A 57671-nucleotide genomic window follows, 5' to 3' on the forward strand; every position below is an offset into this window, starting at 1 on the left:
ACCGGCTCAAGGACCGCGACCTCGGCCGCGTCCCCGCAGCCACCAACCAGGAAGAGAACTGATATGCGGGGGTCAGTTTTCACCTGCCGTCAGGGGGTCAGTTTTCGAGTGCCGTTGACACAACCAACCCGTCTACGCGTCCTGGAATCCGAAGGTGCTCCTCGGCTTCGGCGATCTGGTCTGGCAGTTCGACCTCCCAGACGGCCGCAAGGTTCGTGTCATCGGCGAGTACCAGGGCGCGGAGTTCCATTCCGCACCTGAACAACGGGCGCGCGACAAGACACGACGCCGTCGATTCACGCGCGACGGATGGACCGTCATCGAGATCTGGGCGGCCGACATGGCGGGAGCGAGCGCACGATGGGCGCTTGTTCGGCGGTTTGCCCACGAGCTGGGCGTGCCGGAGTCGGCCTTGACACTTCATGACACCGATCCACACTTCTTCTCGCGCCATGCCATCGACGCTGCCATCGCGCGGGACGACAGGCGGCGGGCGCGCTGGGCTTGAGCGCGGACGGCGGGAGTGAGCACTCGATGGCGCACGGGCGTCGGGAAGTGAGCACTCGAGGGGGGTCGTCAGGCCCGGGCGATCCTCGCGAGCGCCGACATCGCCTGTGTGAAGCACTGCTCGGGCGGGGTGACGAGCCCGGCGCCGACCTGGCCCGTGCCCGCGACGCGCCCGGCCATGCCGGTGTTGATCTGCGGGAGGATGCCGGTGCGCGCCACCGAGGTGACGTCGATGCCGGTCGGCGTGCCGCGGAACTCGAGGATCGGCACCTGGAAGGCCGTGTGCTCCCCCGTCGTGATCTCGTACATCGTCTGCGTGGCCCGCAGCGCGAACGGCACGTCGCCACCGACGAACTTCACGATGGCCGGGGCCGCCGCCATGGCGAACCCGCCGATGCCCGCCGTCTCGGTGATGGCCGAGTCGCCGATGTCGGGGTTGGCGTCGTCGGGGCCGTAGGACCCGAGGAACAGCCCCTCCGGGGTGTTGGCCGGACCGGTGAACCACTCGTCGCTCGTGCCCGACACGCGGATGCCGAAGTCGGTGCCGTTGCGCGCCATGGTCGTCACCACGGACGAACCCGGGATGCCATGAGCGGCAAGGGTGCTCAGCTTGCAGGCGGGCATGCCGAGGTTGAGGAAGAAGTGCTCGTTGGCCCCGGAGAAGCGGACCGCGTCGGCGATGTCGCTCGACGGCGCGTCGGCGGTGATCATCGTCGGCAGCAGCTCGCGCAGCAGCATGAGCGAGCCGGCACGGTTGCGGTTGTGGCCCTCGTCGCCCATCTGGAGCATCTGGGCGATGATCGCCTTGATGTCGATGGCGCCCTCGCGCCCGACTCGGGTGCGCACGGACTGCTGGAGGATCGGGCCGAGCACGGTGTTCATCCACCGCAGCCGGTCGATGACCTCGGGCCCGTAGGCGCCGTAGCGCAGCACCTTGCCGAGCCCCTCGTTGAGCGAGCACCACGAGGTGTTGTCGTGCACCTCGTCGCGCAGCTCGTAGACCCACATCGACGGACTGATGACCCCCGCCATCGGCCCGACCGCGTCGCGGTGGTGGCACGGCTCGAGCGTGATGCCGTCGGCCTTCTCCAGCTTCGCCTCGGCCTCCTCAGCCGTGTCGGCGAGGCCCTCGAAGAGCATCGCGCCGATGAGCGCACCCTTGAGCGGCCCCGAGGCGCGGGCGAACTCGATCGGCGGACCCGCATGCAGGAAGGTGCCGCGCTCGAGTCCGAGCGCCTCCGACGCCGGTCGCACGTCGACGAGGTCGGCTCCGGCCGCGACCATCCGGCGCAGGGCCTCGGCGTTGGCCTCGTCGCGCCTCGGGTCGGCAAGCACGCGGGCGAGGTCACCGGACGTGCCGGCGATCGGCGGCTGCCACGCCGCCTCGGTGACCGGCACCGCCTGTGCCCGAAGCGCGTCCGCGAAGAGGGACACGCCGACGGCGGCGACGGAGACGTCCTGGGTGAGCAGGCCGCCCAGCGGCTCGGAGGCGTCCGCCGCCGCCAGACTCCCGCTTGCATATGCCGCCTGGCCGGTCGTCGTGTCCACCGGCCACGTCTCCCGGCCGAGCAGGTGGATGGCGTGCCGGGTCGCGAGCGCGTTGGACAGCAGCACGGTCGCTCCCGCGGCGACCAGGGTCTCGGCGCACCGGTCCAGCCCCTGCGGGTCGCCCGTCGTGCCGGTGAGCGACACGACGACGGGCAGGTTCCGCGAGTCGGCGGCCGCGGTCTCACGGGCGGCGCGGATGGCCTCCGCCAGCTCCGGCGCCGGGTCGGGGTGTGCCCCGTGCCCGAGCACCAGGTCCAGCAGCAGCACACCGCAGGTGGGGTCGGCGGCCTCCGCGGCGATGCGCCCGAGGCGCAGCGACGGGTCGATCATCGGGTGCGCACGGCCCTGGGTCATCGAGTCGTCGCCGAAGTCGATGACGACGTGGCCCGTGTCGCGCAGATCGGCGCCGAGGGCGAGTTCTGGACGGAGCGGTGTGTTCGAGCGCACCTCACCGAGGTACTCCGCGGCGATGAGCATGGCCTCGTCGGCGAGGGTGCCGCCGCAGAAGAGGCCGCGCAACGAACCGGACCCTAGCTCGTCGCTCGAGGGCCCGCTCCACTCCGGCCACTCGCGTTCCGTGGTCTCGTCCGTGCTGCCAGTGCCGCCCGCGTTGCCGAGGGCCGCCTCGACCGCGGCCGTGAGGTCGGGACGCCCGGCCCCGAGCGTCGCCCAGTGGACCGGCTTGCCCAGCCCGGCGGCATACGCCTCCAGGTCGGCGAGGACCTCGGGGGCCGGCGGCTTGGACACGATGAGGATCGACTCGGTGGCGGGGTCGGCGGCGAGCGCGGCGAGCGCCTGCTTCGTCGAGCGCGCAGCCACCGCGGACGAGAGGTCACGGCCGCCGACACCGAGGCAGTGGCTGATGCCGACTCCGGCCGCGTCGAGCAGGCACATAACCTGCTGCGCCCCGGTGCCCGACGCCGCCACCACGCCGACGGAGCCCTGCCGCACGACGTTGGCGAAGCCGAGTGCGACCCCGCCGACGACAGCGGTGCCGCAGTCGGAGCCCATGACGAGCACACCCGCGCGCGCTGCGGCGTCCTTGAGTGCCACCTCGTCCTCGACCGCCACGTTGTCGGAGAAGACGAGCACGGAGATGCCCGCGCGGACTGCATCGAGGGCCTCGGTGACCGCGTGCTCACCCGGCACCGAGACGAGCGCGAGGTCCGCACCGGACAGCCTGATCGCACCACCGAGCGTGCGCGGCAGGGGCGCCTCCCCCAAGCCCGAACCGCTTGCGGCAGAGCGTTTCTGGGTCAACGCGCCCTCGAGAGCCGACAGCCCGGCAGCCACACCGTCCTCGTCGCCGCGGATCGCCACGACGAGGTCGTTCGGTGCCGAGCCCGGCACGTCGAAGCCCATGCCGCGGATCACCTCGAGGTTGAGCTCGGTCGCCATGGCGACCTGCGCCGCCTCGACCCCGGGCGCCGAGGCGACCGTGCGGGAGACCTGCATCAGGGTCACCGAGTCGAAGTAGGCACCGCTTCTCAGCTCGACGTGGTCAGCCACGGCAGGCTCCTTCCTGGGGGGTGGTCTCGAGGGAGGCGTCGAGGGCACGCAGGGTGCCGGTGACGCCGGACAGCAGGTCACGGCCGGACGAGTGCCCGATCGCGAGCACCCGGTCGACGAGCTCGGGTGCAGCGACGCCGGACACGAGGCCGGTGACGAGGCGCACGACGTCGGGGACGGCATACCCGGCGCCGGCGGCCACGAGGAGGGCGGCGGACAGGCTCGTCGTCGCGGTGAGTCGGGCGCGCACCTCGGCGAGGACGGCGGCCTGCGCCCGGCGCGCGCGGGGAGCGTCGACGGCGCCCAGGGCGAGGAGTAGTCCGCAGATCGCGTCGTCACCGCTGGGTGTCAGCCCGCGACCGGCGCCGAGGAGGCCGCGCACCCCGGCGTCGACGGAGCGCCCGGCGAGCGCCGCGGTGGCGAGCTCGTGGGCCAGGTCGCCGAGCACGCCCGGCTCGCGCAGGCCGGTCGGGGGGCCGGGGCGGCGCTGCGCAGGCCGCACGCGCGGTGGGTGCTGCAACCGCGCGGCGACGACGTCAGCCCGCGGAAGGCGTACGCGGCCCTGCCCGACGACGACGTGCGCGCCGGCCTCGAGACCCCAGTCGACCTCGGCCGCCGGCAGCGCGAGGCGCAGCCCGATCGGCAGCGCCAGAGCGTCGGACGCGAGCAGCGCGAGCACCCGCTCGTGGGCGCCGAGCTCGACGTAGAGGCAGGTCGGGAACGCGGCCACGACGCGGCGCCGGCGCGGGGCACCGGCGACCTCGGCCGCCAGGAGGGGCGACATCGAGGCCGGCAGCAACGTCACGTCGAGCCCGTCGTCCATGGGGGTGGGCACCTCCCGCCGTTCTCGCGCGTATGCCGCACGAGTGCCCACGTACGGCACGGTCCGCCCGGCGCGGTCCGCTGACGTGACGCTATCCACGCGGCGTAGGGTGCGCTCATGGTGAAAGTTGCCAACGATCGGGTCCGTGCAGATGGGGACTTGCCAGAGGCAGGTCCCGGCGACGACGTGGTCGGGGGCGACCAGGCGTTCGGCGACGGGGCGCCCGCCGCCGCGGGCCTCGACACACACGCGGTCGGCGGCGACGCGGAGGCCGAGGTGTCAGGCATCTCCCTGCGCCTGATCGCGGGGCTCGCGGCGACGGCCCACGGGTCGGTGCGCTCCGAGCCCGGCCGGCTCGACGTCACGGTCGACAGCACGGCGCCGCTGCGCAGCGCCCTGCGCGACGCCTCGGCCGGAACCCGGCTGACCCACCGGCTGGTCCTGGCCGACGCCGCGGCCCTCGCCGAGCACGGCCGCGGCCTCCACGACGTCCTCACCGAGCTCGAGGGCGCCTCGGCCGCGGGGATCGTGGTCTCGGGGCTCACCGGCCGCACGGCGGCAGCCGTCGCCAGGGCCGCCGAGGCGACCAGCCTCCCGCTCATCGACGTGCCGCTCGACCACATGGCGACGTTCACCACCGAGGTGCTCACCGCGATCCTCGAGCACCAGACCGCCGTGCTGCGCCGTCTGGAGGACGCCGACCGGGCGCTCGTGCAGATCGTGCTCGCCGGCGGCTCGCTCGACGACCTCTGCGAGCAGGTCGTCGGCTTCCTCGACGGGGCCGTCATGGTGACCACCACCGACGGCCGGGTCATCGCCCGAGCCGGCTCGGCCCGCGAGCTCGAGCACGCCACGGGCCTCGAGTGCTTCGACCGGACCGGCCGCCTGCTCACCGAGAACGAGCCGATGGGGCCGCGACCCGACGGCCCGACCGCGAACCGGGCCGCCGTGCGCATCGTCGCCGGCCACCTCGACCACGGCGTGCTCATCGCCTTCTGCAGCCACCGGCGCCTGACCGTCGACGACGTGCGCCTCCTCGAGCGCGCCGCCACCGTGGCCGCGCTCGCCATCACCAAGGACCAGGCCGTCTCGGCGGTCGAGAGCAAGTACCGCGCCGAGTTCCTGCGCGACGCGCTCGCCGGCCGCGCGGGGTCTCCCGCCGAGGCCGTCGCCCACGCCAGCTCGCTCGGCTGGGACATCAACCGGCCGATGGTCGTCGTCGTCGCCGAGACCGACGAGGACGACGACCGCTCGACCCGCGACGCCGACGAGGTGCGCTTCCTCCAGCAGCGGTTCGCCCGCGCCTGGACGCACGCCGTCACGGTGCGCGACGCCCGCTCCCCCGTCATGGGCTTCAGCCGCGAGGTCGTCGCGCTCATCGGCGTGCCCCCGCAGGCCGACACCGACCAGGTCATGCGCGTCGTCGGCGAGTACGTCCGGGTCGTCCGCGGCGACGGTGGCGGCGGCCGGCGCAGCTTCTCGGCCGGCGTCTCGCGGCCGTTCGTGTCCGTCGCATCCCTGCCCCAGGCGTACGACGAGGCGCTCTCGGCCGTCACGGTCGGGCGCCAGATGCACGGCGACGGCGCCCTCACCCACGTCGACGGCCTCGGCATCTACCGGCTGCTCGCGCTCATCCCCGACGGCGCCGACCTCCGGCGGTTCGTCGCCGAGTCGCTGCGCGAGCTGGCCACCGACGAGTCGCCGGAGTACGCCGGGCTGCGCGAGACCCTCGGCGTGCTGCTCGACACCAACCTCAATGTCGCCGAGACGGCGCGGCTGCTCTTCTTCCACTACAACACGCTCCGCTACCGCATCGGCAAGCTCGAGAAGATCCTCGGCCCCTTCACGACCGACCCCGACCTGCGCCTGACCCTCGCCCTCGCGCTCAAGATCCACCAGATGCGCGGCATCTGAGAATCGAAAGAGCGCGCCACACCCCCACATCGAAAAAGCAATCCGTCCCGGTTCACGCGGTGAGCCGCCTCCCAGCGCTGAGGGGCGGATTGCTTTTTCGATCTCAGCCGGGCGGCAGGACGCCTCCGTGGGACGTCGGACCCCGGTGAGGGGGTGCGAACCTCCACGGACCGCACGCGACCCCGACAAGTCGGGCAGACGGCATACGTCAGGTAGTGCCAGAGGCACTCCGTCGGCGTGTATCAACGTTTGACGAACGCAATCCCCTGATGTGGGAGTAGTTTTCGCCCATCCCGGAGTGGGACGTGACCCGCATCACCCGATGCGGCAACCATAGGAGTCGGAATGGCTTTGGGCTGGAAACTTCACGGGGACGGCAGGACCATGGGCCCCGACGACGTCGTCGCCCCTGACGAGCGGCTGTCGTGGGGCAAGACCGTGGGCCTCGGCGCCCAGCACGTCGTCGCGATGTTCGGTGCGACGTTCGTCTTCCCCCTCGTCATGGGGCTCAACCCGCAGCTCGCGATCATGATGAGCGGCATCGCGACGATCTGCTTCCTGCTGATCGTCAACGGCAAGGTGCCGAGCTACCTCGGCACGTCGGCGAGCTTCGTCGGCGGCGTCGCGGCCATCCGCGCGCAAGGCGGCACCTCGCAGGAGGTCACGGGCGCGATCCTCGTGGCAGGCCTCGTGCTCGCGCTCGTGGGCATCGCGATCCACTTCCTCGGGTCCTCGATCCTGCACAAGGTGCTGCCGCCGGTCGTCACCGGCGCGGTCGTCATGCTGATCGGCTTCAACCTCGCGCCCGTCGTGGCCAACATCTACTGGCCCCAGGACCAGTGGGTGGCGCTGCTCGTCATGGCGTTCACGATCATCTGCGCCGTCGCCTTCAAGGGCTTCATCTCGCGCATCGCGGTCTTCCTCGCCCTCATCTTCGGCTACGTCATCTCGTGGATCTTCGACAAGGCCTTCGGCCAGATCACGAGCTTCGACGCCGGTGCCGGCAAGATCACGACGCACTTCCGCACCAACTTCGACAACCTCGCGAGCCAGCCGTGGTTCGGCCTGCCGCCGAGCACCGGCACGCTGGGCGCCGACGGAAAGCCGCTCGTCGGCATCCACGCCCCGTCCTTCTCGGTCGCGGCGATCCTCCTCGTGCTGCCGGCGGTCATCGCGCTCATCGCCGAGAACACCGGCCACGTCAAGGCCGTCGCCGAGATGACGAAGGCCGACCTCGACCCGTACATGGGTCGCGCCATCGCCGCCGACGGCGTCGGCACGGTGATCGCGTCGTCCGTGGGCGGCTCGCCGACGACGACGTACGCGGAGAACATCGGCGTCATGGCCGCGACCCGCGTCTACTCGACCGCGGCGTACTACGTCGCCGCGATCGTGGCCATCGTCTTCGGCCTCTCGCCGAAGTTCGGCGCGCTCGTGTCGTCGGTGCCCGGTGGTGTGCTCGGCGGCATCACCGTCGTGCTCTACGGCATGATCGGCCTGCTCGGCGCGAAGATCTGGAAGGAGAACGGGGTCGACTTCGGCAACCCGATCAACCTCGTCCCGGTCGCGGCCGGCATCGTCATCGGCATCGGTGACGTGAAGCTCGTCTTCACCGACAGCTTCACGCTGAGCGGCATCGCGCTCGGCACCATCATCGCCGTCGGGGCGTTCCACGTCGCCCGCGCCGTGGCACCGGCCGACCTGCGAGAACGCGCCGACGCGGCCGGAGGGACGATGATCTCGCTCGGCCAGCGCGAGGGTGACTACGGCGACGCCGACGGCATCGACGACCTCTACCAGGACGCGCCCGGCGGCCCGGACCGGCGCCGCTGACGCCGTCCGGACGCGACGCATCGCACGTCGCCGTGGGCCCTCGACGTCGAGTCGGGGGCCCACGGCCGTTCAGGGCAAGAGTTGCCAAAAGCGCACGGTCAGCGATGCACAACCATCACTAGTACGAAGCCGGATCGGAAGGCAGGATCAGTTCGGTGAAGCCCGCCCCCTTCGAGCACCACGCTCCCCTCAGCGTCGAGGAAGCCGTCGCCGTCCTCACCGAGGTCGGCCACGACGGCAAGGTCCTCGCGGGCGGGCAGAGCCTGATCCCGATCCTCAACATGCGCCTGGCCTCACCGGCCCACCTCGTCGACATCAACCGCGTCGCGGGTCTCGACGCCGTCGAGGTCACCCCCGGGGCCGTACGCGTCGGCGCCCTCGTGCGCCACGCCGGCCTCGAGCGGTCCGAGGAGGCGTATGCCGCCCTCCCGCTCCTGCGCCAGGCGCTCGTCAACGTCGCGCACCCGGCGATCCGCAACCGCGGCACCACGGTCGGCTCCATCGCGCACGCCGACGCCGCCGGCGAGATGCCCGCGATCCTCGCCCTCACCGAAGGCGTCGTCGAGGCCGCAGGGCCCTCCGGCCCGCGTGAGATCCCTTGGCGCGACTTCTTCCTCGGCGCGCTCGAGACCTCGCTCGAGGCCGAGGAGCTCGCCGTGGCGGTGCGTTTCCGCCGGTTCGCCGCCGGCACCGGCACCGCGTTCGTCGAGGCCGCCCGCCGGCACGGCGACTACGCGATGGCCGGGGTGGGCGTGGCCGTGACGGTCGCCGACGGCGTCGTGTCCGGGGCCCGGGCCTCGTTCGTGTCGGTCACCGACGTGCCCTCGGTGCTCGACCTCGGGCCAGCGCTCGTCGGCGTCGAGCCCGGTGGCGACGCGTGGGCGGCCGCCGTGGACGCAGCCGCCGAGGCCGTGCACGAGCACGTCGACCCCGAGGGCGACATCCACGCCACGGCCGAGTACCGCCGCATGCTCGTCACCGAGCTGACCCGCCGGGTCCTCCCCCGCGCCGTGCACGAAAGTGAGCACTCGACGGGAGAGAGCCCCACCCCTTCGTCGAGTGCGCAGTTCCCGACGCACGAAAGTGAGCACCCGACGGATTCAGGAGTCCAGTCATGACCGACACCACGCAGATGGCCGGCGAGACGATCCACGACGTGACGGTCAGGGTCAACGGCATACGCCGGTCGGCCCGGGTGCCGGCGCGCCGCCTTCTGTCCGACTTCCTCCGCCACGACCTCGAGCTCACCGGCACGCACGTCGGGTGCGAGCACGGCGTCTGCGGCGCGTGCACCGTGCTCGTCGACGGCGCCCCGATGCGCTCGTGCCTGATGTTCGCGGTCACGGCCCAGGACCACGCGATCACGACGGTGGAGGGCCTCTGCTCGGCGCCCGACGCGCGCGTCGCCCCGACCGGCGAGTCGATGAACCCCGTCCAGCAGGCGTTCGCCGAGTGCCACGGCCTGCAGTGCGGCTTCTGCACGCCGGGCTTCCTCACGACCGTCACCGCCTACCTCGACGAGAACCCGTCGCCGACGAGCGAGCAGGCGCGAGAGGCGATCTCGGGCAACCTGTGCCGCTGCACCGGCTACCAGAACATCGTCAAGAGCGTGCTGCGCGCCGCCGAGATCAAGGCGGAGCGGGCCGACGAGCGGGCCGATGAGCAGGCCGGTGAGGAGAGCTCATGACGACCCAGATGTTCGGCGCGCCGATCAGGCGCAAGGAGGACCCTCGGCTCGTCACCGGCGGCGGCCGCTACCTCGACGACCTCGGCCACGACGCCCTCGCCGCCGCCTTCGTGCGCAGCCCGCACGCCCACGCCCGCATCGTCGACATCGACGCGTCCGACGCGATCGACTTCGAGGGTGTCGTCGGCATCTACGTGCACGAGGACCTCCCCGGCCGTGTCGGCGAGCCCCTCCCGCTGCTCATCCCGCACCCGACCCTGACCCACGGCCGCACCGGCTACGCCCTCGCCCGTGACGAGGTCAACCACGTCGGCGAGCCCGTGGCGATGGTCGTGGCGACCGACCGCTACGTCGCCGAGGACGCCTGCCAGCGCATCCGTGTCACCTACGAGCAGCTGCCCGTCGTCGTCGGCATCGAGTCGGCGCGCGACGGCGAGCGCCTCGTCCACGACGACGTGCCCGGCAACGTCGCCGCGCACATGCTGCAGGAGGTCGGCGACGTCGACGCGGCCCTCGCGACGGCCCCGCACACCCTCACGCTCGAGCTCGACATCGAGCGCAGCGCCTGCATGCCCATGGAGGGAAAGGGCGTCTACGCCCGCTGGGACCGCGAGCGCGGCGAGCTGCGGATGTACTCCTCCACCCAGACGTCGACGGGGGTGCGCGCCGCCGTCGCCGCGAAGCTCGACCTGCCGCTCGCCAAGGTCGAGTGCATCGCGCCCGACGTCGGCGGCGGCTTCGGCGTCAAGATCATGCACCCGTGGCCCGAGGAGGTGCTCGTCCCCTGGGCCGCACGGCTGCTCGACCAGCCGGTCAAGTGGGCCGAGGACCGCCGCGAGCACTTCATCGGCTCGGCGCACGAGCGCGGCCAGCTGCAGCAGGTCACCGTCGGCTTCGACGACGAGGGCCGCGTGCTCGGCCTCGACGTGAAGTTCTGGCACGACAACGGCGCCTACACCCCCTACGGCATCATCGTCCCGATCATCACCTCGACCCAGCTGCTGGGGCCCTACAAGCCCGGCGCCTACCGCTGCGAGTTCTGGTCGCTCTACACGAACACCGTTCTCGTGACGCCCTACCGGGGCGCCGGCCGACCGCAGGGCTGCTTCGCGATGGAGCGCACGATGGACGCCATCGCGGACGCCCTCGGCCTCGACCGGGCGGAGGTGCGCTCGCGCAACTTCATCCTGTCGAGCGAGATGCCCTACGACCACGGCCTGCTCTTCCAGGACGGCCGCCCGCTCAGGTACGACTCGGGCGACTTCCCGGCCAGCCTGGCCAAGCTCAAGCAGCTCGTCGGCTGGGACGACTTCGCCGACTACCGGCGTTCGGCCGAGGCGGAGGGACGCAAGGTCGGGCTCGGGATCGGTTGCTACGTCGAGGGAACCGGTGTCGGGCCCTACGAGGGCGGCCACATCCAGGTCGAGACGAGCGGCCGCGTCAACGTGTCCACCGGCCTGACGTCGCAGGGCCAGGGCCACGAGACCGTCTTCGCCCAGATCGTCGCCGAGGAGCTCGGCGTACGCCTCGAGGACGTCCACGTGACCACCGGCGACACCCGCAAGATGCCGTATGCCGTGGGCACGTTCGCGTCGCGCGCCGCCGTCATGAGCGGGAGCGCCATCGCGATCGCGACCCGCAAGGTGCGCGAGAAGGCCCTGCGCATCGCGGCCGACGCCCTCGAGGTGTCTCCCGACGACCTCGAGATCGTCGAGGGAACCGTACGCGTCAAGGGCGCCCCGGCGACGTCGATGAGCCTCGGCACCGTCTCGGTGCTGTCCAACCCGCTTAGGTACGCGTTCGACGAGGCCGCCCGCGCCGCAACGCAGTTCGCCGGAACCTTCGACCCCGACAAGCCGCCGATCGCCGAGGGCGAGGAGCCCGGGCTCGAGGGCAAGGGCTTCTACTCCCCCACGCAGGCCACCTTCGCCAACGGCATGCACGCCGCGATCGTCGAGACCGACCCGGTCACGGCCGAGATCAAGATCCTGCGCTACTGCGTCATCCACGACTGCGGCACGATGATCAACCCGATGATCGTCGAGGGTCAGGTGCACGGCGGCGTCGCGCAGGGGGTCGGCGGCGCGCTCTACGAGCGGATGGCCTACGACGAGTCGGGGCAGCTGCTCAACGCGAGCTTCATGGACTTCCTCATGCCCTACGCCTCCGAGGTGCCCACGGTGGAGGCCGACCACCTCGAGACACCGTCACCGCTGAACCCGTTGGGCATCAAGGGTGCCGGCGAGGCCGGGTGCATCCCCGTGTCGGCCGTCATCGCCTCCGCCATCGAGGACGCCGAGGGCTTCCCCATCGCCCGCATGCCGATCTCGCCCAACGACCTGTGGGAGCTGCGCCGCCGGCACGCCGCCGGCGAGGTCCCCTCCCTGCACCGTCAGGCCAACACTGCACGCTCGTCCAGCTCGTCCAGCTCGTCCAGCTCGTCCAGCTCGTCCAGCACGTCACCGAAGGAGCCGACGTCATGAAGATCTCCGGATCCGCGACCCTCGCGTCCGATCCCCAGCAGGTCTGGGACGCCTTCCACGACCCTGCCGTGCTCGCCCGCTGCCTCCCCGGCTGCGAGCGCCTCACCGAGCTCGGCCCCGACCACTACGCGATGACCGTCACGGCGGGCGTGGCCGCGATCAAGGGCACCTACGACGGTGAGGTCTCGCTGCGCGACCCGCAGCACCCCGACTCCTTCACGATGAAGGCCTCCGGCGCAGGCGCTCCCGGCACCGTCGACGCCGACGTCGTCGTGCGGCTCGCGCCCGGCGCGGCCGGCGGCACCGACCTCACCTACGACGCCGATGCAGCGGTCGGTGGCGTCATCGGCGGCGTCGGGCAGCGCATGCTCGCCGGCGTGACGAAGAAGATGGCCGGACAGTTCTTCTCGGCGGTCGACGCCGACATCGCCGGCGTCCGCCCGGGCGCAGCAGCCCCGAGCGGGACCGCGCCCGCGGCACCCGCGGCAGCAGGCGGCATACCTGCTGGGTCTGCCGTCACGCAGCCGAGCGGCACGGGCACCGTGTATGCCGGCCGGCCCGCCCCCGCTGAGGGGTCCAGAGTTCGCGACTACGCCCTCGGGGTCGTCACCGGGGGCGTGGTCGCGATCGTCGGCGTCGTCGTCGGCTGGGCGATCGGGAGGGGCTGACGATGCGCGCCTTCACCGCTGCCGCCGTGCAGGTGGCCCCCGTCCCCGGGAAGCTGTCGCCCGACACGATCCGCGCCAACATCGACGCGTGCATCGACATGACGCGCACGTGTGTCGAGGCCACCGGGGCCGAGCTCGTCGTGCTCCCCGAGACCGCGACGACCGGCTTCACGCCCGGCTGCTCCAAGGAGGAGCTCTGGGACCTCGTCACCGAGCTGCCCGGCGCGATGACCGAGCCGTTCCAGGCGGCGGCGCCCGAGCTCGGCGTGCACCTGTGCATCGGCACCTACGAGCGCGGCCCCGAGCGCGGCGTCGTCTACAACTCGTCGGTTCTCATCGACCCCGCCGGCGAGGTGCTAGGCGTCTACCGCAAGACGCACCCGTTCTGCTCCGAGATCGTCACCGGCGGCGGCTGGGTCACGCCCGGCGACACCGTGACCGTGTGCGACACCGACCTCGGCCGCATCGGCATGATCATCTGCTTCGACGGCGACTACCCCGAGCTCTCGCGCATCCAGGCCGTGCAGGGCGCCGAGGTCATCTGCCGGCCCTCGGCGCTGCTGCGCTCGGCCGACATCTGGGACCTCACCTCTCGGGCCCGCGCCTACGACAACCACGTCTACGTCATCGGCGCGAACGCGGTCGGGCAGGACCCCGCCGGCGTGCTCTACTTCGGCAACTCGCACATCGTCACCCCGGTGGGGCACATCGTGGCCAAGGCAGCGACGCACCCGGGCTGGGTCACCGCCCGCCTCGACCCGGCGGAGGCGCTGGCCTCGCTGACGCCGGGCTCGAACGTCGGCCAGGCGTTCGACCACCTGCGCGACCGCAACCTCGACCTCATCCGCAACCACCGAGCCGAGCTCGAGGGCGCCGCCGAGACGCCGTTCCCGCACGCCCCCATCCACCGCGGCGAGGCCGGCTGACCCCCGCTTCGTCGCGTGGGAAGGTGAGCACTCGACGGGTGAGGGCGTGCGTCAGGGAGTGGACGGTTCGCTGCTCTCGAACCGGCGGAGCAGCTCGCGGATCGCGGCCATCTCCTCGGAGAGGGCGTGCCGGCCGGCGCGGGTGATGGTGACCCACGTGCGGGGGCGCCTGCCGGCATACCCCTTCTCGACGTGCACGAGCCCGCTGCCGGCGAGCACCTCGATGTGCCGGCCGAGGTTGCCGTCGGTGAGGTCGAGCATCGACTTGAGGTAGGTGAAGTCGGCCCGCTCGGTCTCGGCTAGCACGGCGAGGATGCCGAGCCGCGCCTTCTGGTGCACGACGTCGTTGAGCCCGCTGGTCGGGTGCGGCGCCTCGTCCAGCGGGCCGTCGGTGGACGTTGCACCAGGCACGGTCTCCCGAGGAGTCACGGCTGCACCGGCCATGGGACTGGTTGCCGAGCACGTGTGGAACGCCGGCTGCGCATCGCGACGACCATCAGCACCAGCCCGAGTGCAGCCATGACCACGACGTCGGCCTGGACGATCGCGTGCACCGACACCGCATCGGACAGCCCGACCAGACCGAGCAGGTCGCCGAACCGGTTGGTGAAGAACCCGAGGTGCGCCAGCGTCACGACGACGCCGAAGACGACGACCCAGAGCGCGAGCCGGGGATCGTGTCGCCGTGCGGCGATGAGCAGCAGGGCGATGCCGATGAAGGCTGTGGGTGCCATGAACCCGACGATGCCGACCACGCTGACGAAGGCGAGAGGCGAGAACGGGAGCCCGAACGTCGCCAGGACGAAGAGGCCGAAACCTGCCGCGATCCACGCACCGGACCCGGCGCCGGCGCCGACGCGACGACGGCTCCAGGCGAAGAGGACACCGATGAGCACGAGCCCTGCTGCCCCGACGGTGCCCCAGTAGCGGTCGACGAGGTCGCCGAATGCCATCTCCTCGGGAGTCGCCGCGCGGGACTCTCCGGGGCCGAGGTCGGAGGCGATGACGTTCAGCTGGACGTACGAGAGGGCGGCGTAGCCGAGCGTCAGGACGCCGAGGACCAGGAGCGGGATCGCGAGGCCCCGAGCGTCCGCGCGGGCAGCCCGGCGCACGCCCTCGGTGCGCTCCAGGAGGCGGCGTGCCTCATCGGGGCCGAGTTCGGCGGACGAGGCTGGTGATGCGGCGTTGCCCGAGGTTTCCATGCGCGCCTCCTGAGGTGGGGCGTCCCTGTGCGCCCGGTGCGCTAACTCTGCATCGCAGAGTAGTCGCTCGTCAAGAGCACTCTCCGAAGACGACCGCGGACGGATTGCTTTCTCGATGGGGTGGGGCGGGCGTTCTCGCGCGCGATAAGGCCGTTCGTCGGCGTGGGGACCCGGGCGCTGGGAGACTGGGTGGTGCGCTCTCCGGAGCCCCGGGGAGCCGCCCGTGCACCGGGGGTTCACCATGCAAGGTCGGACACGTCGCGTTTCCCTGCTGGTCGGCGGTGTCGCCTTCGCGGCCGCCGCCCTGACCGCCTGCTCATCCACGTCGGGCCAGCCACCGCCGACGACGGCGACCACCTCCGCACCCACGGCCGTGCCCACCCTCGAGCCCGAGGGACAGGTCGTCGTCAAGGGGAAGACCTTCGCCACCCGGTGCGCAGGTCGAGGCCCCTCCGTCGTCCTCGTCAGCGGCTACGCCTCGCCCATGGAGTCGTGGGACCCGGTCCAGGCCCGCATCGCCGCAGGTGCACGGACCTGCACCTACGACCGACTCGGCATCGGCCTGAGTGACCCGCCACCGGACATCCAGGACTTCGACGACCTGGCCGCGCAGCTCGACGGCGTCATCACGGGGCTGAAACTGCCCCGCCCCGTCGTCGTGGTCGCCCACTCCATGGGCGGACCCCTCGCCTACACGTGGGCGGCCGCCCACCCCCAGGACGCTCATGCCATGGTCCTGCTCGACCCGTCCACCCCCACGTACGACGCCTGGTTCGTCACCCACCTGCCCAAGCCTGATGTCGGCAACCCGGACATCAGCAACCTGCTCCGCGCCGTCGCCTTCGACCGGGACCCGAAGACGAACCGCGAGAGCCTCGACCCGAAGGCGCTGGATCGCGTCGCACGCCTGCCCGTCATCGACGTGCCGATGCGCATCATCGAGGCCGGACGGGACGAGGGCCCTCTTCCGGGCATGGACTCCACGGCCCTGCGCGAGGCCTGGCGGGCGGGCCACCGATGGCTCGCAGGACGGTCGTCGGACGGCAGCGTCATCGTGTCGCAGCGATCAACGCACTACGTGCAGGGCGATGACCCCGACCTCGTCGTGAAGACGGTGAACGAGATGCTGCGGTGACGTCGACCGCGTCATCGGCCCGCGCAGGTCCGGGACGGTTCCTCATGGTCGCCATCGACGCCGGCGGCACCCTGCCACCCATGATGGGCGTGGCCGCAGAGCTCGTGAGGCGTGGGCACGACGTGCTGGTCCTCGCGGACCCCACGGCGGAGGACGTGGCGCGGGCGGCCGGCTGCCGCTACCTGCGCTGGCAGACCGCACCACAGATCGGCTCCGTCGCCGAGCAGACCGCGATGATCACCGAGTTCGAGACCGGCAGCCCCCTCAGGAGGCTCCGCCGCGTCCGGGAACGGGTGCTCGTCGGACCGGCGGGCTTCTTCGCCCGCGACGTCATCGACGCCGCGACCCGTCATGCGGCGGACGCGGTGCTCGTCGAGGGCACGGTGCCCGGCATGGTCATCGGCGCGGAAGCGACAGGGCGTCCGTTCGCGGCCCTCATGGCCAACATCTACGCCCGCCCGACGCGCGGCCTCCCACCCTTCGGCACCGGCTGGCCGCAGGCGCGCGGGCCCGTGGGCCGTGCCAGAGACGCCGCCGCGCTCTTCGCCGTTCAGGGCGCATCGAGCGGAATGACCAAGCAGCTCAACGCTGTTCGCGCGGCATACGGCCTCGGCCCCGTGGGCGAGCTGCTCGGCATGCTCGACCACGCGAACGCGGTGCTGGTGCTCACCAGCCCGTCCTTCGACTTCGCCACCCCGCACCTGCCCGGCAACGTCCGCTACGTCGGGCCGCAGCTCGACGACCCCGGCTGGGCCGGGCACTGGGAGGACGACCCCGACGACGCCCGGCCTCTCGTGCTCGTGGGTCTGAGCTCGGTCCACCAGGCCCAGACCGAGACGCTCGACCGCATCTGTGCGGCGCTCGGCCGGCTCCCGGTGCGCGGCCTCGTCACCACCGGTCGCGCCGTCGATCCGGAGGCCGTGTCGGCGCCGGCCAACGTCGACGTGGTCAGGTCCGCGCCGCACAGTCAGGTGCTGCGTCGGGCGGCCGCCGTCGTGACCCACGCCGGGCACGGCACGGTGATGCGCTCGCTCGCCGCCGGAGTCCCTCTCGTCTGCCTGCCGATGGGCCGTGACCAGAGGGACGACACCGTACGCGTGCTGCGCCTGGGCGCCGGCGTGCGGGAACGCTCCTCCGCCCCGCCGGACCAGATCGCGGCCGCAGTGAGTCGCGTGCTCGAGGACGAGCGGTATGCCGTCGCCGCGCGGACGTTTGCGGCCGTGCTCGCCGAGGAGGCCCGGACCCGCCCGTCCGCCGCCGACGAGGCCGAAGCCCTGCTCGGGGTCCGCACGACCCGGTGACGGAGCGTTCTCTCGATCGCGATGCCGCCCATTAAGAAGGCGATGCCAACCATCGAGAAGGCCATGCCACCCATCGAGAAGGCCATGCCACCCATCGAGACAGCGATCCGTCCGCTCAGGACCTCGTCGACCGGCGGAGGGCGGCCGCGCGGGTGGCGAGGTGGCGCCGCTCCGCCTCGTTCGTCGCCGTCGCGGCAGCCCGCTCGAGGTCAACCGCCGCGAGGACCGGCTCGCCGGCCATCTCGAGCAGCTGGCCGCGCACGGCCAGCCAGCGGTGCGTGCCGCCGAGCCGGTCCTCGACCTCGTCGACGACTTCGAGACCAGCCCGCGGCCCGTCGGCCATGGCCACCGCCACGGCCCGGTTCAGCGTCACCACGGGGTTGCCGGTGACCTGCTCGAGCAGCCCGTAGAGCGTGCGGATCTCGCCCCAGTCGGTGTCGGCGGCGGTGGGCGCCCGGTCGTGGACCGCCGCGATCGCCGCCTGCAGCTGGTACTGCCCCACCGCCTCGAGCGTCATGGCCCGGCCGAGCAGCGCTAGCCCCTCGGCCACCAGCGCGCGGTCCCACCGCGACCGGTCCTGCTCGGGCAGCGGGACGATGGCCCCGGTCTCGTCCGTGCGGGCCGGGCTGCGTGCCTCGAGGAGCAGCATGAGGGCGAGCAGGCCCATGGCTTCCGCGTGGTCGGGCAGGCCGTCGACCAGCAGGCGCGTCAAGCGGATCGCCTCGAGCGACAGGTCTGTCCGCTGCACCGTCGTGCCGTGCGTGCTGGCGTAACCCTCGTTGTAGACGAGGTAGAGGACGTGGAGCACCGACCGCACGCGATCCGCGCGGTCCTCGCCGGACGGCATACGGAAGCGGGCGCCGGAGGCGCGCACCGTCGCCTTGGCGCGACTGATGCGCTGCGCCATCGTCGGCTCGGGGACGAGGAAGGCCCTCGCGATCTCGGCCGTCGTCAGACCACCGACCGCGCGGAGCGTCAGCGCGATCGCGGACGGCGGCGTCAGGGACGGGTGGCAGCAGAGCAGGAGCAGCGTCAGGCTGTCGTCGTGGTCGACCGGGTCGTATGCCGGCACCTCCCACGCGATGACGCGCGCCTCGCGCTCGCGCCGGGCGGCGTCGCTGCGCCACACGTCGACGAGCCGCCGGGAGGCCGTCGTGACGAGCCAGGCACGCGGCTCTTCCGGCACCCCGTCTACCGGCCAGCGGCGAGCCGCGGCGAGGAGCGCCTCCTGCACCGCGTCCTCGGCCGAGTCGAAGTCGCCGAAGCGGCGGCTGACGATGCCGACGACCCGCGGCGCCAGGGTGCGCAGCAGGTCGTCGACGCCGGGTCCGGTGGTCAGCGCGTGCCGCCGGCCGTGCGCAGGAAGTCGTCCATCTCGTCGGTGTTCGACGGCGCCTGCTCCATGACCTGGCGCACGTGGATCGGCTGTCGCGTGGGCACGCCACCACGGCCGGGCACCGCCGACATCAGCGACGCGATCTCGAGCGCCCGCTCCTCGGTGTCGACCTCGACGACCTGGAAGCCTGCGAGCCACTCCTTGAACTCCTGGAAGGGTCCGTCCGTCACGACGGGTGCCACGCCGTCGGACCGCACGATCTTGGCGAGGTCGGGACCGGTGAGGATCGTCGACGAGACGAGCTCGCCGTTCGCCTCCAGCTCGCCGACGAGACGCTCGTAGTAGTCGAGGTGGGCCTGGACCTCCTCCGGCGTCCAGTCGGACATCGGGGCCTCGTCGTCGCCGGCCTGGAAGTCCACGCCGATCAGGTACTGCGCCAGGTGCTCTCTCCTTCGTCACACGTCGTGCCAGCGTGGCACGCTCACCCCCTGGACGGAGCGGAGGGCGCGCGCTCGACATCACCCGCGCGCGCCACGCCAGGACTGTCGAGGATTGGGCCGAACGAGGGTCGGTGTTGGCACGATGTGCCAACGCCCCGACGGGCGCGCCACCGGTTGAATCCTGACCATGACAGCAGGCACCTCCGCAGCACGCCGGATCCGGATCGGCATCGACACCGGCGGCACGTTCACCGACGTCGTCGCGCTCGACGAGGACTCCGGCGAGCTCGTCACCACGAAGACGCCGTCGACGCCGAGCAACCCGGCCGACGGCTTCCTCGCCGGGGTGCGCAAGGTCCTCGACCTCATGGGCGCCACGGGCGACGACATCTCGGCCGTGTCGCACGGCACGACGGTCGCGACGAACAAGCTGCTCGAGGGCAAGGTCGAGGCGCTCGGCTTCATCACGACCGAGGGCTACGAGTTCATCCTCGAGATCGCGCGGCAGGCCGTGCCCGACGGCTACGGCAACTCCTACTTCTGGGTCAAGCCGCCGCGCATCGTCCCGGCCGACTACGTCAAGACCGTCGGCGGCCGGATGGACTTCGAGGGCAACGAGATCCGACCGTTCGACGAAGAGGGCGCCGTCGCGGTCGCCCGGTGGTTCAAGGACCGTGGCATCACCACCATCGGCGTGTGCCTGCTCCACTCGTACGCCGACGACAGCCACGAGCTCGCGATGCGCGACGTGCTGCGGCGCGAGCACCCCGACGCGGTCGTGTCGATCAGCTCCGAGGTGCTCCGCGAGTACCGCGAGTACGAGCGCTCCATGACGACCCTCGTCGACGCCGCGGTCAAGCCCAACGTCAGCCGCTACGTCGCGAACATCCACCAGCGGCTCGACGACTTCGTCGGCAGCAGCGAGAAGCTGCCGTTCTACATCATGAAGTCCAACGGTGGCGTGCTCTCGGCCGACGAGGTCGTGCACCAGCCGATCACGACGGTCCTCTCGGGCCCCGCCGCCGGTGCGCTCGGCGCCGGTCTCATCGCAGGCCGCGCGGGCTTCGACAAGGTGCTCACCTGCGACGGCGGCGGCACCTCGACCGACGTCTCCGTGGTCCTCGCCGGCGAGCCGACCCTGACGACCGAGGGCAGCGTCGGCGCCTACCCGAGCAAGATCCCGATGATCGACGTCGTCACGGTCGGGGCCGGCGGCGGCTCCATCGCCTGGGTCTCCCCGGAGGGCTCCCTCAAGGTCGGCCCGCAGTCCGCGGGCGCCGACCCCGGCCCGCTCTGCTACGGCAAGGGCGGCACCGAGCCGACGATCACCGACGCGCACGTGACGCTCGGCCGCATCCCCCCGCACCTGCTCGGCGGCGAGATCCCGCTCGACGTCGACGCCGCCCGTGCCGGCATCGAGGCCCTCGCCGACCGTCTCGGCCTCGACTTCGAGCGCTGCGCGACAGGCATCCTCGAGATCTCGGCGTGGAACCAGGCGAACGCGCTGCGCCAGGTCAGCGTCAAGCGTGGCCTCGACGTGCGTGACTTCATGCTCGCGACGTTCGGCGGCTCCGGTTCACTGCTCGCCTGCCGCCTCGTCGACATCCTCGGCCTCGCCGGGGTCGTCGTACCGCAGAACCCCGGGAACGTCTCTGCCTTCGGCCTGCTCACCGTCGACGTCAAGAACGACTACGTGCAGACGGCCGTCTCGCGCCACTCGTCGCTCGACCACGCCGCAGTCCAGAAGACCTTCGACGACCTCACGGCCAAGGCCGCCGCGGCCCTCGACGCGGAGGGCTTCCCGACCGAGCAGCACCGCTACTCACGCACCGTCGACCTGCGCTACTTCGGCCAGGCCTACGAGGTGCGGGTCGCCGCACCCGAGGGCGAGGTCGACGAGGCGTATGCCGCCGACGTCGCCTCGCGCTTCCACGACGAGCACCGCGCGCTCTACGGCTACGACTTCCGCAGCGACCCGACCCAGCAGGTCGAGTGGGTCAACCTCCGGGTCACCGGTGTCGGCCCCATCACGCGCCCCGAGCTGCGCGACCTCGCGAGCGCCGAAACGGCAGGCGCCGGTGTGCACGAGCGCGCCCACCGCAGCGTGCGGCCCGTGTGCTTCGACGCCGACTCCGGCTACGTCGACACCGACGTCTGGTGGCGCCCCGACCTGCTCGCCGGCGACACGGTCCACGGGCCCGCCATCGTCGAGGAGTTCGGCTCGACCGTCCCCGTCCACCCCGGCTTCGTCGTCCGCGTCGACACGCTCGGCAACCTCGTCATCACCAAGGAGGCCTGAGATGTGCTTCTCCTGCCAGACCGCAGCCACCCGGCTCGCGCCGGTCGACGCCGCCATCGGCTCGCACGCGTCGACCGCCCCGCACCACGACGGCACCCCGGTGAACCCGGCAGGGCTCCCCACGGCATACGAGCACGGCAACCGCCTGACGCCCGAGGGCACGACCGTCGACCCGATCCTCGTCGAGATCGTCGAGGGCACGCTCGCGAGCGTCGAGATGGAGGTCGAGACGGCCATCGCCCGCACCAGCCGCTCGCCCATGATCCGCGACGCCCACGACTTCCGCGCCGGCATCCACGACCGGCAGCTGCGCAAGCTCACCGGCCGCTCCTACAGCGCGCTCGTGCACCCCATCGCCCGCGACTTCCCGCTCGCCGAGATGAGCGAGGGCGACGTCTTCTTCCACAACGACGTCTACGAGTCCGAGGGCGGCATCGGCCACCTGCCCGACCTCTGCGTCACGGTGCCCGTCTTCTCCGGCGGCGAGGTCGTCGCGTTCGTCCAGGCGTTCGGTCACCACGACGACATCGGTGGAGCCGTGCCCGGCTCGATGCCGAGCAACGCGCAGACGGTCTTCGAGGAGGGACTGTCGGTCCCGCCGATCAAGCTGTGGGACAAGGGAGTTCCCAACCAGGCGGCGCTGCGCATCATGACGCGCAACAGCCGCATGCCCGGCAGCCTCGCCGCCGACCTCGACGCCGAGTGCTCGGCCTGCCTCATGGGCGCCCGCCGCCTCGGTGAGCTCTTCGAGCGCTACGGCCGCGACACCATCGAGGCCGCCTTCGACGCGATCCTCGACAAGACGACCGAGACCTACCGCCGAGAGATCCTCAGCAAGATCCCCGACGGCACGTACGTCTGGGAGGACTACGCCGAGCACGACGGCGTCGACGAGCCGAAGCTGCACACCCAGCGCATCACGCTGACGAAGCAGTCGACCGGCGGCCCCGGCCGCTCGGACCAGTACCCGGACGGCGGCCCCAAGCTCGTCATCGACTTCACCGGCACCGCGCCGCAGGCGAAGGGACCGATCAACCACTGCGGCGACTACGTCGGCGGCAACTTCCTCAAGAAGTGGCTCGCGCCGATCCTGCGCAACCTCGCCGACACCCCCGAGCGGATGGCCGAGCTCGACGTCAACGAGGGCATCGTGCCGCTCATCGAGATGAAGTTCCCCGAGAAGGGCACGCTGCTGACGCCGATCTACCCGGCGCCGACGAACGCGCGCACCTTCGTCATCCTGCGCCTGCTCGGCGTGCTCGCCGGCGTCGTCGCCAAGGCCGTCGACGGCAAGATGCCGGCCGACCAGGAGACGATCCGCTACACCGGCGTCTACGGCAAGGACCGCGACGGCAACGACTACCTCATGCGCGAGGTGCTCGGCGGCGGCTCGGGCGGGCGCTACTACGCGGACGGCGAGGACACCATCCACGTCGTGCCCGACAGCCGCAACCTGCCGACCGAGTTCACCGAGAGCCGCTTCCCCTTCATCGTCGAGCGGCTCGGCCTCGCCGTCGACTCCGGCGGTGCCGGCCGGCACCGCGGCGGTCTCGGCTACGAGAAGCACATCCGCATGCTCAAGGACGCGCACTTCATGTCGATCGCCGACCGGTCGATCCTCGCCTGCTGGGGCGTCAAGGGAGGCAAGGCCGGCCGGCCGTTCGAGGTGACGGTCGACGTGGGTGGTCCCGACGAGCGCAGCGTCGACGCCCTCGCCGACGCCGAGGTGGTCAAGGCCGGCCAGGTCATCCGCATCCGCACCACCGGCGGCGGCGGCTGGGGCGACCCGCTCGAGCGTCCCTACGACGAGGTCGAGCGCGACCTGCGCTGGGGCAAGGTGTCGTTCGAGGGGGCGCGCCGCGACTACGGCGTCGTCGCGTCCGGCACCCAGGACGAGCCGGTCGTCGACACCGCGTCGTCCGACGCGCTGCGCGACGGGCTGCGGGCCGAGCGCGCGGCCGAGCAGCCCTTCTTCGACCGCGGCCCGGGCTACGCCACGCTCGCCGCCGGCCAGAGCGCGGCGGACGTCGACTGGGTGTGAGCGATGAGAGTCCTCGTGATCGGCGCGACCGGCAAGACCGGCCGCGCCGTCACGCGTGCGCTGGCCTCGCGCGGCATCGCCGTCCGCGCTGCCGTGCGATCCGTCGACCGACAGAACAGGGCGTATGCCGCTGGGGCCCGGTCGATCTCGGTCGTTGACCTCGTGAGCGGGGCTGGGTTGGCCGCGGCCGTCGCGGGGGTCGACGCCGTCTACCACCTTGCCCCCAACGTCCACCCGGACGAGGTCAGGATGGCCGAACGGGTCGCTGCAGCGGCGGCTGCTGAGGGCGGGCCCCGCTTCGTCTTCCACTCCGTGCTGCACCCCGACGACGCGTCGATGCCGCACCACCTGCGCAAGGCCGAGGCCGAGCACGTGGTGCGGGGCACGGTGCCCGGCGCGACGGTGCTGCGCCCCGCGGCCTACCACCAGAACCTCCTCGAGGCCGCCCGCTCGGGCCGTCTCGCCGTGCCCTACTCGCTCGACTCCCCCTTCAGCAACGTCGACCTCGACGACGTCGCCGAGGCTGCTGCGGTGGTGCTCACCCGGCACGGCCACGAGGGCCTCACCTACGAGCTCGCCGGCCCCGAGGTGCTCAGCGTGCGCGAGCAGGCCGCGGCGGCCTCCGAGGTGCTCGGACACCACGTGAGCGCCGAGCACGTCTCGCCCGACGCCTGGTCCGCGGGCCCGGGGACCGGCCTGCCCGAGCAGGCCCGCGCCGACCTGCTCGCGATGTTCACGGCATACGACCGGGAGGGGCTGGTCGGCGAGGCCGACACGCTGCGCCGGCTCCTCGGCCGCGAGCCACGCACCTGGGCCGACGTGCTGCGGGCCGCCGGGCCCGTCGACGGGGCGGCCACGAACCGGTGAGCGACGGCTGCACGTTCGTCGACCACGCCTGCGCACCACGAGGACACAGGCCCCACGCACCGCTGAACCCACCAGCCCACCCCGGGCGCTGCCCCGCGCTCGCGGCGTCAGTCGATGTCGCGTTCCTCGATGGTCTGGCGCACCGTGTTCGTCACGCCGTTGGGACCCTCCTCGCGCGTGATGATGCGCTTGCGGCGGTGGCCCTTGCTGCCGTGCCAGATGAGCAGACCGCCGGCGATCATGAGGATGACCCCCGCGATGGGCAGGTTGATGACCGTGGTGTTGGCCCGGACCGCGAAGGTCAGGATCGCACCCACGACCGCGAGCAGCACTCCGACACCCAACGTCCCACCCCCTCCTGGCTGGACCTGCGACGCGACGACCTCGTCCTTCTTCATTATCGTCCCCTACCCGCACACAGCCCCCGAAGGACGCGACACTCGCCGACCGGACGGCATACATCTGCCAATCCGGCTGACGTGGTTGGGCAGGAGGTGACAACGCGCCCGCTCGCGCACGCTCCCTAGGCTCACGCCATGACGACCGCCTCGCTGAGCAAGGACGCACCGTGAGGGTGCTCGTGGCGCTGGGTGGCAACGCCATGACCGGGCCCGACGGGAGCGCGACGCCCCAGGCCCAGCGCGCGGCCATCACCGTCGCCAGCGAGCACCTCGCCGACCTCGTCGCGGCCGGCCACGAGGTGGTCGTGACGCACGGCAACGGCCCGCAGGTGGGCAACCTCCTCGTCAAGAACGAGCTCGCCGCCCACGTCGTGCCGCCGGTCCCGCTCGACTGGTGCGGCGCGCAGACGCAGGGCACCATCGGCTTCACCCTGCTCGACACCCTCGAGGCGTCCCTCGCCGCGCGCGGTGCCGTGCGTCCCGTCGCAGCGCTCGTCACGCGTACGCTCGTGGCCGCCGACGACCCCGGCTTCGCCCGCCCCACCAAGCCGATCGGGCGCTACCTCCCGCGCGAGCAGGCCCAGGCTCTCATCGACCACGGCGAGCGGTGGGAGGACCGCGGCGAGAAGGGCTGGCGACGAGTCGTCGCCTCGCCCGAGCCCATCGAGGTCCTCGAGACGCGCGCGTTGCTCACCCTGCTCGGCGCCGGCTACGTCGTCGTTGCGGCCGGCGGAGGCGGCATCCCCGTCGTGCGCAGCGAGAGCGGTGCGGTGCACGGTGTCGAGGCCGTCATCGACAAGGACCTCACCGCAGCGCTGCTCGCCAGGGCGGTCGCCGCCGACGTGCTCGTCATCGCCACCGACGTCGCCCACGCCGTCGCCGGCTGGGGCACGCCCGACGCGCACGACATCGGCCGCGTCACCCTCGCCGAGATGGAGGCGTATGCCGCCGTCGGCCACTTCGCGTCGGGATCCATGGGCCCCAAGGTCGACGCCGCGATGCGCTTCGTCCGCGCCGGGGGCCGACGCTCCATCGTGACCGCGCTCGACCAGCTCGCCACCGCCATCGACGGCCACATCGGGACCGTCATCGAAAACCCTGAAAGAGAAAGGTGATTCACGTGCCCGAAGCCATTGAGGTGCGCAAGGTCCCCATCCACTCGGTCGCCGACGCGTCCGAGCTCGCGAAGCTCATCGACGACGGCGTGATGGAGGCCGGCCGGGTCATCGCCATCATCGGGAAGACCGAGGGCAACGGCGGCGTCAACGACTACACGCGCATCATCGCCGACCGCGCCTTCCGTGAGGTGCTCGTGGAGAAGGGCGCACCGGCCGAGCAGGTCAAGCAGGTCCCGATCGTGTGGTCCGGCGGCACCGACGGCGTCATCAGCCCGCACGCCACGATCTTCGCGACGGTCCCGGCCGACAAGGCCGAGCCGTCCGACGACCTGCGGCTGACGGTGGGCTTCGCGATGAGCGAGCCGATCAAGCCCGAGGAGATCGGCTACGTCGCCATGGTGCAGAAGGTCGCCGACGCCGTGAAGGTCGCCATGGAGCGGGCCGGCATCACCGACCCCTCCGACGTGCACTACGTCCAGACCAAGACGCCGCTGCTGACGATCCACACGATCCGCGACGCCAAGTCCCGCGGCCAAGAGGTCTGGACCGAGCACACGCACGAGTCGATGGACCTCTCCAACGGCACCACGGGCCTCGGCATCGCCGTCGCGCTCGGCGAGATCGAGATGCCGACCGACGCCGACATCATGCACAACCGCTCGCTCTTCTCCTCGGTCGCCTCGTGCAGCTCGGGTGTCGAGCTCGACCAGGCGCAGGTCGTCGTGGTCGGCAACGCCCGCGGCGTCGGTGGTCGCTACCGCATCGGCCACTCGGTCATGAACGACGCCCTCGACGCCGACGGCATCTGGGAGGCGATCAAGGACGCCGGCCTCGACCTGCCCGAGCGCGCCCACCCGAGCGACATCGCCGGCCGCCTCGTCAACGTCTTCCTCAAGTGCGAGGTGAGCCAGGACGGCCAGGTGCACGGTCGCCGCAACGCGATGCTCGACGACTCCGACGTGCACTGGCACCGCCAGATCAAGTCGTGCGTCGGTGGCGTCACGGCGTCGGTGACGGGCGACCCGGCGGTGTTCGTGTCGGTGTCGGCCGCTCACCAGGGCCCCGACGGCGGTGGTCCGGTCGCGGCCATCGTCGACCTCGGCGAGGGTGAGCCCACCGGCTACCGCTGGCCCCGCTGAACGGCATACCCCCCCCACCTGCCGCGCAACACACCCGGTAACAGTCAGCTCCTCACGGTTGCAACCGTGAGGAGCTGACTGTTACCGGGTGTGTTGCTGGGACCTGACGGTCAGTGGGCGAAGTGGCGGGTCCCGGTGAAGTACATCGTGACGCCCGCCGCCCTGGCGGCCTCGATGACCCCGTCGTCACGGATCGAGCCGCCGGGTGCCACGACCGCGCGAACGCCGGCGTCGAGCAGGATCTGCAGCCCGTCGGCGAACGGGAAGAACGCGTCGGACGCCGCGACCGAGCCCCGCGCGCGCTCCTCGCCGGCGCGACGCACGGCCAGGTAGCAGGAGTCGACGCGGTTGACCTGGCCCATGCCGACGCCGACCGCGGCCCCGTCGCGAGCCAGCAGGATCGCGTTGGACTTCACGGCGCGGATCGCGCGCCACGCGAACTGGAGGTCGGCGAGCGTCGCGTCGTCGGCGGCCTCACCGGCGACGAGCCGCCAGTTCGCGGCGTCGTCGCCACCGGTCACCGCGTCGCCGTCACCGTGCACGACGGCGTCGACGCGGTCGACGGACTGCACGAGCAGCCCACCGCTGATCGGGCGCGTCTCGATGGGGTCGGCCGCCTCGGCCATGCCGGCCGGCAGGCGCAGCACCCGGAGGTTCTTCTTCGCGGTGAGGATCTCGAGCGCTTCGGGCTCGTAGTCGGGCGCGATGATGACCTCGGTGAAGACCGGCTTCGCGGCCGTCGCCATCGCCGCCGTGACGGTGCGGTTGGCGGCGATGATGCCGCCGTAGGCGCTCACCGGGTCGGTCGCGTGGGCGCGCTCGTACGCCTCTTCGATCGTCGCTCCGACGGCGATGCCGCACGGGTTGGCGTGCTTGATGATCGCGACGGTCGGCTGGTCACCGTGGTCGTGCGCCGCACGCACCGCGGCGTCGGTGTCGACGTAGTTGTTGTACGACATCTCCTTGCCGTGCAGCTGCTCGGCGGAGGCGACGCCCGGGCGCCAGTGGCGGTAGAGCGCCGCCTGCTGGTGCGGGTTCTCGCCGTAGCGCAGCGCGGCCGCGCGGTCGAAGGTCGCGCCGGTCCAGGCGGGGAAGCCCGTGCCGTCACGCTGGGTGTCCGGGTCGGCGTCCGGCTGCGCGAAGCGCTGCATCCAGCTCGCGACCGCGACGTCGTAGGAGGCGGTGTGCACGAACGCCTCCGCGGCCAGGCGCTGGCGCTGGGCCAGCGTGAAGCCGCCCTCACCCAGGGCCGTGACGACCTCGCCGTATGCCGCCGGGCTCGTCACGATGGCGACGCTCGGGTGGTTCTTGGCCGCGGCCCGCACCATCGAGGGGCCGCCGATGTCGATCTGCTCGATGCACTCGTCAGGCGTCGCGCCCGAGGCGACGGTCTCGCGGAACGGGTAGAGGTTGACCACGACGAGCTCGAACGGCTCGACCTCGAGGTCGGCCAGCTGCTGCACGTGGTCGGGCTTGCGGGTGTCGGCGAGGATGCCCGCGTGGACCTTCGGGTGGAGCGTCTTGACGCGGCCCTCGAGGCACTCGGGGAAGCCGGTCAGCTGCTCGACGGGCGTCACGTCGATGCCGAGCGCCGCGATCGTCTTCGCGGTCGAGCCGGTCGAGACGATGCCGACGCCCGCGGCGTCCAGCGCCCGGGCGAGGTCCTCGAGGCCGGTCTTGTCGTAGACGGAGATGAGGGCGCGCTTGATCGGACGGCGTCCGTCGGACATCAGAACTCCTGGCGTGGGTAGACGGTGTCGATGACTCCGGAACACCCAGGCGGGCGATGCTCCGACCGTTTCACTCCCTGGTGGTTCCCCACCTGCGCCAGTCGTGTGCGGCCAGACTACCGGTCACGGCCGTGCCCGACGAAACGCTCGCTCGATCGAGGAGCCGCGCGACGGAGCGTGCTCTCGATCGTGTGGGGTCAGCCGAGGCGGACGCGGCGCCCGTCCACCGAGAAGCCCTCGCGCGCCATGCGGCCGACGATCTCGACGAGCAGGTCGCGCTCCTGCACCTTGATCCGCTCGTGGAGGCTCTCCTCGGTGTCGTCCTCCTGGACGGCCACGACCCGCTGCTCGATGATCGGGCCGGTGTCGACGCCGGCGTCGACGAGGTGGCACGTCGTGCCGGTCACCTTGACCCCGTAGGCCAGCGCGTCGCGTACGCCGTGGGCACCGGGGAAGCTCGGCAGCAGCGCCGGGTGCGTGTTGACGACCGGCTGCGCACCGAGCGTGGCCGGCCCGAGGATGCGCATGAACCCGGCGGTGACGACGAAGCGCGGCGCCGCCGCGGCGACCCGCTCAGCGAGGGCGACGTCCCACGCCTCCCGGTCGGCGAAGTCGGCCACCGCGCACACGAACGTCGGGATGCCGGCCTGCTCGGCCCGCTCGAGACCCGTGCACGCGCGGTCGGCGCCGACCGCAGCGACGCGCACGCCGTATGCCGGGTCGGCAGCCGCGTCGATGAGCGACTGCAGGAGCGTGCCGGAGCCCGAGACGAGCACGACGACCGGGACGGGTCCCTCGGTCGCTCCGGCAGGGCTGGCGGCGGCGTCGGTCGTCACGCGCCGGAGTGTAGCGCTGGGGCCCGGCGCGGCCCGCATCGATCCACGTCCGCCGCATGGGTAAGGATGGGCGCATGACCGAGCCGCAGCTGGAGCAGGAGATCGCGTTCGCGCGCGAGAAGGCCAAGCGCACCCTGCCCCTCGCCCTGCTGGTGCTGCTCGGTCTCATCGCCATGTACCTGCCGCTGCCCAAGCGGTTCATCGCGTTCGCGCCGCTGCTCATCGCCGTGGTGCTGACGATCCGCCTGCTGCGCTTCCTCTCGACGCGCGGCGGGCGCGAGAAGATCTGGCCGGCCTTCACCCTCGTCATCGTCGGCATGCTGCTGTCGACCCTCGCCCTGCAGCTCGCCTTCTACGACTCGTGGAGCGCCTACGAGGACTGCATCGCCGGCGCCCAGACCCAGCAGGCCACCGCCGACTGCGTGCAGCTCAAGGACACCGGGATGCTGGGCCTCGTCGTGCAGTGACTCGATGTCGAGTGGGTCACCTGTCGTCGTCTACGGCACCGCGCTGAGGTGCCGTGTGCCACAACCCCGTCGCGTGAATCCTGGAGCGGGCTTCACCGTACGACGTACTCCCGCAGGGTGGTGTCGAAGGGAACGAAGAAGCGGCCCGGCTGCACGACCATCTGCGGAGTCGTCACGCCGCTCTCGACCGGAACGTCGACGCGGAGCGTGTACGGGTCGAAAGTGAAGACCTTGCCGCCCGCCGTCAGGTAGAACAGACCTCCCACCCACGCCAGGTCTGCATTGCGCAGGACGGCGCCCGAGGAGGTGGGCTGGTCCTGCAGGACGACGCGACGCTTCACGGCGCCGGTGAGAGGGTCGAGCTCCACGAGGGCGGATCCGTGGGCCGCCCAGAGCGAACCGTTCGGGCCGATCGTCACGGCACCGAACGCCTCGGCTCCCGCGACGGGCGCCGACTCCCAGAGCTTCTTGTTCGTGGCTACGTTCCAGGCGAAGACCTTCGCGGACGGCTGGGTGGGCGTGGCTCCCAGCCCGCCCCAGCGCGACGTGCCGGCGTACACGATGTCGCCGTCAGCAGCCAGTGACACGATGCTCTGGTCGACGACGGGCTTGTTGATCACGCGTACGCCGCTGGTGTCGTTGTCGATGATTCCCAGGGTGCCCGTGAGAAGGCCGTACCTGGGGATCGTCCCGAAGAAGACCCGCGACCCCGAGGTTGCCCAGGCCAGAGGGCGGTCCTGCTGGTAGCTGGCCCCGAGGGAGGTCAGCATGGTCGGGTTCGTGCCGTCGACCCAGGGGCGTGTCGTGTCGTACCGGAAGATCTGGCCGGCCGTGTAGGTGCCGAGGTACTGGATGGTTCCGTGGTTGATCGTGCCCTCCACCTCGCCGATGACCCCAGGCCCGAAGGGCACCAGGGGATACTGCTGGCGTCTGGCGAGGTCCGAAGTCACTACGGCGAGGCTCGAGCCGCCGTAGCCGCCGACGTACAGCGACGAAGGTCCAGCCCCGAGCGACTTGATGCGCATCTTCGTGGCGGCGAACTCGACGTGGTAGCTGAGCTCCTGCCCGGTGGCGAGGTTGATCGCCGCCACCGTCCCGTCGGTGTTGTACGACAGGAGCCACTCGCCACTCACGCCGCCCACCTTGGTGACCAGCGGGATGCGGTCGCGGCCTGCTCCCGACACGATGGGTCCCCGCGACGTCATGACGCCGGTGGCTGCGTCGACCGCCCACAGCTCCTTGTAGCGGAAATAGTAGAAGTAGCCGCGGCTGTCGAGAGACGACGGACGCTGCAACGAGTAGTTGGACGGGACGTCCCACGTGTTCAGCGACGCGTCGTAGAGGCGGCGCTCGCTGGCCACCGCCGCTCCATCGGGGCTCGTCCCGGCGGGGGTCCAGACCTGGAGGTACCTGCCCAACGACTCGAGCTCGGCGATGTTGCCGGCGGTGACCGGCTTGGGCAGGCTGATGCGCGAACGATCCGCCGTGTTCACAAGGGAGACACGCACGATGACGGGGTCTTGCGAGCCCAGCCCCACCCACGCGTACCTGCCGTCGAGCGCGAGACTGCGGGCGTACTGGTGAGTGGCGCTCATGCTGCCGATGTTCTGGAAGGCTCGAGTTGCCGGGTTGTAGTTCCACAGCTCGGCCGCCGGGTAGGAGACTCCCCAGATGCGACCGTCTGCGGCGGCCTCGATGTCCCAGACGACCTTGGTCTTCGGGGTGACCAGACCGAGATCCTGGATGACGAGCGCGCCCGGTGTCCAGGTCCACAGGTGACCGTCGTTGCCACCGATGTACACGTTGCCGTCACGGCCCTTGGTGATGGTGAAGCTGACCCTGACCTGGCCGAGCGGGAAGCGGTAGTCGATCGTGCCAGTCTCGAGGTCGGCCACCTGGAACTCCGCAGGACTGCCGGACACGACCGTGACGAGCTTTGTCCTGCCGTTGACCACCAGCGCGTCGACGAGGTTCGTGTTGCTGAAGGCGTCGACGGGCCGGGTCGAGGCACCGCTGGAGAACGTGTGGACCCCGGCGCCGACGGACGGTCGGAGGTCGATCGTGTCGAACGCCGCCACCCCCTTCGAGCCGGCCGAGCTGGAGATCTGGATCGTGGCCGAGGCGGCCGTGGCGGGGGGCGTCACCTGCTTGGTCACCAGAGCCCACACGCCCACGGGCTTGCGCACGGCCATGGTGTCCGTGCCCACCACCTTGCGCGCGGGGTCGAGGAACCTCAACGTGACCACGAATGAGCCCGAGCTGGGCCTGACCCAGGTGCGGAAGTCGTGGGTCACGTTCGGGAACACGACTGCCGGACTGCTGGTCGCCGAGACACCCGCAGTCGTGCTGGCGTCGGAGACGAGCAGGCTGCGGGACCCGGTGCGCGCCTGCTGGGAGCTGACCACGGCGGACGTGCCGGTCCCGGCCTGCACCGTCCAGGACGCGACCGAGGTCCCGGTGGCGCTCGCCTCGAACCCGCCGTTGGGAACCTCTGGGCGGATGACGCCGAGCCCGTCCCACCAAGCCTGGGAAAGCGCTTGGGTCGACGTGACGACCTCGATGGACGCCGTCCGCGCTGTGGCCGGCGCAACCCCCCGGGTCTCCACGCGAGACCAGATCATCCGGGCACCCGTGCTGGGCGTGCTTGTCCTGGCGACGACCGCCCCGGACGCATCGAGGAAGCGCAGGGTCAGTGACTGGGTGCCACTCTTGGTGGATACGTATCCCTGTGCGTGGTACTCGGCGCCGGGCGACACCGTGAACGTTCGACGCACAGTGACCCCGCTCGTCCCGGAGGCGTCCTCGACGTAGAGGGCCCGCGTCCCCGAGAAGGCCACCCCTGTGCCGACCACGGCGCGGTTCGGCGCCGAGGCGTAGACGGTCCAGCCGGCGGGCGACGCTCCGCTCGACTCGAAGTCCCCGACGGGGTAGCTCGTGGAGACCGGTTGGAGCGCCTCGGCGGGAACGACCAAGGTCGGGATGACACCAAGGGCCACGACGACACCGAGCATCGCGGCCAGCACGGCGCGAGTGCGCGCCGTGTGGCTGAGAGACCGCGAGGTCACGTGAGTCATCTGGGTGCCCTTCATCAACAGCGGGTGCGCCAGCACGGGCGTCGATCACCCGAGTGGCTGGCGACCAAGCGACCGGCAAGCCGATCAAATCGGGCAAATCGTAACTGCGGCACATGTCGCGCACACCCGCTATCGACATTTTGCCCTCTGTGCGGTCCGGCGGACCCCGACGCGTGACCGTACGCGACTAGGTGGTCTCCAACGCGGTGCCCGTCACGTCCGAGCCGTTCTCCGGACCTGGCGCGGACGAGGACTCGTCGTCGGACCGCTGCTGGGTGCGCCGATGACGCCACTCATGCAGCAGCAGCACGCCGAGCCAGAGCAGTGCACCACCGAGGACCTCGCCCAGCAGGGCCGCGGCGAAGGTCCACAGGTGCGGTCCGACGGCGGCGAGGCGGTCGACACCGACGGCGCCGTTGCCCAGCGCCGTCAGGGCGACGACCACCAGCACCGCGAGGACGGCAGCCGTCACCGTGGCCGCGAGCCGCGAGCGCGTGTTGCCGAAGAACTCGAGGGCCGAGTCGACCCGACCACCCAGCCAGGCGCCCAGCGCCACGGGAGCCAGCAGGACGGCATACATGGTCGGGGGGAAGTCGATGGCGCCGGGCAGCGCGCCGAAGAGCGGCACGAGCGGCAGCAGCCCGGGCTGCGCAGCAGCCGGCGAGACCGTCGAGCCGAGCGCGATCTGGAAGCCCGGACCGGCGAGGAACGAGAGCGCCCACGTGGCCGCGTTGCCGAGCAGCGCGACCTGCGCGAGCACGATGACGGCGAGCGCGCCCACGTTCGCGGCGTACTGGTCCTGGATGTCGGCCACCTCGGACCACGACAGCACCACCCGCACCACCACGAGCGCGAGACCGAGCCCGAGCAGCAGACCCGCGCCGCGCCAGCCGATGCGCCACACCGACGGCAGCCACGTCGGGCCGCGCCGGAACCACGAGCGCACGAACGCCGGCGACGAGTCCTCGTCGGGTCGCACCATGACGAAGCCGAGCGCCATGAGCGGCACGAGCAGCGATCCGAGCACCGCTGCCGCGCCGGGTGTGGCCGGACCACCGAGCGTGAAGAGCGCGAAGACGGCCGCCACGACGCCGTAGCCGACGAGGAAGCCGGGGACGAGGCCCCACCGGGCGACGCGGCTCCAGTCCTCGGCACCGACCCGCAGTCGCTCCGTCTCGGACAGGCGCCGCGCCCAGCGGAACGTGATGTAGACGAAGACGGCGAGCAGCAGCAGCGGCGTCATCGAGATCGCCACTCCCCCGGCACCGACCGACTGACCGTGGCCCACGAACCAGACGGCGCTGGCCAGCGACACCGCCGAGAACCAGCCCACCGTGCTCTCGGGCGCGGCGACCCAGCCGACCAGCGCGGGCAGCACCACGACCGTCCACGTGCCGACCGCCGCCAGCGCACCTGCGCGCAGGGCCGGCGGGAAGGCGCTCGAGGGGCTCGTGGCTGCTGTCTCGCGGGCCAGTGGTCTCACTCCTGCTGCTGTCGGTGCTCGTGCTGCCGGCCCCGGGACGTGTGCCGTGACCTCTTCGCCCATGGTCGCCCGGACCCGGCGCAGGGGCGAGCACCCACGCCGAGGCGGGCTGTTCTTCGCACCACAAACGGTGTCCGGCGCCACGCCGGCGACCGAGACTGGAAGTGGGAGAGGTCCCGGACCGTCCCGGGACCCCGGGGACCGAGGGGGCCCCGACATGAGGAAGATCCGCCACCAGGTACTGACCGCTCTGACCGTGCTGCTCACCATCGTGACGGCTGGACTCCTGGGGGTGGGACCGCCCGGCACGGACGGCCGTGCAGCCCCGCCGACGGCGACGCCGGCAGACCTCGCGCTGACCCAGCCGTTGGCCTACGCCGGCACCGTCTACCTCACGTTCGACGACGGGCCCAGCCTCACGTGGACGCCGAGGGTGCTGTCCGTGCTGCGCAAGTACGGGGTTAAGGCCGTGTTCTTCGAGGTCGGCCAGAACGTGTCGTGGTACCCGAGCATCACCCGCAGTCTGCGCACCTACGGCAACAAGATCGGCAACCACACGTGGAGCCACCCGAACCTGACGCTGCTCTCGACCGCGTCGGTGACGTGGCAGCTGAACCGCATGGAGTCGTCACTCGGCTACCGGCCACGCTGCGTCCGCCCGCCCGGCGGCGCGACGAACGCGCGCATCCAGGCCATCATCGCGGCCCGCGGACAGCGGCACATCCTCTGGACCGTGGACCCTCGTGACTGGTCACGCCCCGGCACGTGGACCATCGTCAACCGGGTGCTGGCCGGCGTCCGGGACGGCTCGCGGATCCTGCTGCACGACGGCGGCGGTGACCGGTCCCAGACCGTCGCCGCGCTCGACCTGCTGATTCCTCGGCTGCGCGCCCGCGGCTTCGTCATCGGCCTCATGGCCTGCTGATCGCGGGGCCGCCCAGACGACGTATGCCGCCGAGCCGGGCTGGGTGCCCGCGTGGGCACCCAGCCGACTCAGCGGCATACGAAATCGGTTGCGGCAGAGACTACTTCGCGAGGCCCTGCATGATCTCGCGCATGAGCTCGGCAGTCTCGGACGGCGTCTTGCCGACCTTGACACCGGCGGCCTCGAGGGCCTCCTTCTTGGCCTGGGCGGTTCCCGACGAGCCCGACACGATGGCGCCGGCGTGGCCCATCGTCTTGCCCTCGGGAGCCGTGAAGCCGGCGACGTAGCCGACGACCGGCTTCGTGACGTTCTCCTTGATGTACGCCGCGGCCCGCTCCTCGGCGTCGCCGCCGATCTCGCCGATCATGACGATCGCGTCGGTGTCGGGGTCGTTCTGGAACGCCTCGAGGCAGTCGATGTGCGTCGTGCCGATGATCGGGTCGCCACCGATGCCGACAGCCGAGCTGAAGCCGAAGTCACGCAGCTCGTACATCATCTGGTAGGTCAGCGTGCCCGACTTCGAGACCAGGCCGATGCGGCCGGAGCCGGAGATGTCGGCCGGGATGATGCCCGCGTTGGAGACGCCGGGCGTGATGAGGCCGGGGCAGTTCGGGCCGACGATGCGCGTCGTGCCCTTGTCCTTGGCGTAGTTGTAGAACTCGGCGGTGTCCTTGACCGCGACGCCCTCGGTGATGACGACGGCGAGCGGGATCTCGGCGTCGATCGCCTCGACGGCGGCGGCCTTGGTGAACTGGGCCGGCACGAAGATGACCGACACGTTGGCGCCGGTGGCGTCGATGGCCTCCTTGACCGAGCCGAAGACGGGCACGGAGACGCCACCCTCGAAGTCGACGGTCGTGCCGGCCTTGCGCGGGTTGACGCCGCCGACGATCTCGGTGCCGGACTTGAGCATGCGCTGCGTGTGCTTCATGCCCTCGGAGCCGGTCATGCCCTGGACGATGACCTTGGAGTCAGCGTTGAGGAAGATTGCCATGGTTGATCGTTCTCTCTCTCGGACTCTCGGGTTCAGGCCTGCGAAGCCAGCTCGGCGGCGCGGCGCGCGGCGCCGTCCATCGTCGGCTCGACCGTCACGAGGGGGTGGTTGCGCTCCTGCAGGATGCGGCGGCCCTCCTCGACGTTGTTGCCGTCGAGGCGCACGACCAGCGGACGGTTCTCCTCGTCACCGAGCGCGTCGAGCGCGCCGACGATGCCGTTGGCGACCGCGTCGCAGGCGGTGATGCCGCCGAAGACGTTGACGAAGACGCTCTTGACCTGCGGGTCGGACAGGATGATGTGCAGGCCGTTGGCCATCACCTCGGCGCTCGCGCCACCACCGATGTCGAGGAAGTTCGCCGGCTTCTGGCCGCCGAACTCCTCACCGGCGTACGCGACGACGTCGAGGGTGCTCATGACGAGCCCGGCGCCGTTGCCGATGATGCCGACGGAGCCGTCGAGCTTGACGTAGTTGAGGTCCTTCTCCTTGGCGGCGGCCTCGAGCGGGTCGGCCTCGGCCTTGTCCTCGAGGGCGGCGTGGTCCTCGTGGCGGAAGTCGGCGTTGGCGTCGAGGGTGACCTTGCCGTCGAGCGCGACGATGTCGCCGTCCTCGGTCTTGACCAGCGGGTTCACCTCGACGAGGGTCGCGTCCTCGTCGCGGTAGACGGTCCACAGCTTCTGGATGACGTCGGCGATCGCGGCCTTGTCGGCCTCGTCGAAGCCGGCGGCGTCGACGATCTCCTTCGCCTTCGCCTCGTCGATGCCCGTGTTGGGGTCGACGGCGATGCGGGCGAGGGCGTCGGGGCGCTCGACGGCGAGCTGCTCGATCTCCATGCCGCCCTCCTTCGAGCACATGGCGAGGTACGTGCGGTTCGCACGGTCGAGCAGGATCGAGAAGTAGTACTCCTCGGCGATGCGGGCGCCCTGGGCGATCATCACGGTGCCGACGGTGTGGCCCTTGATGTCCATGCCGAGGATCGCCTCGGCGGCGGCCTGCGCCTCGTCGGGGCTCTTGGTGACCTTGACGCCGCCGGCCTTGCCGCGGCCGCCGGTCTTCACCTGCGCCTTGACGACGGTGACACCGCCCGACTTCGGCCCGATCTGCTCGGCGGCCGCGCGGGCCTCCTCAGGGGTGGTGGCGATGGCGCCGGCCAGCACGGGCACCCCGTGCTTCTCGAACATGTCGCGGGCTTGGTACTCGAAGAGATCCACGGGTGGGGTCCGTCCTCGTCGTCGATTCGTATCGTCGTCGACTGCGCCGCTGCGGCGTTCCCGGGCTCGCGATGCTCACGCTGACGCGCGGAGCGGGGCCCTGCGCCGAGGCGCAACCGAATCAGGCTGTCCCTCGGACTCTAGTGGCTCAGACGTGCAGGGCCGCCAGCGGGTAGTGGCGGACCGGACGAAGATCACACCCCCGTCTCACGTACCGCCCGGTAGCCAGCGCCGTGCGGGACGCCGGCTGCCGTGCGCGCTCGCAGTTGGCACAGGTCGGTGCACGGGCCGCGGCGGACCACGAGCGCGCACGCTGGATCCCAGGCCCGTCAGGCGGCTGCGGTCCGGAGGGCGTCGCGGAGCCGGCGCCGGACCACCTCCGGCCGCGCGAGCTCGGACCAGACCAGTCGGACCACGACCCAGCCGGCGCGGCGTAGGGCGTCCTCGCGCCTCTTCTCCTCGAAGAGGGCTGCCCGGTCGGCGTACTTGACCTGCCCGTCGAACTCGACGAGAACCCGTGTGCCGCGGATGCGGAAGTCCGCGCGGTAGCGGCGCCCCTCGGCCGACACCTCGACCTGCGGGTCGAACTCGAGGCCGAGCGCATGCAGCAGGTATGCCGTCCGGCTCTCCCCCGGCGACTCGTGACGTCCGTCCGCCTGTGCGAGGGCGGCGCGGACGGGCCCGATGCCGCGACGACCCGACAGAGCGCTGACCGCGGCCGACAGCACCTCGCGGGTGACGAGGCCTCGCGCGAGCGCGGCGTCCGCGGGGACCAGTGCCGCCTCGGGTCCCGCGAGCAGACCGGCCTGGGCGATCGCGAGACCGAGCGGGACGGCATCGGGCGGTGCTGTCGCCGGTCCGGTCACCGACGAGCCAGGAGCCGTGAGCCCACGCACCGGACGGTGGATGACGAGTCCACCGCGGCGAGACGCGATGCCGCCGTCGGCCTCGGTCGCTGGGCGAATCGACGTCAGGTGGACGGTGAGGAGATCGGCGCGCCAGGTCGGCAGACCGCGCAGGAGCAGCAACGAGTGGTGGCTGACGGCGGCTCGGCCGGCGAACTCACGACCTAACGCGATCGTCGCGCGGGTGTGGCGGCGCTCCTGACCGAGCGGCTGCCGCGGGTCGTCGCGGACGGTATACCAGCCGCGGGTGACCCGCTCGCAGCGTCCGTCGCGCACCAGCCGTTCCAGGGCGTGCGAGTCGAGCCCGTGACGCGCGGCGTCTGCGGCGCGGAAGACGCCGTCGGCTCCGAGGAGGTGAAGATCCATCGCCCGACCATGACGGTCGGACGCGTGGGCAGGGAGGCATGCCCCCGCCCCTGTGGACGGCCGCGCAGCGACGCCGAGGGGTGTGGACGCAGCACCTGTGCGCGCTCACGGCGCGGCGGTGCCGGCATACGGGCGCTCACCGACTGCGAGCGCGCACGGTCACCGTGAGGTCAGGCGGGGTGGACGTGCTCGCGCACCCAGCCGACGATCTCCATCGTCGTGGCACCCGGCGTGAAGACCTTCGCGACGCCCAGGCGCTCCAGCTCGGGGATGTCGTCGTCGGGGATGATGCCGCCGCCGAAGACGACGATGTCGCTCGCGTCGCGCTCGGCCAGCAGCTCGACGACGCGCGCGAAGAGGGTCAGGTGCGCTCCGGAGAGCACGGAGAGACCGACGACGTCGGCGTCCTCCTGGATCGCGGCCTCGACGATCTGCTCGGGAGTCTGGTGCAGACCGGTGTAGATGACCTCCATGCCGGCGTCGCGCAACGCCCGGGCCACCACCTTCGCGCCACGGTCGTGACCGTCGAGCCCCGGCTTGGCCACGACGACGCGGATGACGTCGCCCGACCCGTCGTCGGACTGTGCGTCGGTCACGGAAACGGCCTCGGCGCCGGGGGTCTCGCTCATGCCGGGCACTCTAGCCAGCCTCGCGAGACGCGGCGCGCAATAGTGATGCAACGCCCACCCAACGGGGTACGGTCGGCTCGTGGCAGTGGCAGCACGCGCGGCAACGACGCCCCGCCAGACCAGCATCCCGAAGCAGTGCACGAGCGGCCCCAAGGGGTTCCTCGCGGCCGTCGGGGAGGTGGCCGGTGCCCTCCTGACGCCCACCGGACTCGCCGGCGCGGCGCTGGAGGCGACCTGGATGGGGCTGCACCTCGGGCTCTACCCGCTCGGCCTGCTGGGGTCGCGGGCCAGCGACCGGCGCCAGGGCTACCGGCTCGGTCACCTGCCCCCGAGCCAGCGCGGCCTCGCCATCCAGAACGTCGAGGCGGCCGAGACGCCGATCCTGCTCGTGCACGGCATGGTCGACAACCGCTCGATCTTCACCGTGCTGCGGCGCGGCCTCGTGCGGCGGGGCTTCGGTCGCATCGAGACCATCAACTACTCCGTCTTCACGGGCGACATCCGGGCAGCGGCGGCCGCGCTCGGGGCCGAGGTCGAGCGCATCGTCGAGGAGACCGGCTACGAGCGCATCCACGTCATCGGACACTCGATGGGCGGGCTCATCGCGCGCTACTACGTCACCCGCCTCGGTGGTGACGCGCACGTGCACACGCTCGTCACCCTCGGCACCCCCCACCAGGGCAGCTACCTCGCCTTCACCTGGAACAACGGGCTCACGCGGCAGCTGCGCCCAGGGAGCGCGCTCATGAAGGAGCTCGCCGGACCGGTCAAGGAGTGCCAGACGCGCTTCCTCGTCTACTGGTCCGACCTCGACCAGGTCGTCGTCCCGCAGCGCAACGCGGCCCTGCACCACGACGACCTCAACGTCCACAACGTCGGCCTGCACGGCGTCGGCCACATGAGCCTGCCCATCACGAGCAGCGTCGTGCACGGCATCTCGACCGCCCTCGCGCACCTCGACACGACGGGTGCCACGGTCACCCCCGGCGTGAGCTCCCTGCAGAGCCGGCGCAGTAGCACGGGCGCCGCTGCCGGTGGCAGTCATTCGTCACGTGTCGCCAAGCCCCGGTGATTCTTTTGCCGTTCGCGCCGCCGCCGGGCAAATTGGGGCAGATCGGTCTGTGCAAAACCTTTTGACACCGAGACAAATGCCCTAGTGTCGAGCCCAGTCGCGACCCTCCACCGCGGCGCGAGACGTCCCCTGTGACGCGGCTCGATTTCGCATAACGAAACGGTCACGTTAGTCTGGCGGCTCGCAATCTGTGATCGATAGGTAAGTTTTTCGTGCCCAAAACCAGTTACGTAGGCCGCCATCGTCCGGTCGCCAAGCCATCACGGGGTCGACAGTTCGTCGTCCCCGTCGCTCTGCTCAGCTCCACCGTCACCGCGGGCTTCATCATCCGCGACGCCGGCGCCAGCCAGCTCAGCCCCGAGGCCGCGGCCATGAAGAACGTCTCCAACTCGGTTGCGGGACTCGGACTGACCGCAGACCCCGATGCCCTCGCAGCGGCCACGGCCAACCGAGCCGGAGCTCGCTCGTCCCGCGACATGGCCCGCGACGCGAAGGACCTCATCGTCGACGCGACCGCCTCCGCCTCCAAGGCGGCGAGCAGCGCCCAGGCCGCGGCCGAGAAGACCGCCGCGGCAAAGGCTGCGGCTGCCAAGGCGAAGGCCGAGGCCGCCGCGAAGGCCAAGCGCGAGGCCGCCGAGCGCGCCCTCGCCCGCGCACACCGCTGGGTGTCCCCGCTCTCCGGCTACACGCTGACCTCCGGGTTCGGCTGGCGCTGGGGCAAGATGCACCCCGCCCAGGACCTCGCCTGCCCCGTCGGCACCCCCGTGCACGCTCTGTCGAGCGGAACGGTCATCTTCGCCGGCTGGTCCAACGAGGGCTACGGCAACTTCGTCAAGATCCGCTACTGGGACGGCACCGTGTCCTGGATGGCCCACAACAGCCGGCTGCTCGTCTCCGTCGGCGAAGAGGTGTCCCCCGGCCAGAAGGTCGCCTACAGCGGCAGCACCGGCAACTCGACCGGGCCGCACGTGCACCTCGAGATCCACCCCGACGACGGCGCCGCCGTCGCCCCCCGCACCTGGCTCGCCAACCACGGCGTCAACCTCTGACGCACGGCACCGAGCGCGACGAGGCCCGTCCCCTTCCCGGGGGGCGGGCCTCGTCGCATCTCGGCGGCGTCGAGCGCGTCGGGAAATGAGCACTCGACGACAACCACGGCTCGAGTGCTCAGTTTCCGACCGGTCCGAGCGCGCCGGGAAATGAGCACTCGACGGAGAGGTCGTCAGAGCTTGACGAGCGGGGCGTAACGCAGGAGCAGGCGCTTGGTGCCCGTGTCGGCGCCGAAGTCGACGTGCGCCATCGACTTGTCGCCGTCGCCCTCGACGCGCACGACCGTGCCGAGACCGAACGCGTCGTGACTGACGCGGTCGCCGGACTGCAGGGCGATGACCGGGCGCTTGCCCGCGCTGCGCACGCCCGGGCGTGCCGCGAGCGTGGCGACGGCCGGCTGCCCGGCGCCTCGCGCCCCGCTGAACGACGGCCCCAGCCGCTGCCAGTCGAGCAGGTCGCCGGGGATCTCGTCGAGGAAGCGCGACGGAGGGTTGTACTGCGGCGCGCCCCACGCCGAACGCACCGCGGCGCGAGAGAGGTAGAGCCGCTCGCGGGCGCGGGTGATGCCGACGTACGCGAGGCGGCGCTCCTCCTCGAGCTCCTTCGGGTCACCGAGCGCGCGCATGTGCGGGAACGTGCCGTCCTCCATGCCGGTGAGGAAGACCACCGGGAACTCGAGGCCCTTGGCCGTGTGAAGCGTCATGAGGGTGACGACGCCCTGTGCCTTGGCCTCGGGCTCGTCGGGGATCTCGTCGGCGTCGGCGACGAGCGAGACCTGCTCGAGGAACTCCTCGAGGTCGGTCGCGGGACCGACGTCCTCGGGCTCCTGGCTCGCGGGCACGACACCGGCCTCGATGTCGGACATCTCCTGGGCCTTGCGGTCGTCGAACTCCTGGGCGACCGCGACGAGCTCGGCGAGGTTCTCGACCCGCGTCTCGTCCTGTGGGTCGTGGCTCGCGCGCAGCTCGGCGAGGTAGCCGCTCTGCTCGAGCACCGCCTCGAGCAGGATGGCGATGCCGCCGCCGCCCTCACGGACGACGCGCAGCGCCTCGAGCATCTCGGTGAAGCCCTTGATCGCCGCCACCGACCGCGTCGCGATGCCGGGGGCGTCCTCGGCCCGGCCGAGCGCCGCGACGAACGGGATGCGCTCACGCTCCGCCAGGGCCGCCACGCACGCCTCGGCCCGATCGCCGATGCCGCGCTTGGGCACGTTGAGGATGCGGCGCAGGTTGACGGTGTCGGTCGGGTTGGAGATGACGCGGAGGTACGCGAGGGCGTCCTTGATCTCGCGCCGCTCGTAGAAGCGCGTGCCGCCGACCACCTTGTAGGGCAGGCCGACCCGCACGAGCACCTCCTCGATCGCACGGCTCTGCGCGTTCGTGCGGTAGAAGACCGCGACATCGCCCGGCTTCACGTCGCCCTCGGCAGCGAGGTCGTCGATCTGCTTCGCGACGAACGCCGCCTCGTCGTGCTCGTTGTCGGCGACGTAGCCGACGATCATCGCGCCGTCGCCGGAGTCGGTCCAGAGGTTCTTGGCCCGGCGCCCCTCGTTGCGGGCGATGACGGAGTTGGCGGCGCGCAGGATGCGCTGCGTCGAGCGGTAGTTCTGCTCGAGCAGGATCGTGCGGGCGTCGGGGTAGTCCTGCTCGAACTCGAGGATGTTGCGGATCGTCGCGCCGCGGAAGGCATAGATCGACTGGTCGGAGTCGCCGACGACGCACAGCTCGGCCGGCGGCACGGCATAGGCCCCCTCGGGCCCCTTGACCTCGCCGACGAGCTCCTTGATGAGCTGGTACTGCGCCTGGTTGGTGTCCTGGTACTCGTCGACGAGCACGTGGCGGAACCGGCGGCGGTAGTACTCGGCGACGTCGGGGAAGGCCTGCAGGATGTTGACGGTCATCATGATGATGTCGTCGAAGTCGAGGGCGTTGGCCTGACGCAGACGACGCTGGTACTGCGTGTAGGCGTCGGAGACGGTGCGCTCGTAGTGGTTGCCCTCGGTGACCTGGCTCGCGTAGGTCTCCTCGTCGATGAGCTCGTTCTTGAGGTTGCTGACCTGCGCCGAGAAGCCGCGCGGCGGGTAGCGCTTGGGGTCCAGGTCGAGGTCGCGCAGCACGAGGCTCATGAGCCGCTGGCTGTCGGCGGCGTCGTAGATGGAGAAGGTCGACTTCATGCCGACCTTGGCGGCCTCGCGGCGAAGGATGCGCACGCACGCCGAGTGGAACGTCATGACCCACATGGCGCGGGCGCGCGGCCCGACGAGCGCCTCGACGCGCTCGCGCATCTCGGCCGCGGCCTTGTTGGTGAAGGTGATCGCGAGGATCTGGCCCGGCTGGGCGTGCCGCTCGCCGAGCAGCCACGCGATGCGGTGGGTCAGCACGCGGGTCTTGCCCGAGCCGGCACCGGCGACGATGAGCAGCGGCGTGCCCTCGTGGACGACGGCCTCGCGCTGCTGCGGGTTGAGACCCTCGAGCAGCACCGCCGGGTCGAGCTCGCCCGGTGCCTCGGGCGCCACCTCGACGCCACCGCGCGCCGCTGCCTCGGCCCAGGTGGGCACGCCCTGCTCGGTGACGTCACCACCGCGCCGGGCCTGCGCGGAACCGCCGGTGGGCGCGCCCTGTCCGTGCTCGAATCCGGGGATGGGGAGGTCGTCGAAGAGCGTGCTCATGATGGTCCAAGCCTACGTCGGACCACCCACACCGCCCGACCACGGCACGATGGGTGCATGACGCCCGAGCCGACCCGCGAGACGACCGACCAGCCGATCCCGGAGCGCCCCGCCTTCCTCGTCCGCCCCGCGGACGTCCACGACGTGCCCGACCTGCTCCGCCTCGTGCGCGCGCTCGCGGAGTACGAGAAGGAACCCCGGGCGGCGACGGCGACCCCGGCCCAGTTCGAGGCCGCACTGTTCCCGGCGGTCGGCGACCCGACGGCATACGCCCTCGTCGCGCAGAACGACGACGGCATCGTCGGCATGGCGCTGTGGTTCCGCAGCTTCTCCACGTGGACCGGCGAGGCCGGCATCTGGCTCGAGGACCTCTTCGTGCAGCCCGACCAGCGCGGCAGCGGCATCGGGCAGGCGCTGCTCGGGACCCTCGCCGAGCTGTGCGTGGACAACGGCTGGACGCGTCTCGAGTGGGCGGTGCTCGACTGGAACACGCCGTCCATCGAGTTCTACCGCGCCCGCGGCGCCCGTCCCCTCGACGACTGGACGACGTTCCGGGTCGACGGCGAGGCGCTCGCCCAACTGGCGGGCGCGTAGGTGCCCCGCGCGCCCCGCCGGATGGGCTCCGCCGACGTCCTCTGGCTGACCATGGACCGCCCGAACAACCTCATGGTGGTCGTGTCGGTGGTGCTGCTCGGCTCGGTGCCCGACTGGGACCGCGTGCGCCGGCTGCTGCTCACGCGCCTCGTCGACCCCTACCCCGTCTTCAGCCAGCGGCCGAAGCGGTCCGGGCGCGTGCTGGGCCGCTACCGGTGGGAGGACGACCCCGACTTCGACCTCGAGCGGCACGTCCGCCGGGCCACCCTCTCGGGCCGCGGCACCCCCGCGCAGGCGGACACCGAGCTGCAGGCGTACATCGAGGAGCAGCTCTCCCGCCCGTTCGACCGGACCCGTCCCCTCTGGGAGGCGCACCTCGTGGACGGGCACGGGTCGGGCGCCGCGCTCGTCTTCCGCAGCCACCACGCGCTCGCTGACGGCATCGCTCTGACGCGGGTGCTGCTCGGGCTGACCGAGGACGACGGTGGTGTGCCGGGAGACCTCGAGGGTCCTGCCGCGGATACCGACCTCTCGACGTTGCCGCTCGGTGTGCCTGCCACAAGAGGGCCCGTCAGCTCCGCGCTGAGGCTGGCACGCGTGACCACCCGCGCAGCGTGGGCTCGGCTGCGCGGCAAGGGATCTCGCGCGGTCGTCAGGGACGCGGCGAGCCTCGCGCTCCGCACGGGGCAGGTCGTTTCCGACCTGCTGCTCACCACGAGCCCGCCGAGCGCGGTCGGCGGAGTGCCGGGTCGGGCCAAGCGCGTGGTCTGGACCCAGCCCGTCCCCCTTGCCGGCCTGAAGGGGGTGGGCCGGCTGGTGGGTGCGACGCTCAACGACGTGCTCGTCGGCGCGGTCGCCGGCGCCCTGCACGACTACCAGCACGAGCACGGCCAGCCGCCCGCCGACCTCGTGACGATGGTGCCCGTCAACGTCCGCCCCCTCGACGAGCCGCTGCCGGCCGAGCTCGGCAACCGCTTCGCTCTCGTGTTCCTCCGGCTGCCGAGCGGCGACGCGACCCCGCTCGGGCGCCTCGCGCTGGCGAAGTCGCGGATGGACTGGCTCAAGGCCTCGCCAGAGGCCGCGCTGACCTTCGCCCTCATCTCCGTCATCGGGCGCTTCCCGGCCACGATCCAGCGCCGGGTCGTCGACTTCTTCGCCGACAAGGCGATCGGTGTCACGACCAACGTCGCCGGCCCCCGCCGGGTCCGCCATCTCGCCGGCGTGCCGGTCACGGGCGTGCTCGGCTGGGTGCCCGGCTCCGGGCGTCACACGCTCGGTTTCTGCATCGTCACCTACGACGACGCCGTGCGCATCGGGATCATGGGCGACGAGTCGGTGGTGCCGGACCCCGAGGCCCTGCTGGCCGCCCTGGAGGACGGACTCTCCACGCTCGACCGCATCGGGACCGACTCCCGAACCGCCCCCAGGCGCCGGCGGCCACGGTCGTAGGGTGGCGAGCATGACCCAAGCGACCAGCGTCTTCGTCTCCGAGCCCGGCGACCGCAGCGTCCTGCAGGTGCGCACCCACGACGTCCCCGACCCCGGTCCCGGCGAGGTGCAGGTCGAGGTCGCCGCCGCAGGCGTCAACTTCATCGACGTCTACAAGCGGCAGGGCGTCTACCCGGTGCCGACCCCGTTCGTGCTCGGCGAGGAGGGGGCCGGCACCGTGACCGCCGTCGGCCCCGAGGTCGGCGATCTCGCCGTCGGCGACCGGGTCGCCTGGTGCCAGTCGCTCGGCAGCGAGTCGACGGTCGTCAACAAGCCCGCCCACCTGGTCGTCACGGTGCCCGAGGGCGTCGAGCTCGAGGTCGCCTGCGCGGCCATGCTCCAGGGCCTGACGGCCCACTACCTCGTCACGAGCACGTATGCCGTCAAGGAGGGCGACGTCGCCCTCGTGCACGCCGCGGCGGGCGGGGTCGGGCAGCTCCTCGTGCAGATGATCACGTCCCGTGGAGCCACCGTCGTCGCAACGGCCGGCTCTGAGGAGAAGCTCGAGATCGCAAGGTCGCTCGGCGCCCAGCACCTCATCGACTACTCGACGTTCGACTCACCGGACGCGCTGTCCGCCGCCGTCCGCGAGGCCGCCGGACGCGGTGTCGACGTCGCCTACGACGGCGTCGGCAAGGCGACGTTCGACGCCTCGCTGGCGTCACTGCGCCCGCGGGGCATGATGGTGCTCTTCGGTGGCGCGAGCGGACAGGTGCCGCCGTTCGACATCCAGCGGCTCAACGCGAGCGGGTCGCTGTTCCTCACCCGCCCCAAGCTGGGCGACTACGTGGCCGAGCGGTCCGAGTACGAGTGGCGCGCGGCCGAGGTGCTCGGTGCCGTGGCCGACGGCTCGCTGAAGGTCGACATCGGTGGTCGCTACCCGCTCGCCGAGGCTGCCGCTGCCTACGAGGCGCTCGAAGGCCGGCAGACGACCGGCAAGCTCGTCCTGGTGCCCGGGGCATGAGCCGCACGCTCTTCCGGCACGACCGCATCTGGACCGGGAGCCGCAAATCCCCTTGGACCGACGCGCTGCTCGTCGAGGACGGGCGCATCGTGGCGATCGGTGCCGACGCCCGTGACGCCGCGGGTGGCTCGACGACCGTCGACCTGCCCGGCGCGGTGGTGATGCCGGGACTGCACGACGCACACATCCACACGGAATGGCTCTCACGCGACCTGTCGTCCGTCGACCTGCGCGAGGCACGCTCGCTCGACGAGACCCTCGAGCTGATCCGGGCGCACACGGCCGGCCTGCCCGACGGCGAGTCGCTGCACAGCGGGCGGTGGAACCACAACCGGTGGACGACCCCGGTGCAGCCCGACCGTCACGCGCTCGACACCGTGACGGGCGGCCGGGTCGCGGCCCTTGCGAGCGTCGACGGTCACACGATCTGGACGAACTCCCTTGCGCTGCAACGCGCCGGCATCACCCGCGACACCCCCGACCCGGTCGGCGGCGAGATCGTACGGGACGCGTCGGGCGAGCCGACGGGCATCCTGCGCGAGAAGGCCCAGGAGCTGCTCGACGCGATCCCCCGCGAGGAGACGCCCCTGCGCCCGTGGCTCGAGCGCTGCCAGGAATGGCTGCTGTCGGTCGGCCTCACGAGCATCACCGACATCGACGGAGAGGACGCCCGGGCGGCCTACGCCGACCTCCACGCCGACGGTGCGCTGCGGCTGCGCGTCACCAAGTGCACGCGCGACCCCGACCTCGAGCTCGCGATCTCCGAGGGCCGGCGGTCCGGTCAGGGCGACGACGTCTTTCGCGTCGGGCCGGTCAAGTTCTTCAGCGACGGGGCCCTCGGCTCGCACACCGCGCACATGACCGAGCCCTTCATCGGGCACGAGGGATGCGGCATCGCGGCCATGCCCTACGAGGTGCTCCTGGAGCGCACGCTGCTCGCCGCCCGGTCGGGCCTCGACGTCATCACGCACGCCATCGGCGACGAGGCCAACCGGCTGGTGCTCGACTCCTTCGAGGCCGTCCGCGCCGAAGGGCTCGAGCGGCTGCTGCGCATCGAGCACGCCCAGCACGTGCTGCCGGTCGACATCCCGCGCTTCCGGGCCCTCGACGTCGTGGCGTCGATGCAGCCGAGCCACTGCACGGCCGACCTCGAGCTCGCCGACGAGATCATCGGCCCGCGCCGACTCGCGTCGTACGCCTGGCGCAGCTTCCTCGATGCCGGGGTGCGGCTGGCCTTCGGCTCCGACGCCCCTGTCGAGGACCCCAACCCGTTCTACGGGCTGCACGCCGCTGTCACTCGGCAGCGGGCCGACGGCCACCCGGCGGGAGGATGGCGCCCCGACGAGCGCATCACGCTGGCCGAGGCCGTCCACGCCCACACCGTCGTGGCGCACGAGTCGGTGGGGCGCTCCGACGTGGGTCGGCTCGTGCCGGGCCAGCTCGCCGACCTCATCGCCGTCGACCGCGACGTGTGGGCTCTCGAGGAGTCCGCTCCCGCCCGGATCCGCGACACCGAGGTGCTGCAGACCTGGGTCGGCGGCGCGCTCGCCCACGACCGCAGCTGAGACCTGCGCCCGGTCGAGGTATGCCGTCGCGCCGGGTCGCGACCACCCACCTCGACCCGCTGTGGAGCGGGTGCACCGCTCGAGGGCTGTCGCCGGCATCGCGATGCGTCCATCCTTGAGGCAGGAGGAGGGCGCATGCGCGAGATCGACGCCGACTTCGCCGCCTGGGCGCGGGCCCGGCAGCTGCGGCTGCTCCGCGCCGCCTGGCTCGTCGGCGGCGACGCGACTCGCGCCGAGCGGCAGGTCCTCTCCGTCCTGACCCGTCTCGCCGCGCACTGGCGCCACCTCCGCGAGCGCGAACCCGACGCGTACGTGCGGGTCCGCCTGCACCAGTCCGCGCTGACCGCGGCCGAGGGCGACGCCCACGCGGGGACCGTCCCGCGCGAGCTGCCCCTGCAGCTGCGTGCGCTCGCCCCGCGCCGGCGTGCGGTGCTCGTGCTGCGCTGGTATGCCGGACGGTCGGTCAGCGACACGGCCGAGCTCGTCGGCATCTCGTCCGAAACGGCGCGCCGCGACGAGCGCCTGGCGCGGGCAAGCCTGTCGTCGGCGGCAGCCCGCCCGTTGACCGACGAGGAGGTCACGGCCTCCCTCGAGGCGACCGTCGCTCGCATCCGCGAGGTCGACCTCGCGGAACGCGCCTGGCACGACGCCCTGCTGCACCGGTCGGCGACGCGGCGCCGGGCCTCTGCGGCCGTCGCCGCGGCCGGGCTCGTCGTGGGCGGCGCGGCCCTTGCGGGACGCGAACCCGTCGTGGCGAGCGCCGCGGCACCGTCTCCCGTCCCGGCACCGGCACCGGTGCCGGTGCCGGTCAGCCTCACGCAGGTGCCACTGCTCGCTGAGGCGTCGTGGCACACGACGCGCGACGGGTTGAGGTACGTCGTCGCACCCCCCGCGGGCACCGAGGCCGACCAGCCGGTGCTCTCCGTCGGCCTGCCCCCGGTCATCGACCCCGGTCGCAGGGCCCGGCCGGCGAGCGTGCAGTCCACGGACGGTCCGGGCGCCTTCGGTGACGCCGTCTACCTCGAGCGGCGCGGGCCGGGACGTTGGGTCCCCGTGCTCCTCTACGGCGACGGCGAGGTGCTCGCGCTCGACACGGTCGAGCTGACCGACCTCCGCACCGCCTCGGGCGCCTCCCGACCGCCCCTCGGCATCTGGGCCTTCTCCGGCGACAAGACGTCGCTCGCGTTCGCCCAACCGGGCAGAGTGGTCGTCTTCGACATGGAGACCCTCCGGGTCAGCACCGTCGCGATCCCGTCGCGCACCCTGGAGTGGGCAGCCTGGCGTGGCAACCACGTCCAGGCCGGCTCGGCGGACGGGCTGTGGTCCCCCGACCTGTCGTCCCGGTGGCCCGCGCCGGAGCCTCCGCGACGACCGGGCGCACGCGAGTTCCGGGTGGAGGCCGGACGCACGGTGCTCGACGAGCGGGCGCCTGACCCGGCCGCGCGCCCCGCCGCCGTCTCGTGGCCGCGGACGAGACCGGTGGGCGACACGGTGTCCAACGCGCGGCAGTTCGCCTCGGTCTTCCGGCTCGCCCCCGGCGAGGCCCGAGACCTCGAGGCGTCGGCACCGCGTCACGTCATCGTCGCCACCAACAGCCTGGGCCGCGACCGCATGCTCGTCTTCGGCGAGGAGCAGCCGCGATCAGCCGACTGCTGCTCGGTGCTCGGGTGGACCGTCCGCGGCGAGCTCGTCTACCTCTCGGCCTCACCGAGAGGGACGTGGGTCATGGCGTGGGACCTCGACACCGGCATCGTCCACCGGGTCTCGCAGTTCCTCACGTCGGGCACGGTCCCGCCCCTCATCGCCTTGGGCGCGCGCTTCACCGTGGGCTAGCAGGCGGGAACGCCACCTCGGGCGGGTCCGCCCGTCAGGCTCCGCCCGGCACGACCGACAGCAGCAGGGTGGCGAACCACGTGAGGCCACCCACGGCGAGCAGGAACCAACCGATGACTGCGACGTTTCCCGCGCCCTCGGCCCGCGACGACCGTGACCGCCGGCGGCCGACGACGACCAGGGCCAGGCCGATGACCAGCCATACCAGACCTATGAGCAGCCCCGCGAGCACGCCTGCGTTCCAGCGCATCTCAGCCACCCTCGCCGCGTCGGGGGCGCGTCACCAGAGGGCGGCGACGAGCACGTTGGCGACCGCTGCACCGCCGGCGACGTCGAGCAGCGGACCGGTGTCGCGGCCCTTGCGCGCCCGGGCGGCACCGATCTCGGCCGCCGCGACCACGCCGAGGGCGATGACGAGCTTGACTGCGATCTTCGTGTTGTTGACCTCGTGGCTGTCGTCCTTGATCGCCGACGCGATGCCGACGAGCACCAGACCGGTGACGATCTGGGCGCGGGCTCCCCACACGATCGGCGCCGTGACCGTGCGACCTGAGCGCACCGCGATCCAGCCACCGACGACGGCGGCCATGCCGAGCAGGTGCAGGGCGACGAGGAGGTTGTAGACGAAGTCCATGGCCGACATCCTACGGAGCGTCGTACTCGTCGGCCGCCCGGGTCCTGCGCAGGTCGGCGAGCGCAGCGAGACGGCGCCACGACGAGCTGAGCGGGTAGCCCTCCAGCTCGTCGACGGGCACCCAGCGGGCGTCGGACGTCGTGCCGCCGACGTCGTGGATGACGATGTCGGTGGGCTGGGGGCACGTCGCGGCGTAGACGATCCGGACGGCGTGGAAGTCCTCGAGACCTCCCCTGGGCGACCGCCCGACCCAGTGGTCGGACTGCACGGCGAGCAGGTCGCCGAGCTCGACCCGCTGGCCCGTCTCCTCCCACACCTCCCGGTGCACGCCGTCGACGGGCGGCTCTCCCTCGTCGAGGCCGCCGCCGGGCAGGCCCCAGCGCCCCGCGACGTGGGTCTGGGAGTTGAACTGGGTGAGCAGCACCCCTCGGGCGCTCGTCACGAGGGCGTAGGCGGCCACCCGCTGGTACGGCTCCCCCACCTCGTCGGCGCCCACGTCGGCGTCGCGCGGGGGTGCCGCAGAGCGCGGGCGTATGCCGTCGAGCGGGCTCACGCGGAAGGCGAGCTCGAGGGCCCCGTCCTCGCGAACGGCTGCCGACGCGGGGGCGCCGAGGGCCCAGCCGAGGGCTCCCAGGACGACTTCGGGGTGCTCGCCGTGACCGAGCCGCGCCTCGCCGAGCCTCGTGTCGTCGGCGTCGACCGCGACGACGCGGATGCCTCCCGGCTGGTTGGTCCTCATCGACGGACCAGGCCGACGGCCCGCTCGTACTCGGTCACCGCCAATGCGGCGACCTGCGACCATTCCTGCGTCGGAGGGTTCGCGAGGTTCCACGATCGCATCCGTGCGACCTCGTGGGGGTCCTTGGCCAGACGGGCGATCGCCGATGCCATCAGCGAGTCACTCGACACCACAAGACCGTTGACACCGTCAGTGACGAACTCACCTACGCCGGAGCCGGATCGGCCGATCACCGGCAGGCCCACCGTGCGTGCCTCCAGCGCCGCGATCCCGAACGACTCGAGACGGGCGGGCGACAGGTAGACGTCGGAGGCGGCGTACCTCTGGCGCAGCTCGTCGCGCGTGACCCGACCCGGCAGCGAGACCCAGTCGAGCCCGCGCCGGCGGACGAGCGCCTCGACCTTGCGACGGTCGGGCCCCTCCCCCAGGACGGTCAGCGAGACCGAGCCGGAGCCGGCGAGGCGCTCGGCCTCGGCGACGAGCCCGACCAGGGCAGCGGGTCGCTTGCGCGCCGCGAGCCGCATCGCGGTGACGAGGCGCAGGGGCCCCGGCTCGCGCGGCCCGGGGGCACCTGCCCATCGCGCGACGTCGATGCCGTTGGGCAGCACGCCGACCGAGCGGCCGGGCCCGACGAGCCGCCGCAGCGGCTGTGCTGCCACGTCGGACACGGCCGACATGGCGACGCCCCGCGCGGCCCAGCGGCGCACGAAGCGCGCCACCCGGAAGAGGGGCGCCACGCCGGCGAGCATGCAGTGCCACGTCATCGCCGTGGGCAGCCCGAGCCCGACGGTGACCCGGGTGCAGTCCCACGCGAAGGGCGAGACCACCCCGGTCTGCACGTGGGCCACGTCGAAGCCGCCGTCGACCAGACGGCGGCGGAGTTCCGGCGGCGCCCACGGGTTGACCGGGAGCTCCCACGGCAGTCGGGCTGCGAGCCGGTGAACGGGCACGCCGTCCACGACGGTCACGGCGCCGTGCATCTCGCCTCCCGCGCCACGCGTCGCCGTGAAGACCTCGACCTCGTGCCCGGCGGCCAGCAGGTGCCGGGCGAGGTCGTGCGTCTGCACCTCGATCCCGCCCAGCCGGGGCAGGTAGCAGTCGGACAGGAGGGCCACCTTCACGGGGAACACTGTGTCATGCGTCAGGATGGGTGACTGTGCCCCACACCCTGCTCGCCTTCCACGCGCACCCTGACGACGAGGCGCTGCTGACGTCGGGCACGATGGCGCGCGCCTCGGCCGAGGGTCACCGGGTCGTCGTCGTGGTGGCCACCGACGGCGAGCTCGGCCTCGCCGCCAGCGAGTTCACCGGCGACGGCGCCCTGGCGGCCACCCGCATGGACGAGCTCCGTGCGAGCGCGCGTGCGCTGGGCGTCGCCCGCGTCGAGCACCTCGGCTACGCCGACAGCGGTCTCGGGCCAGAGGTCGCGCCCGACCCGCCCGGCGCCACGCGCTTCGTGCGGGCCGACGTCGAGGAGGCGGCCGAGCGCCTCGCCGCGATCCTGCGCGAGGAGCAGGTCGACGTGCTGCTCAGCTATGAGCCCAACGGCGGCTACGGCCATCCGGACCACCAGCAGGTGCACGTCGTCGGAGCCCGGGCCGCCGAGCTCGCGGGCACTCCGCGGGTGCTCGAGGCGACCGTGCCCCGCGACACGATCTGTCGGGCCATCGACCTCGCAGCCAAGGTCTACCGTTTCCCGCCCGAGTTCGACCGGGCGAGCTTCGACCGGGCGTTCTCGGCACGCAGCGAGATCACCCACCGCATCGGGGTGCGGCGCCACATCGCCGCCAAGCGGGCCTCGATGCGGGCGCACACGTCGCAGGCCAGCGCCGACGGAGGCGCCGACCGCACCCTGGCCGCCTTCCTGCGCATCCCGCGCCCGCTCTACGACGTGGTCTTCGGCCGCGAGTGGTTCGTCGACCGGTCGCTGCCGCCGGGGTCGGCGATCCGCCGCGACGTCTTCGCCGACCTCCCCTGACGTCGGGAACTGAGCACTCGACGCCCCCTTCGGGTCGAGTGCTCGGTTCCTCACGTCGGGAACTGACCACACCAGGGGTCTGTTGGCGCTTCGGGGGCGGGGCCGGGGGCGTATGCCGGGAGGCGGGGGCTGTGACGCCCGTCCCGAACAGCGTCCGCGCGGTCGCGAACGGCGGACGATGGACGTGTGACCTGGTGGCGTGGCCGCGCACCTGCGGTCTTCTTCGTCGCGTCGGCCGTCCTGCTGGCGGGCGGCGGGATCGTCGCCGTCACGAGTCCCGCCGAGGTGTCGCGTGCGCTGTGGGTCGCCGCGACCGTGCTCGGGCTCGGGCTCTCGCTGCTGTGGACCGTCCGGTCCGTCGCCGAGCGTCGCGCCACGGTCGACGTCATCGCCGTGCTCGCCCTGGCGGGGGCGCTCTGGGTCGGTGAGGAGTTCGCCGGCGCCATGGTGACGCTGATGCTCGCGAGCGGTCGCCTGCTCGAGGCCCGTGCCGCAGCACGCGCCGACCGGGAGCTGCGCCTGCTCGTCGAGCGCACTCCCCGCACCGCCCGACGACGCACCGGGGACCAGGTCGAGGACATCCCCGTCGAGGGCGTCTCCCCCGGTGACGTGGTCGTCGTCGGCACCGGCGAGGTCGTCCCCGTCGACGGCCGGCTGCTCGCCACGGGCACCTTCGACGAGTCGGCGCTCACCGGCGAGCCGATGCCGGTGGAACGCCCGAACGGCGAGGACGTGCGCAGCGGGGTGGTCAACGCGGGCCCACCGGTCGACGTCGTCGCCACCTCGTCGGCGTCCGAGTCGACGTACGCCAACGTCGTCCGGCTCGTCGAGCAGGCCCAGGCGACGTCGGCGCCGTTCGTCCGGACGGCCGACCGCTTCGCCGTGCTCTTCGTGCCGCTGACCCTGTTGCTCGCCGGGCTCGCCTGGGCGGTCGCCGGCTCCGCTGTGCGTGCCGTCGCCGTGCTCGTCGTTGCCACCCCGTGCCCGCTGCTGCTGGCCGCGCCGGTGGCGATCATGTCCGGCCTGTCGCGGGCCTCGCGCATCGGAGTCGTGGTCAAGGGAGGGGCCGCCCTCGAGGCGCTCGCGGCCGGCGAGGTCGTGCTCTTCGACAAGACGGGGACGCTCACCCGCGGTCGCCCGGAGCTTGCCTCGGTGGTGACCGCCCCCGACGCGCCACCGGCTCTCGACGTCCTGCGCCTCGCGGCCTCCCTCGACCAGGTCTCGCCCCACCCGCTGGCCAGCGCACTCGTCGGGGCGGCCCGGGGCCGCGGGCTCGACCTCGCGCTCCCGGCGGACGTCCACGAGGTGCACGGCTACGGCCTCGAGGGTCTCGTCGGTGACGTCATGGTGCGGCTCGGCAAGGCTGGCTGGATCGTGGGTGACGACGACCCCGCCTGGCTGCGGCAGGTGCGGCGTCGGGCCGCCCTCGACGGGTGCCTCACGGTCTTCGTGGCCGTCGATGGTCGACCGGCAGGCGCCTTCCTCCTCGAGGACCCGGTCCGCCCGGACGCCCCGCGGATGCTCGCGGCCCTGCGCGAGGTCGGGATCAAGCGCACCGTCCTGCTCACCGGTGACCGGGCCGACATCGCCGAGACCGTGGGACGCATCGTCGGCGTCGACGCCGTCCTGGCCGACCGCGACCCGCGCGACAAGCTGGCCGCGATCCGGGACGAGTCGGCCGCCGCGCGCACCATCATGGTCGGCGACGGCGTCAACGACGCCCCGGCACTCGCGGCAGCGGGGGTGGGGGTCGCGCTCGCGGCTCGTGGTGCGACTGCCTCGTCCGAGGCCGCGGACGTCGTCCTCACCGTGGACCGGGTCGACGCCATCGCCGACGCCATCCTCATCGCGCGCCGGTCGCGCCGGATCGCGCTCGAGGCCGTGCTCGTCGGCATGGGCCTGTCCCTCGTCGCCATGGTCGCGGCGGCGGCGGGCCTGCTGCCACCCGCTGCAGGCGCAGTCCTCCAGGAGGCCATCGACGTCCTCGCCATCGGCATCGCCCTGCGCGCACTGCTGCCGACGCGGTTGCACTCCGTCCCGATGTCGGCCGACGACATCGCCACCGCACGGCGCCTGCGCGAGGGGCACGAGGTGGCGATCGCGGCCGTCGAGCAGATCCGAGCCGTCGCCGACGGGCTGCGCACGCGCGACTGCCGGCTCGAACCGGTTCACGCGCTCCTCGACCAGCTCGAGCGCGAGCTCGTCCCGCACGAGCGCGCCGACGAGGAGGAGCTCATGCCCCTCGTCGCCCGAGCGCTCGGCGGTTCGGCCACGGCGACGATGCGCCGCACCCACGCCGAGATCGAGCACCAGGTCTCGCGGCTGCGGCGCCTGCTCACCGGCATCGTCCCGGGCCAGGTCACCCCCGAGGACGTCACCGAGCTGCGCCGGCTGCTCTACGGGCTCTACGCCGTGTGCCGCCTCCACAACAGCCAGGAGGAGGAGGGCGCCTTCGCTCTCGTCCCCTCCGGGCCCGCCCCGGCGCGACGGCCAGGTCGCCATCGTGCGCCGGGCTGAGACGCGGACTGCGTATGCCGGGTGGCCGCCGGGGCGCCGGCGACGCGGCGGCGACGACGAGCGGCGACGGGGCGGAGGGCATACGCACGTCTGCGCGACCGCCATACTGAGCCTGCCGTACGGCGCGGCAGGAGACCGGCAACGGAGGCTGGCATGACGACCGCGGGACTCGAGCACACCTGGGTGGCCCACTACGCCGAGGGGGTGCCGGCCGGGATCGACGCTCCCACGGACTCACTTGTCGACCTGCTGACCGCGGCCGTTGCCGCGTACGGGCCGCGTCCGGCTCTCGAGTTCTTCGGCGTCGAGCTCACCTACACGGAGCTGGGACGGCGCGTCGACCTGGCGGCCGAGGGGCTGCGCCGGCTCGGTGTGCTGCAGGGCGACCGCGTCGCGCTCGTGCTGCCGAACTGTCCCGAGCACATCGTCGCGTTCTACGCGGTGCTCCGGCTCGGGGCGGTCGTCGTGGAGCACAACCCGCTCTACACACCGACGGAGATGGCCCACCAGTTCGCGGACCACGGGGCGACCGTCGCTGTCGTGTGGGACAAGGTCGCCGGTGCCGTCGCCGACCTCCCGGGGGTCGAGCACGTCGTCGCCGTCGACATCACGGCCTCGATGCCGTGGACCAAGCGGATGGCGCTGCGGCTGCCGGTTCGTCGGGCTCGGGAGCTGCGGGCCCAGCTCACGGGGCCGTCGACCGGCACGCGGCCGTGGTCCGACCTGCTGCGGCACGGCCCGCTCGCGCCGTCCGTGCGTCGACCGGGCGTGG

The 57671-nt window shown here is 72.1% G+C and carries 47 protein-coding genes and 1 riboswitch (1 of these 48 running past the window's edge); of the genes, 27 read left to right on the plus strand and 20 right to left on the minus strand.

Going from position 1 to position 57671, the window contains the following annotated elements:
- Positions 1 to 154 precede the first annotated feature (154 nt).
- A complete protein-coding gene (locus ACXR8F_RS19300; protein ID WP_458802979.1) occupies positions 155 to 508 on the plus strand; it encodes a hypothetical protein in 354 nt (117 codons plus the stop codon).
- A 68-nt stretch (positions 509 to 576) separates the two neighbouring features.
- Here ACXR8F_RS19300 and ACXR8F_RS19305 read toward each other — a convergent pair whose 3' ends face one another.
- Complete coding sequence (locus tag ACXR8F_RS19305; RefSeq protein WP_458802981.1) at positions 577 to 3564, minus strand: bifunctional FdrA/YlbE family protein; 2988 nt, start codon at positions 3562 to 3564, stop codon at positions 577 to 579.
- Positions 3557 to 4438 (minus strand): oxamate carbamoyltransferase subunit AllH family protein, encoded by an 882-nt coding sequence (locus ACXR8F_RS19310; RefSeq protein WP_458802983.1) that lies wholly within the window; start codon positions 4436 to 4438, stop codon positions 3557 to 3559. The genes ACXR8F_RS19305 and ACXR8F_RS19310 overlap by 8 nt, the downstream gene beginning before the upstream one ends.
- Before the next feature lie 108 nt (positions 4439 to 4546).
- Here ACXR8F_RS19310 and ACXR8F_RS19315 point away from each other — a divergent pair, with 108 nt between their 5' ends.
- The 7 genes from ACXR8F_RS19315 to ACXR8F_RS19345 all read left to right on the plus strand — a co-directional run bounded on the left by ACXR8F_RS19315 (position 4547) and on the right by ACXR8F_RS19345 (position 13898).
- Positions 4547 to 6301, plus strand: coding sequence for a helix-turn-helix domain-containing protein (locus ACXR8F_RS19315; protein WP_458802985.1), 1755 nt, complete (start codon positions 4547 to 4549; stop codon positions 6299 to 6301).
- A 384-nt stretch (positions 6302 to 6685) separates the two neighbouring features.
- Entirely contained in the window at positions 6686 to 8134 is a 1449-nt protein-coding gene (locus ACXR8F_RS19320) for a uracil-xanthine permease family protein (protein WP_458802987.1), read from the plus strand.
- 155 nt (positions 8135 to 8289) lie between these two features.
- Positions 8290 to 9252, plus strand: coding sequence for an FAD binding domain-containing protein (locus ACXR8F_RS19325; protein WP_458802989.1), 963 nt, complete (start codon positions 8290 to 8292; stop codon positions 9250 to 9252).
- Positions 9249 to 9821: a (2Fe-2S)-binding protein gene (locus ACXR8F_RS19330; protein WP_458802991.1), complete on the plus strand. Its 573-nt coding sequence runs from the start codon at positions 9249 to 9251 to the stop codon at positions 9819 to 9821. The genes ACXR8F_RS19325 and ACXR8F_RS19330 overlap by 4 nt, the downstream gene beginning before the upstream one ends.
- A complete protein-coding gene (gene cutA / locus ACXR8F_RS19335; RefSeq protein ID WP_458802992.1) occupies positions 9818 to 12304 on the plus strand; it encodes an aerobic carbon-monoxide dehydrogenase large subunit in 2487 nt (828 codons plus the stop codon). The genes ACXR8F_RS19330 and cutA overlap by 4 nt, the downstream gene beginning before the upstream one ends.
- Entirely contained in the window at positions 12301 to 12972 is a 672-nt protein-coding gene (locus ACXR8F_RS19340) for an SRPBCC family protein (protein ID WP_045187495.1), read from the plus strand. Before cutA ends, ACXR8F_RS19340 begins: the two co-directional genes overlap by 4 nt.
- A gap of 2 nt (positions 12973 to 12974) precedes the next feature.
- Entirely contained in the window at positions 12975 to 13898 is a 924-nt protein-coding gene (locus ACXR8F_RS19345) for a carbon-nitrogen hydrolase family protein (RefSeq protein WP_458802995.1), read from the plus strand.
- A gap of 51 nt (positions 13899 to 13949) precedes the next feature.
- Here ACXR8F_RS19345 and ACXR8F_RS19350 read toward each other — a convergent pair whose 3' ends face one another.
- Both ACXR8F_RS19350 and ACXR8F_RS19355 read right to left on the minus strand, forming a co-directional pair.
- Entirely contained in the window at positions 13950 to 14309 is a 360-nt protein-coding gene (locus tag ACXR8F_RS19350; protein WP_458802997.1) for a winged helix-turn-helix domain-containing protein, read from the minus strand.
- A gap of 14 nt (positions 14310 to 14323) precedes the next feature.
- Entirely contained in the window at positions 14324 to 15100 is a 777-nt protein-coding gene (locus tag ACXR8F_RS19355; RefSeq protein WP_458802999.1) for a hypothetical protein, read from the minus strand.
- A 241-nt stretch (positions 15101 to 15341) separates the two neighbouring features.
- On the opposite strand from ACXR8F_RS19355, the gene ACXR8F_RS19360 reads away from it, so the two are divergent.
- Complete coding sequence (locus ACXR8F_RS19360) at positions 15342 to 16235, plus strand: alpha/beta fold hydrolase (RefSeq protein WP_458803001.1); 894 nt, start codon at positions 15342 to 15344, stop codon at positions 16233 to 16235.
- Positions 16232 to 17536: a glycosyltransferase gene (locus tag ACXR8F_RS19365; protein WP_458803003.1), complete on the plus strand. Its 1305-nt coding sequence runs from the start codon at positions 16232 to 16234 to the stop codon at positions 17534 to 17536. Before ACXR8F_RS19360 ends, ACXR8F_RS19365 begins: the two co-directional genes overlap by 4 nt.
- A 115-nt stretch (positions 17537 to 17651) precedes the next feature.
- Here the strand turns inward: ACXR8F_RS19365 and ACXR8F_RS19370 are convergent, their stop codons facing one another.
- Positions 17652 to 18875 carry an RNA polymerase sigma factor gene (locus ACXR8F_RS19370; RefSeq protein ID WP_458803087.1) on the minus strand — a complete coding sequence of 408 codons (1224 nt, stop codon included), beginning with the start codon at positions 18873 to 18875 and terminating at the stop codon, positions 17652 to 17654.
- The gene (locus ACXR8F_RS19375) at positions 18872 to 19291 is read right to left on the minus strand and encodes a YciI family protein (RefSeq protein ID WP_458803005.1); all 420 of its coding nucleotides are present in this window, start codon (positions 19289 to 19291) and stop codon (positions 18872 to 18874) included. The genes ACXR8F_RS19370 and ACXR8F_RS19375 overlap by 4 nt, the downstream gene beginning before the upstream one ends.
- Before the next feature lie 208 nt (positions 19292 to 19499).
- Here ACXR8F_RS19375 and ACXR8F_RS19380 point away from each other — a divergent pair, with 208 nt between their 5' ends.
- The 3 genes from ACXR8F_RS19380 to ACXR8F_RS19390 are packed head-to-tail and all read left to right on the plus strand — an operon-like array spanning position 19500 to position 24519.
- A complete protein-coding gene (locus ACXR8F_RS19380; protein WP_458803007.1) occupies positions 19500 to 21611 on the plus strand; it encodes a hydantoinase/oxoprolinase family protein in 2112 nt (703 codons plus the stop codon).
- A gap of 1 nt (position 21612) precedes the next feature.
- Positions 21613 to 23652, plus strand: coding sequence for a hydantoinase B/oxoprolinase family protein (locus ACXR8F_RS19385; protein WP_458803009.1), 2040 nt, complete (start codon positions 21613 to 21615; stop codon positions 23650 to 23652).
- A gap of 3 nt (positions 23653 to 23655) precedes the next feature.
- On the plus strand, positions 23656 to 24519 hold the full coding sequence (locus ACXR8F_RS19390) for an NmrA family NAD(P)-binding protein (protein ID WP_458803011.1): 864 nt from the start codon (positions 23656 to 23658) through the stop codon (positions 24517 to 24519).
- Positions 24520 to 24626: 107 nt separating this feature from the next.
- Here ACXR8F_RS19390 and ACXR8F_RS19395 read toward each other — a convergent pair whose 3' ends face one another.
- A complete protein-coding gene (locus ACXR8F_RS19395; protein ID WP_458803012.1) occupies positions 24627 to 24917 on the minus strand; it encodes a hypothetical protein in 291 nt (96 codons plus the stop codon).
- A gap of 170 nt (positions 24918 to 25087) precedes the next feature.
- Between ACXR8F_RS19395 and ACXR8F_RS19400 the strand changes: the two genes are divergently transcribed.
- Both ACXR8F_RS19400 and bar read left to right on the plus strand, forming a co-directional pair.
- Positions 25088 to 26035 carry a carbamate kinase gene (locus tag ACXR8F_RS19400; RefSeq protein WP_458803014.1) on the plus strand — a complete coding sequence of 316 codons (948 nt, stop codon included), beginning with the start codon at positions 25088 to 25090 and terminating at the stop codon, positions 26033 to 26035.
- A gap of 5 nt (positions 26036 to 26040) precedes the next feature.
- Positions 26041 to 27177, plus strand: coding sequence for a barbiturase (bar, locus tag ACXR8F_RS19405; RefSeq protein WP_458803016.1), 1137 nt, complete (start codon positions 26041 to 26043; stop codon positions 27175 to 27177).
- A gap of 110 nt (positions 27178 to 27287) precedes the next feature.
- Here bar and purH read toward each other — a convergent pair whose 3' ends face one another.
- Positions 27288 to 28907 (minus strand): bifunctional phosphoribosylaminoimidazolecarboxamide formyltransferase/IMP cyclohydrolase, encoded by a 1620-nt coding sequence (purH, locus tag ACXR8F_RS19410; RefSeq protein ID WP_458803017.1) that lies wholly within the window; start codon positions 28905 to 28907, stop codon positions 27288 to 27290.
- Positions 28908 to 28943: 36 nt separating this feature from the next.
- A riboswitch (ZMP/ZTP riboswitch) is annotated at positions 28944 to 29021 on the minus strand.
- 83 nt (positions 29022 to 29104) lie between these two features.
- Positions 29105 to 29743, minus strand: a complete 639-nt coding sequence (purN, locus tag ACXR8F_RS19415) for a phosphoribosylglycinamide formyltransferase (protein WP_458803018.1) — start codon at positions 29741 to 29743, stop codon at positions 29105 to 29107.
- Between the two features lie 74 nt (positions 29744 to 29817).
- Between purN and ACXR8F_RS19420 the strand changes: the two genes are divergently transcribed.
- Complete coding sequence (locus ACXR8F_RS19420; protein WP_458803019.1) at positions 29818 to 30210, plus strand: hypothetical protein; 393 nt, start codon at positions 29818 to 29820, stop codon at positions 30208 to 30210.
- A 92-nt stretch (positions 30211 to 30302) separates the two neighbouring features.
- Here ACXR8F_RS19420 and ACXR8F_RS19425 read toward each other — a convergent pair whose 3' ends face one another.
- Both ACXR8F_RS19425 and ACXR8F_RS19430 read right to left on the minus strand, forming a co-directional pair.
- Entirely contained in the window at positions 30303 to 33284 is a 2982-nt protein-coding gene (locus ACXR8F_RS19425; RefSeq protein WP_458803020.1) for a carbohydrate binding domain-containing protein, read from the minus strand.
- A 187-nt stretch (positions 33285 to 33471) separates the two neighbouring features.
- Entirely contained in the window at positions 33472 to 34767 is a 1296-nt protein-coding gene (locus ACXR8F_RS19430; RefSeq protein WP_458803021.1) for a cell division protein PerM, read from the minus strand.
- 217 nt (positions 34768 to 34984) lie between these two features.
- Between ACXR8F_RS19430 and ACXR8F_RS19435 the strand changes: the two genes are divergently transcribed.
- Positions 34985 to 35692, plus strand: a complete 708-nt coding sequence (locus ACXR8F_RS19435) for a polysaccharide deacetylase family protein (protein WP_458803022.1) — start codon at positions 34985 to 34987, stop codon at positions 35690 to 35692.
- 100 nt (positions 35693 to 35792) lie between these two features.
- On the opposite strand, the gene sucD is transcribed toward ACXR8F_RS19435, so the two are convergent.
- The 4 genes from sucD to ACXR8F_RS19455 all read right to left on the minus strand — a co-directional run bounded on the left by sucD (position 35793) and on the right by ACXR8F_RS19455 (position 39797).
- Positions 35793 to 36686: a succinate--CoA ligase subunit alpha gene (gene sucD / locus ACXR8F_RS19440; protein ID WP_045187523.1), complete on the minus strand. Its 894-nt coding sequence runs from the start codon at positions 36684 to 36686 to the stop codon at positions 35793 to 35795.
- 32 nt (positions 36687 to 36718) lie between these two features.
- Complete coding sequence (gene sucC / locus ACXR8F_RS19445) at positions 36719 to 37897, minus strand: ADP-forming succinate--CoA ligase subunit beta (RefSeq protein WP_458803023.1); 1179 nt, start codon at positions 37895 to 37897, stop codon at positions 36719 to 36721.
- 329 nt (positions 37898 to 38226) lie between these two features.
- Positions 38227 to 39168, minus strand: a complete 942-nt coding sequence (locus ACXR8F_RS19450; RefSeq protein WP_458803024.1) for a type IV toxin-antitoxin system AbiEi family antitoxin domain-containing protein — start codon at positions 39166 to 39168, stop codon at positions 38227 to 38229.
- 170 nt (positions 39169 to 39338) lie between these two features.
- The gene (locus ACXR8F_RS19455; RefSeq protein ID WP_082080683.1) at positions 39339 to 39797 is read right to left on the minus strand and encodes a cobalamin B12-binding domain-containing protein; all 459 of its coding nucleotides are present in this window, start codon (positions 39795 to 39797) and stop codon (positions 39339 to 39341) included.
- Positions 39798 to 39876: 79 nt separating this feature from the next.
- Between ACXR8F_RS19455 and ACXR8F_RS19460 the strand changes: the two genes are divergently transcribed.
- Both ACXR8F_RS19460 and ACXR8F_RS19465 read left to right on the plus strand, forming a co-directional pair.
- On the plus strand, positions 39877 to 40869 hold the full coding sequence (locus ACXR8F_RS19460) for an esterase/lipase family protein (protein WP_458803025.1): 993 nt from the start codon (positions 39877 to 39879) through the stop codon (positions 40867 to 40869).
- Positions 40870 to 41081: 212 nt separating this feature from the next.
- Positions 41082 to 41918 (plus strand): M23 family metallopeptidase, encoded by an 837-nt coding sequence (locus ACXR8F_RS19465; RefSeq protein WP_458803027.1) that lies wholly within the window; start codon positions 41082 to 41084, stop codon positions 41916 to 41918.
- Between the two features lie 173 nt (positions 41919 to 42091).
- On the opposite strand, the gene pcrA is transcribed toward ACXR8F_RS19465, so the two are convergent.
- The gene (pcrA, locus tag ACXR8F_RS19470) at positions 42092 to 44587 is read right to left on the minus strand and encodes a DNA helicase PcrA (RefSeq protein ID WP_458803029.1); all 2496 of its coding nucleotides are present in this window, start codon (positions 44585 to 44587) and stop codon (positions 42092 to 42094) included.
- A gap of 57 nt (positions 44588 to 44644) precedes the next feature.
- Here pcrA and ACXR8F_RS19475 point away from each other — a divergent pair, with 57 nt between their 5' ends.
- The 5 genes from ACXR8F_RS19475 to ACXR8F_RS19495 all read left to right on the plus strand — a co-directional run bounded on the left by ACXR8F_RS19475 (position 44645) and on the right by ACXR8F_RS19495 (position 51031).
- Complete coding sequence (locus ACXR8F_RS19475) at positions 44645 to 45181, plus strand: N-acetyltransferase family protein (protein WP_458803030.1); 537 nt, start codon at positions 44645 to 44647, stop codon at positions 45179 to 45181.
- On the plus strand, positions 45182 to 46630 hold the full coding sequence (locus ACXR8F_RS19480) for a wax ester/triacylglycerol synthase family O-acyltransferase (protein ID WP_458803032.1): 1449 nt from the start codon (positions 45182 to 45184) through the stop codon (positions 46628 to 46630). It abuts the gene before it with no gap.
- Positions 46631 to 46640: 10 nt separating this feature from the next.
- A complete protein-coding gene (locus tag ACXR8F_RS19485; RefSeq protein WP_458803034.1) occupies positions 46641 to 47633 on the plus strand; it encodes a quinone oxidoreductase family protein in 993 nt (330 codons plus the stop codon).
- On the plus strand, positions 47630 to 49198 hold the full coding sequence (locus tag ACXR8F_RS19490; RefSeq protein WP_458803036.1) for an amidohydrolase: 1569 nt from the start codon (positions 47630 to 47632) through the stop codon (positions 49196 to 49198). The genes ACXR8F_RS19485 and ACXR8F_RS19490 overlap by 4 nt, the downstream gene beginning before the upstream one ends.
- Positions 49199 to 49333: 135 nt before the next feature.
- A complete protein-coding gene (locus ACXR8F_RS19495) occupies positions 49334 to 51031 on the plus strand; it encodes a sigma factor-like helix-turn-helix DNA-binding protein (protein WP_458803037.1) in 1698 nt (565 codons plus the stop codon).
- A gap of 34 nt (positions 51032 to 51065) precedes the next feature.
- Here the strand turns inward: ACXR8F_RS19495 and ACXR8F_RS19500 are convergent, their stop codons facing one another.
- Genes ACXR8F_RS19500 through ACXR8F_RS19515 form a run of 4 tightly spaced genes read right to left on the minus strand, consistent with a single transcriptional unit; the run spans position 51066 to position 53525 of the window.
- Positions 51066 to 51281, minus strand: a complete 216-nt coding sequence (locus ACXR8F_RS19500; protein WP_045187538.1) for a hypothetical protein — start codon at positions 51279 to 51281, stop codon at positions 51066 to 51068.
- Positions 51282 to 51311: 30 nt separating this feature from the next.
- The gene (locus tag ACXR8F_RS19505) at positions 51312 to 51665 is read right to left on the minus strand and encodes a hypothetical protein (protein WP_045187783.1); all 354 of its coding nucleotides are present in this window, start codon (positions 51663 to 51665) and stop codon (positions 51312 to 51314) included.
- A 10-nt stretch (positions 51666 to 51675) separates the two neighbouring features.
- On the minus strand, positions 51676 to 52404 hold the full coding sequence (locus tag ACXR8F_RS19510; protein ID WP_045187539.1) for an NUDIX hydrolase: 729 nt from the start codon (positions 52402 to 52404) through the stop codon (positions 51676 to 51678).
- Positions 52401 to 53525, minus strand: coding sequence for a glycosyltransferase (locus ACXR8F_RS19515; RefSeq protein WP_458803040.1), 1125 nt, complete (start codon positions 53523 to 53525; stop codon positions 52401 to 52403). The genes ACXR8F_RS19510 and ACXR8F_RS19515 overlap by 4 nt, the downstream gene beginning before the upstream one ends.
- Before the next feature lie 35 nt (positions 53526 to 53560).
- On the opposite strand from ACXR8F_RS19515, the gene ACXR8F_RS19520 reads away from it, so the two are divergent.
- The 3 genes from ACXR8F_RS19520 to ACXR8F_RS19530 all read left to right on the plus strand — a co-directional run.
- The gene (locus tag ACXR8F_RS19520) at positions 53561 to 54382 is read left to right on the plus strand and encodes a PIG-L deacetylase family protein (protein WP_458803089.1); all 822 of its coding nucleotides are present in this window, start codon (positions 53561 to 53563) and stop codon (positions 54380 to 54382) included.
- Positions 54383 to 54568: 186 nt separating this feature from the next.
- Positions 54569 to 56899 (plus strand): heavy metal translocating P-type ATPase, encoded by a 2331-nt coding sequence (locus ACXR8F_RS19525; RefSeq protein ID WP_458803042.1) that lies wholly within the window; start codon positions 54569 to 54571, stop codon positions 56897 to 56899.
- Positions 56900 to 57052: 153 nt separating this feature from the next.
- On the plus strand, positions 57053 to 57671 hold the beginning of the coding sequence (locus ACXR8F_RS19530) for a long-chain-fatty-acid--CoA ligase (RefSeq protein ID WP_458803044.1). The gene runs 1061 nt beyond the window's last position; the window shows 619 of its 1680 coding nt (coding positions 1-619); the start codon lies at positions 57053 to 57055; its stop codon lies off the right edge, out of view.

The sequence above is a fragment of the Terrabacter sp. AAH1 genome (assembly GCF_054456855.1).

Excerpts from the sequence above, each read along its gene's own strand:
- ACXR8F_RS19485 (WP_458803034.1), top strand. The coding sequence starts at position 46,641 with ATGACCCAAGCGACCAGCGTCTTCGTCTCCGAGCCCGGCGACCGCAGC.
- ACXR8F_RS19380 (WP_458803007.1), top strand. The coding sequence starts at position 19,500 with ATGACAGCAGGCACCTCCGCAGCACGCCGGATCCGGATCGGCATCGAC.
- ACXR8F_RS19360 (WP_458803001.1), top strand. The coding sequence starts at position 15,342 with ATGCAAGGTCGGACACGTCGCGTTTCCCTGCTGGTCGGCGGTGTCGCC.
- ACXR8F_RS19385 (WP_458803009.1), top strand. The coding sequence starts at position 21,613 with ATGTGCTTCTCCTGCCAGACCGCAGCCACCCGGCTCGCGCCGGTCGAC.
- cutA (WP_458802992.1), top strand. The coding sequence starts at position 9,818 with ATGACGACCCAGATGTTCGGCGCGCCGATCAGGCGCAAGGAGGACCCT.
- ACXR8F_RS19390 (WP_458803011.1), top strand. The coding sequence starts at position 23,656 with ATGAGAGTCCTCGTGATCGGCGCGACCGGCAAGACCGGCCGCGCCGTC.
- ACXR8F_RS19355 (WP_458802999.1), bottom strand. The coding sequence starts at position 15,100 with ATGGAAACCTCGGGCAACGCCGCATCACCAGCCTCGTCCGCCGAACTC.
- ACXR8F_RS19510 (WP_045187539.1), bottom strand. The coding sequence starts at position 52,404 with ATGAGGACCAACCAGCCGGGAGGCATCCGCGTCGTCGCGGTCGACGCC.
- ACXR8F_RS19455 (WP_082080683.1), bottom strand. The coding sequence starts at position 39,797 with ATGAGCGAGACCCCCGGCGCCGAGGCCGTTTCCGTGACCGACGCACAG.
- ACXR8F_RS19395 (WP_458803012.1), bottom strand. The coding sequence starts at position 24,917 with ATGAAGAAGGACGAGGTCGTCGCGTCGCAGGTCCAGCCAGGAGGGGGT.
- ACXR8F_RS19475 (WP_458803030.1), top strand. The coding sequence starts at position 44,645 with ATGACGCCCGAGCCGACCCGCGAGACGACCGACCAGCCGATCCCGGAG.
- ACXR8F_RS19420 (WP_458803019.1), top strand. The coding sequence starts at position 29,818 with ATGACCGAGCCGCAGCTGGAGCAGGAGATCGCGTTCGCGCGCGAGAAG.
- ACXR8F_RS19345 (WP_458802995.1), top strand. The coding sequence starts at position 12,975 with ATGCGCGCCTTCACCGCTGCCGCCGTGCAGGTGGCCCCCGTCCCCGGG.
- pcrA (WP_458803029.1), bottom strand. The coding sequence starts at position 44,587 with ATGAGCACGCTCTTCGACGACCTCCCCATCCCCGGATTCGAGCACGGA.
- ACXR8F_RS19435 (WP_458803022.1), top strand. The coding sequence starts at position 34,985 with ATGAGGAAGATCCGCCACCAGGTACTGACCGCTCTGACCGTGCTGCTC.
- ACXR8F_RS19320 (WP_458802987.1), top strand. The coding sequence starts at position 6,686 with ATGGGCCCCGACGACGTCGTCGCCCCTGACGAGCGGCTGTCGTGGGGC.
- ACXR8F_RS19330 (WP_458802991.1), top strand. The coding sequence starts at position 9,249 with ATGACCGACACCACGCAGATGGCCGGCGAGACGATCCACGACGTGACG.
- ACXR8F_RS19340 (WP_045187495.1), top strand. The coding sequence starts at position 12,301 with ATGAAGATCTCCGGATCCGCGACCCTCGCGTCCGATCCCCAGCAGGTC.
- ACXR8F_RS19425 (WP_458803020.1), bottom strand. The coding sequence starts at position 33,284 with ATGACTCACGTGACCTCGCGGTCTCTCAGCCACACGGCGCGCACTCGC.
- ACXR8F_RS19490 (WP_458803036.1), top strand. The coding sequence starts at position 47,630 with ATGAGCCGCACGCTCTTCCGGCACGACCGCATCTGGACCGGGAGCCGC.
- ACXR8F_RS19500 (WP_045187538.1), bottom strand. The coding sequence starts at position 51,281 with ATGCGCTGGAACGCAGGCGTGCTCGCGGGGCTGCTCATAGGTCTGGTA.
- purH (WP_458803017.1), bottom strand. The coding sequence starts at position 28,907 with ATGTCCGACGGACGCCGTCCGATCAAGCGCGCCCTCATCTCCGTCTAC.
- ACXR8F_RS19505 (WP_045187783.1), bottom strand. The coding sequence starts at position 51,665 with ATGGACTTCGTCTACAACCTCCTCGTCGCCCTGCACCTGCTCGGCATG.
- sucD (WP_045187523.1), bottom strand. The coding sequence starts at position 36,686 with ATGGCAATCTTCCTCAACGCTGACTCCAAGGTCATCGTCCAGGGCATG.
- ACXR8F_RS19450 (WP_458803024.1), bottom strand. The coding sequence starts at position 39,168 with ATGGATCTTCACCTCCTCGGAGCCGACGGCGTCTTCCGCGCCGCAGAC.
- ACXR8F_RS19495 (WP_458803037.1), top strand. The coding sequence starts at position 49,334 with ATGCGCGAGATCGACGCCGACTTCGCCGCCTGGGCGCGGGCCCGGCAG.